General features: G+C 62.4%; 39 protein-coding genes and 1 riboswitch (1 of these 40 running past the window's edge). Of the genes, 20 read left to right on the top strand and 19 right to left on the bottom strand.

Going from position 1 to position 57,671, the window contains the following annotated elements:
* Positions 1-1,495 carry the final stretch of a DNA-directed RNA polymerase subunit beta gene (gene rpoB, locus CBW50_RS17475; protein WP_086146739.1) on the top strand. 2,612 nt of this gene lie to the left of the window's left edge, so 1,495 of the gene's 4,107 nt are visible here — the last part of the coding sequence; the start codon falls outside the window, past its left edge; the stop codon is at positions 1,493-1,495.
* 122 nt (positions 1,496-1,617) lie between these two features.
* Positions 1,618-5,859 (top strand): DNA-directed RNA polymerase subunit beta', encoded by a 4,242-nt coding sequence (gene rpoC / locus CBW50_RS17470; protein ID WP_086146738.1) that lies wholly within the window; start codon positions 1,618-1,620, stop codon positions 5,857-5,859.
* A 62-nt stretch (positions 5,860-5,921) separates the two neighbouring features.
* Here rpoC and CBW50_RS17465 read toward each other — a convergent pair whose 3' ends face one another.
* Positions 5,922-7,361 (bottom strand): FAD-dependent monooxygenase, encoded by a 1,440-nt coding sequence (locus CBW50_RS17465; RefSeq protein WP_086146737.1) that lies wholly within the window; start codon positions 7,359-7,361, stop codon positions 5,922-5,924.
* A gap of 80 nt (positions 7,362-7,441) precedes the next feature.
* On the opposite strand from CBW50_RS17465, the gene CBW50_RS17460 reads away from it, so the two are divergent.
* The 3 genes from CBW50_RS17460 to CBW50_RS17450 all read left to right on the top strand — a co-directional run bounded on the left by CBW50_RS17460 (position 7,442) and on the right by CBW50_RS17450 (position 9,917).
* Positions 7,442-8,077, top strand: a complete 636-nt coding sequence (locus CBW50_RS17460) for a TetR/AcrR family transcriptional regulator C-terminal domain-containing protein (protein WP_086146736.1) — start codon at positions 7,442-7,444, stop codon at positions 8,075-8,077.
* A 288-nt stretch (positions 8,078-8,365) separates the two neighbouring features.
* On the top strand, positions 8,366-8,998 hold the full coding sequence (locus CBW50_RS17455) for a transcriptional regulator (protein ID WP_086146735.1): 633 nt from the start codon (positions 8,366-8,368) through the stop codon (positions 8,996-8,998).
* 79 nt (positions 8,999-9,077) lie between these two features.
* Positions 9,078-9,917: an HDOD domain-containing protein gene (locus CBW50_RS17450; RefSeq protein WP_086146748.1), complete on the top strand. Its 840-nt coding sequence runs from the start codon at positions 9,078-9,080 to the stop codon at positions 9,915-9,917.
* 73 nt (positions 9,918-9,990) lie between these two features.
* Here the strand turns inward: CBW50_RS17450 and CBW50_RS17445 are convergent, their stop codons facing one another.
* From CBW50_RS17445 to CBW50_RS17430, 4 genes are all read right to left on the bottom strand, one after another.
* Entirely contained in the window at positions 9,991-11,811 is a 1,821-nt protein-coding gene (locus tag CBW50_RS17445; protein ID WP_086146734.1) for a DUF885 family protein, read from the bottom strand.
* 134 nt (positions 11,812-11,945) lie between these two features.
* Positions 11,946-13,043 carry a M48 family metallopeptidase gene (locus CBW50_RS17440; protein WP_086146733.1) on the bottom strand — a complete coding sequence of 366 codons (1,098 nt, stop codon included), beginning with the start codon at positions 13,041-13,043 and terminating at the stop codon, positions 11,946-11,948.
* A complete protein-coding gene (locus tag CBW50_RS17435) occupies positions 13,040-14,206 on the bottom strand; it encodes an HPP family protein (RefSeq protein ID WP_086146732.1) in 1,167 nt (388 codons plus the stop codon). Before CBW50_RS17435 ends, CBW50_RS17440 begins: the two co-directional genes overlap by 4 nt.
* A gap of 80 nt (positions 14,207-14,286) precedes the next feature.
* A complete protein-coding gene (locus CBW50_RS17430) occupies positions 14,287-14,580 on the bottom strand; it encodes a DUF3349 domain-containing protein (protein ID WP_086146731.1) in 294 nt (97 codons plus the stop codon).
* Positions 14,581-14,735: 155 nt separating this feature from the next.
* Here CBW50_RS17430 and CBW50_RS17425 point away from each other — a divergent pair, with 155 nt between their 5' ends.
* Positions 14,736-15,239 (top strand): co-chaperone YbbN, encoded by a 504-nt coding sequence (locus CBW50_RS17425; protein ID WP_086146730.1) that lies wholly within the window; start codon positions 14,736-14,738, stop codon positions 15,237-15,239.
* A 5-nt stretch (positions 15,240-15,244) separates the two neighbouring features.
* On the opposite strand, the gene CBW50_RS17420 is transcribed toward CBW50_RS17425, so the two are convergent.
* Entirely contained in the window at positions 15,245-17,269 is a 2,025-nt protein-coding gene (locus tag CBW50_RS17420; protein ID WP_172404798.1) for a methyl-accepting chemotaxis protein, read from the bottom strand.
* Positions 17,270-17,466: 197 nt separating this feature from the next.
* Complete coding sequence (locus CBW50_RS17415) at positions 17,467-17,964, bottom strand: Lrp/AsnC family transcriptional regulator (RefSeq protein ID WP_086146729.1); 498 nt, start codon at positions 17,962-17,964, stop codon at positions 17,467-17,469.
* Between the two features lie 157 nt (positions 17,965-18,121).
* Here CBW50_RS17415 and CBW50_RS17410 point away from each other — a divergent pair, with 157 nt between their 5' ends.
* On the top strand, positions 18,122-20,158 hold the full coding sequence (locus CBW50_RS17410; RefSeq protein ID WP_086146728.1) for an aminotransferase class V-fold PLP-dependent enzyme: 2,037 nt from the start codon (positions 18,122-18,124) through the stop codon (positions 20,156-20,158).
* 331 nt (positions 20,159-20,489) lie between these two features.
* Positions 20,490-29,180 carry a glucoamylase family protein gene (locus CBW50_RS17405; protein WP_367301827.1) on the top strand — a complete coding sequence of 2,897 codons (8,691 nt, stop codon included), beginning with the start codon at positions 20,490-20,492 and terminating at the stop codon, positions 29,178-29,180.
* 334 nt (positions 29,181-29,514) lie between these two features.
* On the opposite strand, the gene CBW50_RS17395 is transcribed toward CBW50_RS17405, so the two are convergent.
* Entirely contained in the window at positions 29,515-30,090 is a 576-nt protein-coding gene (locus CBW50_RS17395) for a TMEM165/GDT1 family protein (RefSeq protein ID WP_086146726.1), read from the bottom strand.
* Between the two features lie 9 nt (positions 30,091-30,099).
* Positions 30,100-30,281: riboswitch (yybP-ykoY riboswitch) on the bottom strand.
* Between the two features lie 146 nt (positions 30,282-30,427).
* On the opposite strand from CBW50_RS17395, the gene CBW50_RS17390 reads away from it, so the two are divergent.
* The 5 genes from CBW50_RS17390 (at position 30,428) to CBW50_RS17370 (ending at position 37,202) form a co-directional block, all read left to right on the top strand.
* A complete protein-coding gene (locus CBW50_RS17390; RefSeq protein WP_086146745.1) occupies positions 30,428-32,821 on the top strand; it encodes a M1 family aminopeptidase in 2,394 nt (797 codons plus the stop codon).
* A gap of 118 nt (positions 32,822-32,939) precedes the next feature.
* Positions 32,940-34,799 (top strand): M1 family metallopeptidase, encoded by a 1,860-nt coding sequence (locus CBW50_RS17385; protein WP_086146725.1) that lies wholly within the window; start codon positions 32,940-32,942, stop codon positions 34,797-34,799.
* A 22-nt stretch (positions 34,800-34,821) separates the two neighbouring features.
* Positions 34,822-36,459 carry a serine hydrolase gene (locus CBW50_RS17380; RefSeq protein WP_086146724.1) on the top strand — a complete coding sequence of 546 codons (1,638 nt, stop codon included), beginning with the start codon at positions 34,822-34,824 and terminating at the stop codon, positions 36,457-36,459.
* A gap of 268 nt (positions 36,460-36,727) precedes the next feature.
* Positions 36,728-36,922 carry a hypothetical protein gene (locus CBW50_RS29430; RefSeq protein WP_143450797.1) on the top strand — a complete coding sequence of 65 codons (195 nt, stop codon included), beginning with the start codon at positions 36,728-36,730 and terminating at the stop codon, positions 36,920-36,922.
* Between the two features lie 88 nt (positions 36,923-37,010).
* The gene (locus CBW50_RS17370) at positions 37,011-37,202 is read left to right on the top strand and encodes a hypothetical protein (protein ID WP_086146722.1); all 192 of its coding nucleotides are present in this window, start codon (positions 37,011-37,013) and stop codon (positions 37,200-37,202) included.
* A 68-nt stretch (positions 37,203-37,270) separates the two neighbouring features.
* Here CBW50_RS17370 and CBW50_RS17365 read toward each other — a convergent pair whose 3' ends face one another.
* Both CBW50_RS17365 and CBW50_RS17360 read right to left on the bottom strand, forming a co-directional pair.
* Complete coding sequence (locus CBW50_RS17365; RefSeq protein WP_216356368.1) at positions 37,271-38,098, bottom strand: class I SAM-dependent methyltransferase; 828 nt, start codon at positions 38,096-38,098, stop codon at positions 37,271-37,273.
* A gap of 88 nt (positions 38,099-38,186) precedes the next feature.
* Positions 38,187-38,846: a pyridoxamine 5'-phosphate oxidase family protein gene (locus CBW50_RS17360; protein WP_086146721.1), complete on the bottom strand. Its 660-nt coding sequence runs from the start codon at positions 38,844-38,846 to the stop codon at positions 38,187-38,189.
* 108 nt (positions 38,847-38,954) lie between these two features.
* Between CBW50_RS17360 and CBW50_RS17355 the strand changes: the two genes are divergently transcribed.
* Complete coding sequence (locus CBW50_RS17355; RefSeq protein ID WP_086146720.1) at positions 38,955-40,460, top strand: PLP-dependent aminotransferase family protein; 1,506 nt, start codon at positions 38,955-38,957, stop codon at positions 40,458-40,460.
* Between the two features lie 28 nt (positions 40,461-40,488).
* On the top strand, positions 40,489-41,094 hold the full coding sequence (locus tag CBW50_RS17350) for a DUF1629 domain-containing protein (RefSeq protein ID WP_086146719.1): 606 nt from the start codon (positions 40,489-40,491) through the stop codon (positions 41,092-41,094).
* 28 nt (positions 41,095-41,122) lie between these two features.
* Here CBW50_RS17350 and CBW50_RS17345 read toward each other — a convergent pair whose 3' ends face one another.
* The 8 genes from CBW50_RS17345 to CBW50_RS17310 form a co-directional block, all read right to left on the bottom strand.
* Positions 41,123-41,902: a spermidine synthase gene (locus CBW50_RS17345; protein WP_086146718.1), complete on the bottom strand. Its 780-nt coding sequence runs from the start codon at positions 41,900-41,902 to the stop codon at positions 41,123-41,125.
* Between the two features lie 59 nt (positions 41,903-41,961).
* On the bottom strand, positions 41,962-42,486 hold the full coding sequence (locus tag CBW50_RS17340; protein ID WP_086146717.1) for an FxDxF family PEP-CTERM protein: 525 nt from the start codon (positions 42,484-42,486) through the stop codon (positions 41,962-41,964).
* 238 nt (positions 42,487-42,724) lie between these two features.
* Positions 42,725-44,080 carry an ATP-binding protein gene (locus tag CBW50_RS17335; RefSeq protein WP_216356367.1) on the bottom strand — a complete coding sequence of 452 codons (1,356 nt, stop codon included), beginning with the start codon at positions 44,078-44,080 and terminating at the stop codon, positions 42,725-42,727.
* Positions 44,080-45,426: a sigma-54 dependent transcriptional regulator gene (locus tag CBW50_RS17330; protein ID WP_086146716.1), complete on the bottom strand. Its 1,347-nt coding sequence runs from the start codon at positions 45,424-45,426 to the stop codon at positions 44,080-44,082. Before CBW50_RS17330 ends, CBW50_RS17335 begins: the two co-directional genes overlap by 1 nt.
* A gap of 28 nt (positions 45,427-45,454) precedes the next feature.
* Positions 45,455-46,693 (bottom strand): ABC transporter permease, encoded by a 1,239-nt coding sequence (locus tag CBW50_RS17325; RefSeq protein WP_086146715.1) that lies wholly within the window; start codon positions 46,691-46,693, stop codon positions 45,455-45,457.
* 28 nt (positions 46,694-46,721) lie between these two features.
* Positions 46,722-48,044 (bottom strand): ABC transporter permease, encoded by a 1,323-nt coding sequence (locus CBW50_RS17320; protein ID WP_086146714.1) that lies wholly within the window; start codon positions 48,042-48,044, stop codon positions 46,722-46,724.
* A gap of 9 nt (positions 48,045-48,053) precedes the next feature.
* Positions 48,054-48,770 (bottom strand): ABC transporter ATP-binding protein, encoded by a 717-nt coding sequence (locus tag CBW50_RS17315; RefSeq protein WP_086146713.1) that lies wholly within the window; start codon positions 48,768-48,770, stop codon positions 48,054-48,056.
* Positions 48,771-48,794: 24 nt separating this feature from the next.
* Positions 48,795-50,060, bottom strand: a complete 1,266-nt coding sequence (locus CBW50_RS17310; RefSeq protein WP_086146712.1) for an efflux RND transporter periplasmic adaptor subunit — start codon at positions 50,058-50,060, stop codon at positions 48,795-48,797.
* Between the two features lie 222 nt (positions 50,061-50,282).
* Here CBW50_RS17310 and CBW50_RS17305 point away from each other — a divergent pair, with 222 nt between their 5' ends.
* Positions 50,283-51,875: a DNA mismatch repair protein MutS gene (locus CBW50_RS17305; protein ID WP_086146742.1), complete on the top strand. Its 1,593-nt coding sequence runs from the start codon at positions 50,283-50,285 to the stop codon at positions 51,873-51,875.
* A 9-nt stretch (positions 51,876-51,884) separates the two neighbouring features.
* Here CBW50_RS17305 and CBW50_RS17300 read toward each other — a convergent pair whose 3' ends face one another.
* On the bottom strand, positions 51,885-53,810 hold the full coding sequence (locus tag CBW50_RS17300) for a phosphoethanolamine transferase (RefSeq protein ID WP_139842558.1): 1,926 nt from the start codon (positions 53,808-53,810) through the stop codon (positions 51,885-51,887).
* Positions 53,811-54,234: 424 nt separating this feature from the next.
* Between CBW50_RS17300 and rpsL the strand changes: the two genes are divergently transcribed.
* From rpsL to CBW50_RS17280, 4 genes are all read left to right on the top strand, one after another.
* Positions 54,235-54,618, top strand: a complete 384-nt coding sequence (gene rpsL, locus CBW50_RS17295) for a 30S ribosomal protein S12 (RefSeq protein ID WP_076565188.1) — start codon at positions 54,235-54,237, stop codon at positions 54,616-54,618.
* A 151-nt stretch (positions 54,619-54,769) separates the two neighbouring features.
* Entirely contained in the window at positions 54,770-55,240 is a 471-nt protein-coding gene (rpsG, locus tag CBW50_RS17290; RefSeq protein ID WP_010394377.1) for a 30S ribosomal protein S7, read from the top strand.
* A 108-nt stretch (positions 55,241-55,348) separates the two neighbouring features.
* On the top strand, positions 55,349-57,454 hold the full coding sequence (gene fusA, locus CBW50_RS17285; protein ID WP_086146711.1) for an elongation factor G: 2,106 nt from the start codon (positions 55,349-55,351) through the stop codon (positions 57,452-57,454).
* Positions 57,455-57,526: 72 nt separating this feature from the next.
* The coding region (locus tag CBW50_RS17280) for a GTP-binding protein (RefSeq protein WP_230411639.1) at positions 57,527-57,671 on the top strand (145 nt) is incomplete at its 3' end.

Below are 57,671 nucleotides of genomic sequence, written 5' to 3'. Positions count from 1 at the left end.
GGATGAATCCGGTATCGTCTACATCGGCGCGGAAGTGCAAGCGGGCGACACCCTGGTCGGTAAAGTGACGCCGAAGGGCGAAACCCAGCTGACCCCGGAAGAGAAGCTGCTGCGCGCGATCTTCGGCGAAAAAGCCTCGGACGTGAAAGATACGTCGCTGCGCGTGCCTTCGGGCATGATCGGTACCGTGATCGACGTGCAAGTCTTCACCCGTGAAGGCATCGTGCGCGACAAGCGTGCCCAGCAAATTATCGATGACGAACTGAAACGTTTCCGTCTGGATCTGAATGACCAGATGCGTATCGTGGAAGGCGATGCCTTCCAGCGTCTGGAAAAAATGCTGATCGGCAAAGTCGTCAACGGCGGCCCGAAAAAGCTGGCCAAAGGCGCCAAGATCACCAAGGAATATCTGGCCGATCTGGACAAATACCACTGGTTCGACATCCGTCCTGCGGACGACGATGCCGCGGTAGCGCTGGAAGCGATCAAGGAATCGATCAACGAGAAGCGTCACCAGTTCGACCTGGCTTTCGAAGAGAAGCGCAAGAAACTGACGCAAGGCGATGAGCTGCAACCAGGCGTGCAAAAAATGGTCAAGGTGTACCTGGCCGTGAAACGCCGCCTGCAGTCGGGCGACAAGATGGCAGGTCGCCACGGTAACAAGGGTGTGGTTTCCCGTATTGTTCCTGTGGAAGACATGCCATACATGGCCGACGGCACGCCAGCCGACGTTGTGCTGAACCCGCTGGGCGTTCCTTCGCGGATGAACGTTGGTCAGATTCTCGAGACGCACTTGGGCTGGGCTGCCAAGGGTCTGGGTATCCGCATCGGCGAAATGCTGAAGGCGCAAACCAAGGTCGAGCAAGTGCGCAAGTACCTGACGACGATCTACAACGACAACGGCCGTGCGGAAGAGCTGGACAACTTCGACGACGAAGAGATCATGAAGCTGGCGGAAAACCTGAAAAAAGGTGTTCCGTTCGCCACGCCAGTGTTCGACGGCGCGAATGAAGAAGAGATCCGCCGCATGCTGGACCTGGCGTATCCGGACGACATCGCCAAGAACCTGGGCATGACCGCATCGAAAAACCAGGTGACCATGTATGACGGTCGCACCGGTGAGGCATTCGAGCGCAAGGTCACTGTCGGCGTCATGCACATGCTGAAACTGCATCACTTGGTTGATGACAAGATGCATGCGCGTTCGACCGGTCCTTACTCGCTGGTGACGCAGCAACCGCTGGGTGGTAAAGCCCAGTTCGGTGGTCAGCGTTTCGGTGAGATGGAAGTCTGGGCACTGGAAGCGTATGGCGCGTCGTATGTCTTGCAAGAGATGTTGACCGTCAAGTCCGATGACGTGAATGGCCGTACCAAAGTGTACGAAAACCTCGTCAAGGGCGACCACGTGATCGACGCCGGCATGCCGGAATCGTTCAACGTGCTGGTCAAGGAAATCCGTTCGCTCGGTATCGATATCGACCTCGAACGCAACTAAACGACAGGCTTATTGACCCAATAAGCGTCATTTGGTTTGGGAAACACAAAGCCCGGCTGGGAAACCATGCCGGGCAATGTAGTCTCAGGAATATAGAAATTTAATCACCTCTGGAGTGATACATGAAAGCACTGCTCGATCTATTCAAGCAAGTACAGACCAACGAGACCTTCGATGCAATCAAGATCGGTCTCGCTTCGCCTGAGAAAATTCGTTCGTGGTCCTACGGCGAAGTCAAAAAGCCGGAAACCATCAACTACCGTACCTTCAAGCCTGAGCGCGATGGCCTGTTCTGCGCCAAGATCTTTGGCCCGATCAAGGACTACGAGTGCCTGTGCGGCAAGTACAAGCGCCTGAAACACCGTGGCGTGATCTGTGAAAAGTGCGGCGTCGAAGTCACGCTGGCCAAGGTGCGCCGCGAGCGCATGGGCCACATTGAGCTGGCCTCGCCAACCGCGCACATCTGGTTCCTGAAGTCGCTGCCGTCGCGTCTGGGCATGGTCCTGGACATGACCCTGCGGGACATCGAGCGCGTGCTGTACTTTGAAGCATACGTCGTGACCGACCCAGGCATGACCCCGCTGAAGAAGTGCCAGATCATGTCGGAAGACGACTACGCCGCCAAGTACGAAGAGTACGGCGACGACTTCACAGCCTTCATGGGTGCCGAAGGTATCCGTGAACTGCTGCGCTCGATCGACATCCACCGCGATGCCGAAACCCTGCGCGTGGAACTGAAGGAATCGAAATCCGAAGCCAAGATCAAGAAATACGCGAAGCGCCTGAAAGTGCTGGAAGCGTTCCAACGTTCGGGCATCAAGCCTGACTGGATGATCATGGAAGTGCTGCCAGTGCTGCCGCCGGAACTGCGTCCGCTGGTACCGCTGGACGGCGGCCGTTTCGCGACTTCGGATCTGAACGATCTGTATCGCCGCGTCATCAACCGTAACAACCGTCTGAAACGCCTGATGGAGCTGCGCGCTCCAGAGATCATCACGCGCAACGAAAAGCGCATGCTGCAAGAAGCGGTCGATTCGCTGCTGGACAACGGCCGTCGCGGCAAAGCGATGACCGGCGCCAACAAGCGTCCGCTGAAATCGCTGGCAGAGATGATCAAGGGCAAGGGCGGCCGTTTCCGTCAAAACTTGCTGGGCAAACGCGTCGATTACTCCGGTCGTTCGGTCATCGTCGTGGGCCCGCAATTGAAACTGCATCAGTGCGGCTTGCCGAAACTGATGGCGCTGGAACTGTTCAAGCCATTCATTTTCAATAAACTGGAACTGATGGGGCTGGCTACCACGATCAAGGCCGCGAAAAAGCTGGTCGAGATCCAGGAACCGGTCGTGTGGGACATCCTGGAAGACGTGATTCGCGAACATCCGATCATGTTGAACCGTGCACCAACCTTGCACCGCCTGGGTATCCAGGCTTTCGAGCCAGTCCTGATTGAAGGCAAGGCCATCCAGCTGCATCCGCTCGTCTGCGCCGCATTCAACGCCGACTTTGACGGTGACCAAATGGCGGTCCACGTTCCTCTGTCGATCGAAGCGCAGATGGAAGCACGTACCTTGATGCTGGCATCGAACAACATCCTGTTCCCATCGAACGGCGAACCGTCGATCGTGCCGTCGCAGGATATCGTGCTGGGTCTGTACTACGCGACCCGCGAAGCGATCAATGCGAAGAACGAGGGGATGATGTTCCCTGACGTGTCGGAAGTGATCCGCGCCTACGACAACAAGGAAGTCGAACTGACGACTCGCGTCACCGTGCGTATTACCGAATACCCGAAAAACGCCGAAACGGGCGAATTCGAGAAAACGGTTACCCGCTACGAAACGACGATCGGCCGTGCGATCCTGTCGGAAATTCTGCCGAAAGGCCTGCCGTTCTCCGTATTGAATCGCGCGCTGAAAAAGAAAGAAATTTCCAAGCTGATCAACACGTCGTTCCGCAAGTGCGGCCTGCGCGCCACCGTGGTGTTCGCAGACAAACTGATGCAATCGGGTTTCCGCCTGGCGACACGCGCCGGTATCTCGATCTGCGTCGACGACATGCTGGTACCGCCTCAAAAAGTTACCCTGATCGCGACGGCCGAGTCGGAAGTCAAGCAGATCGAACAGCAATACGCCTCGGGTCTCGTGACCGCCGGCGAGCGTTACAACAAGGTAGTCGATATCTGGGGCAAGACCTCCGATGAAGTCGGCAAGGCCATGATGGACCAGCTCAAAGTTGAAGACGTGATCCGCCGCGACGGCACCAAGTCGACGCAAGAATCGTTCAACGCCATTTACATGATGGCCGACTCCGGCGCGCGCGGTTCCGCAGCCCAGATTCGCCAGTTGGCCGGTATGCGTGGTCTGATGGCGAAACCGGATGGTTCGATTATCGAAACGCCGATTACCGCGAACTTCCGCGAAGGCCTGAACGTGTTGCAGTACTTCATTTCGACCCACGGTGCGCGTAAAGGTCTGGCCGATACGGCGCTGAAAACGGCGAACTCCGGTTACCTGACGCGTCGTCTGGTCGACGTGACGCAAGATCTGGTGGTGATCGAGGACGATTGCGGCACCATGAACGGTACCGTTATGAAGGCCCTGGTTGAAGGTGGTGAAGTCATCGAACCGTTGCGCGACCGTATCCTCGGCCGCGTGGTGGTGCATGACGTCGTCAATCCTGAAACCCAGGAAACCCTGTATGACGCCGGTACCCTGATGGACGAAGACATGGTCGAAGAGATCGAGCGTCTGTCCATCGATGAAGTCAAGGTCCGTACGCCGCTGACTTGCGACACGCGCTTCGGCCTGTGCGCCAAGTGCTACGGCCGCGACCTGGGCCGCGGCATGCTGGTCAACGCCGGCGAAGCTGTCGGTGTGGTGGCAGCGCAGTCGATTGGTGAGCCTGGTACCCAGCTGACCATGCGTACCTTCCACATCGGTGGTGCGGCATCGCGTGCGGCAGTGGCATCGTCGGTGGAAGCCAAGTCGAACGGTACCATCCGCTTCACGGCAACCATGCGTTACGTGACGAACGGCAAGGGCGCGCAAATCGTCATTTCCCGTTCCGGCGAAGTGCTGATCACCGACGACCATGGCCGTGAGCGTGAACGTCATAAAGTGCCGTACGGCGCGACCCTGATCGTCAAGGACGGCATGGTCATCAAGGCCGGTACGGCCCTGGCGACGTGGGATCCGCTGACCCGTCCGATCATTACCGAATACGCCGGTCAAGTGCGTTTCGAGAACGTCGAAGAAGGCGTCACCGTGGCCCGTCAGGTCGACGAAGTGACCGGTCTGTCCACCCTGGTGGCGATCGATGCGAAACGTCGCGGTTCGCTGACCAAGACCCTGCGTCCGCAAGTCAAGCTGATCAACGACGCGAACGAAGAAGTCAAGATCGCCGGCACCGAACACTCGGTGGCGATCGGCTTCCAGGTCGGCGCGCTGATCATGGTCAAGGACGGTCAACAGGTATCGGTGGGTGAAGTGCTGGCACGTATCCCGACCGAATCGCAAAAAACGCGCGATATTACCGGTGGTCTGCCGCGCGTTGCGGAACTGTTCGAGGCGCGCTCGCCGAAAGATGCCGGTATGCTGGCGGAAGTCACGGGTACGGTTGCGTTCGGTAAGGAAACCAAGGGCAAGCAACGTCTGGAAATCACGGACATGGACGGCAACAAACATGAGTTCCTGATCACCAAGGACAAACAAGTGCTGGTGCATGACGGCCAAGTCGTGAACAAGGGCGAGATGATCGTGGACGGCCCGGCCGATCCGCAAGACATCCTGCGCCTGCTGGGTATCGAAGCGCTGGCCCGCTACATCGTTGATGAAGTGCAGGACGTGTATCGTCTGCAAGGCGTGAAGATCAATGACAAGCACATCGAAGTGATCGTGCGTCAGATGCTGCGCCGCGTGCAGATCGTCAATGCCGGCGACACCAACTACATCGTTGGCGAGCAGGTAGAGCGTTCGGAACTGCTGGACGAGAACGATCGCGTAACGTCGGAGAACAAGATTCCTGCGACTTACGAGAACGTCTTGCTGGGTATTACCAAGGCATCGCTGTCGACCGATTCGTTCATCTCGGCCGCATCGTTCCAGGAAACCACCCGCGTGCTGACCGAAGCGGCGATCATGGGCAAGCGCGATGGTCTGCGCGGCCTGAAAGAGAACGTCATCGTCGGCCGCCTGATTCCTGGCGGTACGGGCCTGGCCTTCCACCGCGCACGCAAAGAGAAAGAAGCGTGGGAAGTGGAAGAGCGTCAAGCCCTGCTGCTGGCCGAGAAAGCCTCGATGGCTGGCGAAGCTGCCGAAGCGCTGCAGGATATCGAGACCCAGCAACACCACGGCGACGAAGCGTAAGCTTCCCGCTGACAGAAACGGCACCTTCGGGTGCCGTTTTTTTTCGTCTTGAGATCAGTCAATCAGACCGCGTGATCCGCGTAACCGTCGGGTCGGATCAGCAAGCTTTTGATGCCGGCCAGTTGCGGGCAGCCGGGTTTGATGGTCAGCGAGGTCAACCAGGCGGCATCAAAACGATACGGCTGTGCCGAGGGGGCGGCGCCGCCGACGGCCAGGTGTAGCCATTTTCCCGCGTGCAGCAGTTCATGGATGCCCACGGCCGTGCCGTCGGCCAGGCGCAGCAGCCAGTCGGGCACGCGCCGGCCCGTCCAGTCTGTGCTGCCGGTACCGGCGCTTAGCGGGGCGCGATAGCGCACGCCGAAGCCGGACAGTTCGCTGGCCAGCGCGCGGTTCACTTCCGGTTGCGTCAGCATGTCACTGATGGTGGCGCGCAGGGCCAGGGTGCGCGCGTCAAAACGCGTCAGCATGGCCGTTTGCGCGAGGGTATTGTGCTGCAAGGACACGCCAACGGGATGGCGCTCCGCATGGTAGCTGTCGAGCAGGCTGTCCGGCGCGTAACCGTTGAGCACGCCGGCCAGCTTCCAGCCCAGGTTCATTGCGTCCTGCATGCCGACGTTCATGCCCTGGCCGCCGGCCGGCATGTGGATGTGGGCGGCATCGCCGGCCAGGAAGACACGGCCCTGGCGGTAGCGCCGGGCCAGCCGTGTTTCATCGCTGAAGCGCGACAGCCAGCTGGCGTCATGCAGGCCGAAATCGTGTTCCGCGATGAGCGTGCAGGCCTGCGCCAATTCCTCCAGGGTGGCCACTTCCGCTGCCGCAGCGTGGGGGCGGCGCGCATTCATGGCGATGACGCGGTGACGGCCTTGCCCCAGCGGCACGATCATCAGGCTGCCAGCCGCATTCGTCAGCGACAGCATGGGTGACGCGGGCGGATGGCGCAGCCGTACATCTCCCATGAGCATGCTGCAAGTGGCCGCCACGCCGTCGAAGGCGATGCCCGCCTGCTGGCGCACCAGGCTGCGGCCGCCATCGGCGCCGACCAGGTAACGGGCGCGCAGGCAGAACGGCGCGCCGTCGCGCGTGCCGGCTACCGTGACGCCATCGTCATCCTGCTGCGTCTGTTCCACGAGTGCGCCGCGCGCAATCGCCACGCCGTCGTCCAGCAATTGCTCTTCCAGCAAGCATTCCGTCGTGTTTTGCGGCAGGAACAAGGTGTAGGGATGGGGCGTGTCGAAGCCGGAAAAGTCGAGCCGGGTATCGAGGCCTGCATAGTGGCCGCTGGAGACGGCCGTGCCCAGCGCGACAAAGCGCTGGTCCAGGCCCCGCAAACCCAGCATTTCCAGGGTGCGGCCATGGATGGTCAGCGCGCGCGAATGCACGCTGCGTTCCTGCCGTCGCTCGAGGATGGCCACGCGGATGCCCGCCAGGCGCAGTTCACAGGCCAGGGTCAGGCCGACGGGGCCCGCTCCCACGATGATGACTTCGGTATCACTGTTGTTCATGCTGTTCTCAATCTAACGTTGTTAGTCTGCGCAAAATGGTAAACTAACGACGTTAGACTTTCAAGAGAAATGACAGGACAATGAAAATTCAACGCGAAGCCGTGGTGGCCAGGGCACTCGAGTTGCTGGACGACGTGGGCATCGAAGGCTTGACCATGCGTCGTCTGGCCGATGCCTTGGGCATCAAGGCCGCTTCGCTGTACTGGCATTTTGCGAACAAGCAGGCTTTGCTCGATGGCATGGCTGACGTGCTGATCGACGACGTTGCCAGGAACATCGATGAGAATGCGGGCTGGGAAGCGCGGCTGCGCCAGGTGGCGGCGCAAATGCGCGCGGCGCTGTCGGCGCGCCGCGATGGCGTGCGCGTCTTTGGTGGCACCTATGTCATTTCGGAAAACGTGTTTCGTGTAGCGGAAGCGTTAATTGGCCCCATGCGCGCTGCCGGGGCATCGGAGAAACTGGCCAGCTGGAGCGCATTTACGCTGTTATATTATGTGCTCGGCTTTGTCATGGAAGCGCAAGGCGCGGGACCGGGAAGTGCTGCCATGAATGCCTTATCGAACCGGCGTGCCGATTTCGCTACCATGGCGGCCGATCGTTATCCGCATGTGCTCGCTTCTATGGATGCCATTTTTGATGCGGAAATTGATGACCGTTTTAATGCCGGACTCGATTTGCTGATTATCGGCTTACAGGTGAAAATAAATATGGGCTAAAGGTCTATATAATATATTTCCCCGGCACCGCTACTATTGGATTGTCGAGCATGTTCAATTATTCTCATTCTTTTTGCGCGAATTTCCCTGCTTCCTTGCTCACATTTTAGTGAGTACTCACTCCGACCTTCCTCACTGGCGCCATTGCGGGGCATGCCGAGGCTTGTCCGCTGATGCCGCGTGCAGCCGCAACGGCTGACTCTGCTGGCGACCGGCACGTGTTGCACAAATGCCTGGCTACGACCGCGCTACGCCAATTGTCAGTTTATTCATGCTAAGATTTGGCGCATGATTGCCCAAGCCCTGTTTACTCCCGCCCAGCAAAAATTGCTGGGATTGCTGTTTGTTCGCGTGAATGAAGGCTTTCATTTGAACGAGATCATGCGCCTGACGGGACTTGGCAGCGCGTCGGCACAACGGGAGCTGCGCCGTCTGCATGATTCCGGCTTGATCACGTCCGAGCGCATCGGCAACGTGCGCCGCTTCTGGCCGAACAAGGAAAGCCTCGTGTATCCGGAGTTGAGCGGACTGGTGCAGAAGACCTTCGGTATCGTTGGCGTACTCAGCATGACTCTGGCACCCCTGCGGGCGCAATTGCAACTGGCCTTCGTTTCTGGCGCCACGGCGAAGGGACAGGACTTGCCAGGCAGTGCCATCGACCTGCTGCTGGTGGGCGAGGACGCCAATTATGGCGATCTGTTGACGCGATTGGCCCCGGCCGAGCGAACCTTACGGCGTAAAATCAATCCCAATCTCTATACGCTGTCGGATTATCGGCGCCGCTTGCGTGAGGGACAACCATTCCTGCTGCAGGTATTACAGCAGCCAAAGCTGTTTGTAATTGGCGATGAATCGGCTTTGCAGGCGCTGGAATTTGCGGATCAGCCATGGCAGGCAAATGGATTGCCATCCGTTTTCTAAAGGCCGGGGCTGATAATCATTTTCTGATATAAGGTGAAGTTGTTTGCTGGAATAATATCTGAGGCGGGTTGATCGTATGATGAATAAATTGCAGGCATTTGGCTTGATCGTTTCCCAGGCAGTGCGGGGAGAATTAACTTTTCCCACCAGTGTGAATTCCGCGTTGCAATTGCAATTGGCCTTGGCGGAACCGGACTGCCATATCGATCACGCCATCAAGCTGGTATTGGCCGAGCCCTTGCTGGCAGCGCGCACGGTGGCGCTGGCCAACTCGGCCGTCTATAGCCGCGGCGAAGCGGCGCCCGTCACCAGCGTGCGCGCCGCCGTCATGCGCATGGGTTACCGCAACCTGTATGCGCTGGTGGCGGCCATGGTGGTGCGCCAGTTTGGCAGCAAGATCATCGACCCCGTCCTGCGCCAGAAGGCGACACAGTTGTGGGAACACACGGCGCATGTGGCGGCGTTGGCGCATGTGCTTGCCCGCAGGGTCACCCACGTCGATCCCGATACGGCCCTGTTCGCCGGCATCGTGCATGAGGTGGGCGGTTTTTACTTGCTGTCGCGCGCGGACGAGTTCCCCGGCCTGCTCGACGACGATGCCGATCACTGGATGGAATCTGCCGAAGAAATCATTTCCCGCGAAGTCATGAAGAAGCTGCTGATCCCGCTGGCCGTCAGCGAAGCGATCGAGGGCTTGCGCGACGGCCTGCTGTCCATTCCGCCCGATTCCCTGCTCGACACCTTGTTGCTGGCAAAACAACTCTCTCCTGTGCCTTCGCCGCTGCAGGCGACGTTCGTGGAAATGCTCACGCCCTCCGATTCCGTGATCGACTTTATTATCGACAACGAAACCTTGCAAAGCATCCTGGCCGAATCGGCCGAGGAAGTGCGTTCGATGAGTGCGGCGCTGCTGGTGTAAGTGCACATCGGGCAGGCGAAAAAAAACGGCAGCCCCGTCAAGGTGCTGCCGTTTTATCGTCAAGCGTCGCCGCTTACTTCTGCTGGGCGATCCACCGGTCGACCTTGGCTTCCAGCAGTTTCAGGGGCAGGGTGCCGTCGCCGAGCACCACTTCGTGGAATTTCGGCAGGCTGAACTTGTCGCCCAAGGCTTTTTGCGCGCGCTGGCGCAGTTCGACGATCTTCAGCGAGCCGATCTTGTAGCCCAGCGCCTGGCCTGGCCAGGCCATGTAGCGCTCCGTTTCGCTTTTCGCCACGGCGTCATAGCCGAGGGTGTCGCGCATGTACTTGATGGTCTGCTCGCGCGTCCAGCCTTTGGTGTGCAAGCCCGTGTCGACCACCAGGCGCACGGCGCGCAGCATTTCGTCGTTCAAGTGACCGAAATACTGGGCCGGATCGTCGAACAGGCCCATTTCCTTGCCCAGGGTCTCCGCATACAGGGCCCAGCCTTCCGCAAAGGCATTGTTGCCGCCGAAACGGCGGAAGTTTGGCAAGTCCATCTCTTGCACCAGCGCCAGGTGGAAATGGTGACCCGGCTTGCCTTCATGCAGGAACAAGGTAGTCATGCCCGTGTCGCCATACAGTTTCGGATCGGTGACGACGGACCAGAACACGCCGGGGCGCGAACCGTCGGCGGCTGGTGCCGTGTAGTGGTCGGCGGCCGTGTCACGGCTCAGCTCAGGCTCCAGACGCAAGTCCAGCGGCGCCTTCGGCACCAGCGTGAACAGGGCCGGCAATTTGCTGTCCAGCAGCACGTTCAGCTTGCGGTAGACGTCGAGCACTTCCTGCTCCGTCTTGAACGGGCGGAATTTCTCCTGCTGCGAGACCCACACGGGCAAGCCGGCGGCGGGGCCGTTGTAGCCCATCTTCGGCCCCACGATCGCGTACTGCTCCTGGATGCGCGCCACTTCGCGCAAGCCGATGGCGTGGATCTGTTCCGGCTTCAGGTCCGTGGTGGTGCTGCTGGCCACGCGCGCCTGGTACCAGGCAGCGCCATCGGGCAGGGCGCTCCAGCCGCTGCTGCTGCGGCTGGCCGGCAGGTAGTCGCGTTCCATGAACGTGGCCAGGCGCTGCAGGGCCGGCATCAGCCTGGCTTCGATGACAACGGTATATGTTTGCGTCAGGCGAGCCTTGTCCGCATCGGAAAAGCTGGCAGGCAGCTTTTTGATGGGCGTGTAATAGACGCTGTCCTGCGGCGTGGCGCTGACGAGTTTCTTGAATTGCGGCAGCGCCGATTCCGTCAGTGCCTTCGGCAGTACGATGCCCTTCTGCATGCCGACCTTCATGTTGGCGATAGCCTGGTCTATCCAGCCCGGCAATTGGCCGATACGGCTCAGGTAAGCGTCATACTCTTTGACACTTGTCAAAGGCTGCGATGCCTCACCGCCCGCATAATTGGCCAGGGTGACGGGCATGCTGTCCATCTGGTTCAGCGGCAGCAGATATTCGGGGAAGCGCTCGAAGCTCAGCGCCGTCGCCAGTTCATAGTCGAGAATGTCGTAGTTGATCTGGTCCTGGTGCGACAGTTGCTGGCGCGCGATGGCGCGCAGGGTTTTCTGGTACTGGCGGTACAGGGCGAACTGTTTCGCGCGCGCGGCGGGTACGATGGCTGAACCGAGCTGGTCGTCAAAACGGTTGTCGCCGCTCTCGGTGGCATTGATCGGCTCGAAACGGGCCTGCGCATCGTAGTATTGGTCGGCCAGCACTTGCAGTTGCTGTTTGGCTTGCGGCGCGCCCGCGGCTGGTGCGACGGCTGCCTTGGCAGCGGGCTGGGCCGCTTGCGCCATCGATGCATGGGCGAGTAACAGGGAGAGGGCCAGGGTGCCGAGGGTACCGGCGGCAAAACGATGCTTCATGCGCGATGTCCTTTGTAAGGAGGGAATGAACGGAGGCGTTGCGGATCGGGGTGGCCGGTCGTGTAGGAGCAGCCGGGGCGTAAGCATACGCCATTGCCCAGCGTGCTTGGATAAATTGTACGAGGGGAATGTTGCTATTTTGTTGAGGCAGGCAAGGCGGCTTTCATCTGCTGCCAGCCGCTGCTATGTATTGGTTGGCAGGCAGGGCAGGGCGTGGCGGCGATCAGGCTGCGGATCTGTTGCGCGCGGGCCGTCGTTTGCGGGTGCGAGGACAGCCAGTCCGGCGGCGTTGCTCCATCTGTCTTGCCCAGTTTCTGGAAAAAGCTCAGCATACCGTCGGGATGGATGCGCGCACGCTGCAAGGCGAGCAAACCCAGGCGGTCTGCTTCATCCTCCATGTCGCGGCTGAAATACAGGGTGCCGGCCTGGTGCGCCAGCATGGCGGCCACGGCGCTGATGTCGCCGATGGTCACGCCGACCAGGGCGCCCCAGCCCAGGCTGCTGATCATCTGCCGCAGCGAATGGCGCTGCTCCACATGCTGCACCTCATGCGCGAGCACGCCGGCCAGTTCGCCCGGATCCCCCGCCTGGCGCAGCAAACCCGTGTGCACGACGATGATGCCGCCGGGCATGGCAAACGCATTGACCGTGTCGTCATTCTTGACCAGCCAGCGGTATTGGTAGCGCGAACCGGCCGTCAGGCGCTGGCCGATGTCCCGCACGGTTTGCTGCGTCGCACCATTTTCGGCGATGCCGCCTTGCGCGCGCACTTGCGACAGCGCCAGTTCACCCAGCTGCTTCTCCGTCGACAACGGTATCAGCCCCGCCAGCGCGCTGATGGCGTTGCCACCTTGCCACCACAGCAGCGCGGTGGCGACGACGGCCGCACCCGTCAAACCGGCCAGCCAGCCCGATACTTGCCGGCGGTTGCGCTGGCGCTCGCGCCACAGGCGCTGCAGTTGCGGTTGCAGCGCGGCCGGCGCTTCGTTTAACACGATGGCGATGTCGTCCGCTGTCAGCGGTTTGAGCGACGCTTGCCTGCCTTGCGCATCAAGCCAGTTCAGGAACAGTTCCGGCCCATCGACACCGCCTACGCTGACGACCAGTTGCGCAATATCAACGGTGGTGCGGGGCGCATCGACGAGCAACTGTCCGTCAAAAAAACGCGCGCTGACGGCAGTCCCGGCGGAGTCGCCGTCGGGGCCGGTCAGCAGGGCCTGGAATGGCGTCACGTGGCGGCCTCGGCAAAGCGGCTTTCGTACAGGGCCGCCATCAGGTCGGACTGGCTGATGATGCCGGCCAGGCGTTCTTCATCGTCGAGGATGGGGATATGGTGATAGCCGGCATCGGCCATCAGCGGCACCAGGTCGATGATGGGCGTGCCCAGGCGCGCCGTGTGCGGCGATGGCGTCATCAGCTGGCCCACCACTTCCGGCTTGTCGTCATGGGAGAGGCCGCTGCGCTGCAGCAGGCTGCGCAGGCGCTGGCGCACGCCCTGGTAATCGTCGAGCCCGCCGTGGCGCAGGAAATCCGTCTGCGTGATGATGCCGATGATGCGGCGCGCCCGGTTCACAACGGGCAGGGCGCCCACATCGTGCTCGCGCATGGTGCGCCAGGCAACATCGAGCGGCGTGCCGAATTCCACGCTGATCACGTCTTTCGACATGATGTCGGCGCAGGTGACGACGCCGAAGCGGCGCTGGTAGGCGCGCATTTCCGTCTGCACGAAGATCGCTTGCAAATCGTCGCGGCTGATGTCGAGCACTTCGCCATGCTGGCGCAAGACGGCATCGAGGTCGTCCGGTGAAAAGCCCAGGCGGTTGCTGGGCACCTCATCCTTTGTGTCGTGCGGATGCGGCGCGGCCAGTTGCTGGACGTGGGGGTAGCGGCGCCCCGTCAGATTGTTGTACAGCACGGCGCAGGCGACCAGCACGGCGGAATTGAACAGTACGGTGATGAAGACGAATTCAAAGCCGGCCGCGTGCACGCTGGCGCCGCCGACGACGGTGGTCAAGGCCACGGCGCCGCCTGGCGGATGCAGACAGCGCAGGGCGAACATGGCGCCGATGGCCAGGCAGGCGGCCAGCGCCGCCACGCCCACGCTGGGTCCCAGCCACTTGACGCAGGCCATGCCCACGAGGCCGGAGACGACGTTGCCGCCCACTACCGACCACGGCTGTGCCAGCGGGCTGGCCGGCAGGCAGAACAGCAGCACGGCGGAGGCGCCCATGGGCGCGATCAGGTACACGCTGGCGCTGTCGGGGGCCAGCAGGAAATGGCAGATGAGTCCCGTCAGCAGCAAGCCGCAGATGGCGCCCGCGCAGGCGCGCAATTGTTCGCGGCGGCTGCCGTTGTTCGGTTGCGGCAGCCAGCGTGCCAGGAAAGAAGTCGTCATGGAGGAGGGCGCGTTCGGGCCGCGTTGCTCAGTGTGAGCCTGGCATTATCCCATGCGTTCCAATTCGCTGCCGGCGGGCACTACGCGTCCTCCGCGCAGACGGCCTGCAAGCCGTATCGCTCCAGCCGCTGTCTGGCCGCATCGATTGCGGATGGCTCCGGCTTGCTGCCGGCGCAGGCATAGATGTCGTTGAGGATCTGCGCCGCATCCTTGCCCGTGACGGCCGCCATCAGTTCTGTCAGATTGCGGTCGGAAAAGTATTCATACAGCAAGACCAGTACGGCGACATACGCCGTCTCGGGAATGCCGCCGGGATAGGCGCTGTGCAGCATGCGCGCGGCGCGCCACAGCACAGGGGGTAGGCCAGCTTGCATGCTCAAATCGTTTCTCCTCTTCTTGCTTATACGTTTTCCGCATAAGCACAGTGCAATTAAATTGTAGATATTTCCTGGAAGCAGGCATATTCTAGACAGTCACGCCCGCTGGCGCCTGTCCAGCTGGCCTCACGATTTTCTTTCAGGAGCCCCGCATGCGCCCACCCATCCTGCTCGCCAGCCTGTTGTTCGCCGCCGCCGCCGTTGCCGCCGCCCCGACACCGCCTGCCGCCACGGCCGCCACGCCGCATCTGCCGTACAACGCGGCGGCCGATGCCAAGGCCGACGTGGCCCGCGCGCTGGCCGAAGCCAAGGCGGCGCGCGTGCCCGTATTGCTGATCTTTGGCGCCAACTGGTGCGAGGATTGCCGCGCGCTCGACAAAGCCTTGAAGGAAGGCAAGAACGCGCAGCTGATGCAAACGGAGTTCAAGGTCGTCAAGGTCGACGTGGGCAACTTCGACCATAACCTTGACGTGGCGCAAACCTATGGCAATCCGCTCAAGAAAGGCATCCCCGCCGCCGTGCTCGTGTCCAGCGACAACAACCAGGTGCTGTACGCCACCAAGGGCGGCGAACTGGCGAATGCACGCCGCATGAGCGAGAGCGGCATTTATGACTTCTTCAAGCAGGCGGCCAGCGTCAAGTCGCCTGCCATTTAATGGCCTTAAAACGCTTCCCACTCATCGCCGCCCGCTGCCTTGCGGCTGGCGGTCGGGGCGGGCCTGGCCGGCACCGCAGGTTTGGCAGCGAGCCTGGACACGGGCCGTGACGGTTTGCCTGCGGCCGCAGGCGCCGGGCGCGGTGCGGCCGCCTGGCCCGATTCGTCGAGTGTGAACACGCTGACCACCTGCGCCAGTTTGCCGGCCTGATCCTGCAAGGATTGGGCTGCGGCCGCCGCTTCTTCCACCAGCGCCGCATTTTGCTGGGTTGCATCATCCATCTGCGTGACCGTCGCATTGACTTGTGCGATGCCCTGGCTTTGTTCCTGGCTGGCCGAGGCGATTTCTCCCATCAGGTCGGCAACTCTCTGCACGGAAACGACGATGTCCTGCATGGTGGCACCGGCTGAATCGACCAGCTTGCTGCCCGCCTCCACCCTGCTGCCCGAGTCGACGATCAAATCCTTGATTTCCCTGGCTGCCTGGCTCGACCGTTGCGCCAGGTTGCGCACCTCGGTCGCCACCACGGCAAAGCCGCGGCCCTGCTCGCCGGCACGCGCCGCCTCGACTGCCGCATTCAAGGCCAGGATGTTGGTTTGAAACGCAATACCGTCGATTACCCCGATAATGTCCGCGATCTTGCGTGAACTTTCTGTAATCTCGCTCATCGTCTGTACCACCTGGCCGACCACGTCGCCGCCCTTGACGGCGTGGCCCGATGCCGACACCACCAACTGGTTCGCCTGGCGCGCGTTGTCCGCGTTCTGTTTTACGGTCGATGTCAGTTCTTCCATGGCCGCCGCCGTCTCTTCCAGGCTGGACGCCTGGGCTTCCGTGCGCGCCGACAGGTCCAGGTTGCCCGACGCGATCTGGCTCGATGCGCCGGCAATGGCCTCGGTACTGTCGCGAACTTCGCGTATCGTCACGTTCAGCGACGCGATGAATCGATTGAAGGCCGAGGCCAGCGCTCCCACTTCATCGTCCGATTCGACGGCCATGCGGCGGCTCAAGTCGCCATTGCCGCTGGCGATGTCGCCCAGCATGTCGGCCGCCCGCGCCACCGGGGCGGCAATGGCGCGGCTGATGACATAGATGATGAGCAGGGCGATGCCGCCGCCCACCAGGCCGGCGATCAATGCGGCGATCAGCGCCGAGCGCATGACATTGCCCAGCACCTCCGCTTCCGGCACTTCGGCCACCACGTACAGGTTCAATTCCGGTACGAAAGAGGCCGCCACGAGTTGCTTGCCACTGGGCGCCGCATAGCTGGCATACGTGTATTTGTTGCCGGTCAGTAGAGTCTTGCTCAATGCTTCGTCAAAACCAGGCAAGTCCTTCAGTTGATGCTTGCCGTCGGCCAGGGCCGGGTCACGGTGGATCAGCAGGCTGCCGTTGGCACGCACCAGGTAGACATAGCCCGTCTGGCCGACCTTGTAGCTGCGGATGGTTTCGGCCATGGCGTCGACGCTCAGGCCCATTCCGGCGATGACGGCCTTGCCGCCGGCCGTCTGGCCCCGCGCGTTCAGGAACAGCATGAAGCTGCCCGAGGCCGGATCGCGGTCCAGATTCACCGTATGCAGTTTGTTTTCGTCGAGCATGCTGAAGAACCAGTGATCGGCTGCTTGTTGCTTGTCCAGCGTGCGGATCAGTCCTGCGTCGGTCATGTAGCGGGACGCCGCTTGCGAACTCCAGCTGACGACGGCAGCCTTGTTCTTTTCCTTGAGCAGCCTGGCGTAGCGCTGGAAGGTGGGCAGGCCGCCATCGGCCAGGCCCGCGTCTTCCCAGTCCTGCAGAAAGATGTCGTTGGCCATGGTTTGCACCACCGACAGCGGCTGATTGATCTGGCGCAACACATCGTTGCGGATCTCGCCCACCTGGGCCGGCAGTTCCTGGCCGACGACGCGTTCGCGCACATAGGCGCTGCTCATGCGCACACTGAGGAAGGACGAGATCGCCATGAACAGCAGCAGGCACAAGCCCATGCTGAACATCAATTTTTTCTGGATGGAGAGGCGGCGGAGCAGATGCATGGAAGACCCTGGGCGTGGGCCCGTGCGACTGGCAGAGGTTGCCGGACATGCACAGGCAAGTGGGCAGTATAGCGACGGATAGGGAGGCTATTGGGGGAGAATGCCGTATTTTATGCATGGGTGTTGCCATATGGCAACGATTTCATGGTGCTAATATGCGTATTTTTCATGCGCCCTCGCACAGGGTGAAAAAACGTTCAAGCAGGCAAGCCGTGAGCGATCAATTCCAGCGGCAATTCCGTACTGCACTTAATTTGTTCCATGGAAAAGGCGGACGACACGCCCGTCAGTTGCACGGCCTTGATGAGCTTTTTATAGAAGGTATCGTAGCCCTTGATGTCGGTGGTGACGACTTTCAGCAGGTAGTCGATGTCGCCGCTCATGCGGTGAAATTCCTGTACCTCGGGCAGGACGATCACGGCGGCGGCAAAGCGGCGCAGCCATTTTTCATCGTGCTGGCCCGTGCGCACGCTGACGAACACCGTCACGGGCAAGCCCACTTTTTGCCGGTTGACGATGGCCACGCGGCTTTCGATATAGCCCTCTTCTTCCAGCCGCCTGACCCTCTTCCAGCACGGCGTGCTGGACAGGCCGATCTTTTCGCTGAGGGCGGCGATCGACAAGGTGCCGTCCTGCTGCAGGGCGGCCAGGATGGCGCAGTCGAATTTGTCGAGCGGGGTGCCAGGTGAATTCATTTTGTTATCTCCAATTTTGTAGCATATTCATGCTGCATATTACCGTGTTTGCAGTGTCTTTTGGCATATCTTCACGGTGGCGTGCCGCTAGACTAATGGGCATGCCCGAGCCGCAGCCGCGACGCCCCTTCTACCCTTGCCCTGACAGACTGCCATCATGAAAGAAATCTACCTCGACAGTAACGCCACCACCTGCGTGCTGCCCGCCGCCGTTGCCGCCGCCCGGCAAGCCATGGAGCACGGTTACGGCAACCCCAGCAGCACCCACGCGACAGGCTTGCAGGCCAAGGCCATGATGGATGGCGTGCGCCAGCGCGCCAGCCGCCTGCTGGGCGTGGGCGACGGGCGCCTGATGTTCAATAGCGGCGCCACCGAGGGCATCCAGACGGCTGTGCTGTCGGCCCTGTACGCGTTGCGCGAACGGCGCGATGCGGGCAAACGCATCGGCAGCCTGCTGCTGTACGGTGCGACCGAGCACAAGGCCGTTCCGGAAAGCCTGGCGCACTGGAACCGCTTGCTGGGCCTGAACCTGGACGTGCGCAAGCTGCCCGTCGATGCGCAGGGGCGCCACGACTTGCAGGCGCTCGATGCGCTGATCGGCGACACGGCCATGCTGTGCACGATGGCGGCCAACAATGAAACGGGCGTCATCAGCGACCTGTCGGCCATCGCCCAGCTGCTGCAGGAGCGCGGTGCGGACGCCTACTGGATGGTCGATTGCGTACAGGCGCTGGGCAAGCTGAAATTGAACCTGGCCGCCACGCGCATCGATTACGCGCCGTTTTCCGGTCATAAACTGTATGCGCCCAAGGGCATCGGCATGCTGTACGTGCGCGCCGGCGCGCCATTTACGCCGTTGATGATGGGTGGCGGCCAGGAGGCGGGCCTGCGTTCGGGGACGGAAAACATGGCCGGCATCGCCGCGCTGGGCGCCGTCCTGGCCGCGCTGGAAGACGGCAAGACCTTCCGCAGTCACGCCGACCTGGCCGCGTTCCGCGAGCAGCTGGTGGCCAGCCTGGAGTGCGCTTTCCCCGGCATCGTGTTCAATATGCCGTTTGACTTGTCGCTGCCGACCACGCTCAATTTTTCCGTGCCGGGGCTATCTTCGAAGGAATTGCTGGATTTGTTCGACGCGGCGCGCGTGCGCGTCAGCTCGGGCAGCGCCTGCTCCGCCGCCAAGGCCCTGCCGAGCTATGTACTGGAAGCGATGCACGTGCCGCAATGGCGCGCCAGTTCGGCCATCCGCCTGTCGTTCGGCCCCCTGATCGACGCGGCGACCGTCGCTGCCGCCTGCGCGCGCATCGAGCGCTGCGGCGAAGCGCTGCGCAGCAGCTGTTTGCTGCCGTCGGCGCTGGCGCCCTCGCCGCATGACGGCGTGATCCAGCTGAGCGTCGACGGCCAGAACACCTGGCTGCTCAGCGATGCGGCCAGCGCCAGTTGCGTTGTCATCGACCCCGCCGCCGCGCTTGTGCCGCGGCTGGCCGCCTTCATCCGCTGCCAGCATCTGGCCTTGCGCGCCATCGTGCACACGACGGCCCCTGGCGACCATGGCGCCGCGCGCCTGGCGCTGCTGCAGGAACTTGATATCGAGCAAGTGGGCCGCGTCGATATCGACGGCGAACTGCCGCTGGGCCAGCAGCGTCTGCGCCGCATCGAGTGTGGCGAAAACCACGAAACGCATGTGTACTTGCTGGGGCAGCGTTTCGCTTTTGTCGGCGCCCTGGCGTCGCACGCCATCGCCCCTTTGCTGGAGGCCGGCCTGGTGACGCCGGAGACCGTGCTGTGCGCATCAAGCGACGATAACAGCGTCTGCAGCACCGTGCGCGCCGTGTGCGATGGCGTGCCCTCCGCCAGCGAGCTGCAAATTGATGCGGCCGGCTTGCCGGCCTTGCTGCGCCAGCATCCTGACGCCATTCTCGTCGACGTGCGCGAAGCGTATGAACATGCGGCCTGCGCCGGCACGGTATTTGAAGGGTGCGAGGTGCACAGCGTACCCCTGAGCCGCCTGGCGGGACAGGTCGGCGCCTGGTTGCAGGAGCCACAGCGTCCGCTGGTGTTTTTCTGCCGCAGCGGCAACCGCAGCGCGCGCGCCGCCGCCTGCCTGCGCCGCCTGGGCCATGGTGCGGCGTGGCAGCTCAGCGGCGGCATGGCGATGGCGGAAGCGACGCGCCACCCGCTGGCCATTGCGGCCTGAGCCGAGGTAAAGTTTCATCTTTGAAATCTTGCCCTGCATCATCATTGGTGTGGGGCAATTGATTTATTTCCTTGTGGCATTTTTATGCTGTTCAGTCCGCTAATTTCTTGGCCGACACGCCGCCAAAGCGCCAGCTATGTACGCTAGCGCACGGTCTTGCCAGCGCAGCGCCCCTACGATGAAGTTCAGAAAATCTCCCTATACCCTGAGATTCGTCGCAACGCTCCGGCGCTTCGCTTTCCGTCTTCGCCAGTGTCCGATCTTGTTCCTCCTGACTGGGCCGGCGTGACGGCGGTCGCTGGCTGCATGCGTGCACCTAGCGAGGCCCAAGTTGAAAGAGTACACAGCAGTAGTCGCGGAACAGATCAAGGAACAGATTTCCAAATTCAAAGAAATCTTCCGGGACCATTCCCTTGCACAGGACACGTTTGACGCCGCGCGCGACGATGCCTTGCCCTTGCGTTCGGAATTGTTCAGCGCCATGCAGATGGCTGCCCACGGCAAGAACGTGGCCGCCGGCCATGCGGTGGGGCGGCATCACGGCCGCGACCGCCTGCTGGCGCGCCTGGCCGACAATGCGGCCCTGATCACGGCCACCGTCAACGAGCTGACGGCTACCGTGAAGAGCGGGCGCCAGGTCACGCCCGCTTCGGAATGGCTGCTCGACAATTTCTATCTCATCGAAGAACAGATCCGCACCACGCGGCGCCACCTGCCAAAGAACTACAGCAAGGAGTTGCCGCGCCTGACCTCGGGTACGGATGCGGGATGCCCGCGCGTGTATAAAATCGCGCTGGAAATCATCTCGCATGGCGACGGCCGCGTCGACCTGGAAAACCTGTGCCACTTCGTCGAGGCTTACCAGGATGTCGCCACCCTGACCCTGGGCGAACTGTGGGCCGTGCCCATCATGCTGCGCCTGGCCCTGATCGAAAATCTGCGCCGCGTGGCCGCGCGCGTGGCCGACGACCGCATGCAGCGCGACCTGGCCAATACCTGGGCCGACCAGATGACGGACATCGCCGAGCGCAACCCCAGCGGCCTGATCCTGCTGGTGGCTGACATGGCGCGCTCGAATCCGCCGATTACCAGCGCCTTCGTGGCGGAATTGTCGCGCCGCCTGCAGGGGCAAAGTCCGTCGCTCACGCTGGCGTTGTCGTGGCTGACGCACAAGCTGGCCGAATCGGGCCTCACCATCGAGCAGCAGATTCAAGCGGAGATCGGGCAGCAGGCGGCTGACCAGGTATCGATCGCCAACAGCATTGGCAGCCTGCGTTTTCTCGGCACCATGGACTGGCAGGAATTCGTCGAGACCATGAGCGTGGTCGAGCAGACCTTGCGCCTCGACCCGGCCGGCACCTATGGCCTGATGGATTTCGCCACGCGCGACAGTTATCGCCACGCCATCGAACGCATCGCCAAGCGCAGCGCGCGCAGCGAAGTGGACGTGGCCGAGATGGTGGTGCAACTGGCGCACACACACGGCAACGGCAATGACGCGCGCCGTGGCCACATCGGCTTTTACCTGGTCGGGCGCGGCGTGCTGGTGCTGGAAAAGCAGGCCGGCGCGAAACTGCCATTTATCGAGGCGCTGCAGCATACGGCGCGCGCCGCGCCGCTGGCCGTCTACCTGGGCGCCATCTCGTTCCTGACCCTGGCGACGAGCGCACTGCTGCTCGAGCGCGCCGTACGCCATGGCGTGCAGGGCTGGCCACTGGCGGCGCTGGGCGCGCTGGCGCTGCTGGGCAGCAGCCAGCTGGCGGTGGCCGTGGTGAACTGGCTGGCGACGCTGATGACGTCGCCGCATCCGCTGCCGCGCATGGATTACCAGGCCGGCATTCCGTCGGACGGGCGCGGCATCGTGGTGGTGCCGACCCTGATCTATAACCCGGAAAACGTGGCCGCCCTGTGCGAGGCGCTGGAAGTGCGCTACCTGGCCAACCGCGACCCGAACCTGCGTTTCTGCCTGCTGACGGACTTCGTCGACGCGGACGCGCAAACGATGCCGGGCGACGACGCCCTGCTGCGCCAGGCGCAGGACACCATCCGCGGCTTGAACGATAAATACCGCGTGGAGGGTGCCGAGTTCAAGGATAATGGCGACCCGGTCGAGCGTGAAGAGCTGGGCCATGTGGGGCCGTTCCTGCTCTTGCACCGTCCGCGCCTGTGGAATTCGCAGCAGAATACGTGGATGGGGCAGGAGCGCAAACGCGGCAAATTGTCCGACCTGCACGCCTTTCTGCGCGGCGGCGCGCGCGACAGATTCTCGCTGGTGGAAGGCGAGTTGCGCGGTTTGCGCACGATCAAATACGTGATTACGCTCGACACCGATACGCAGCTGCCGCGCGACGCGGCGCGCGAATTCATCGCCACCATGATGCATCCGCTGAACCGTCCCGTGCTCGACGCGGCCGGCACGCGCGTGGTCGCCGGCTACGGCATCCTGCAGCCACGCGTGGCCGTGGCGCTGCCCAGCGCGAACGCCTCGCGCTATGAACTGCTGTGCGGCGGCGAACCGGGCATCGACCCGTACACGCGCACTGTGTCGGACCTGTACCAGGACGTGTTTTATGAAGGCTCGTTCATCGGCAAGGGCATCTATGACCTCGACATGTTCGAGCGCGTGCTGGGCCAGCGCCTGCCCGACAATAAAATCCTCAGCCACGACCTGCTCGAAGGCTGCTACCTGCGCGCGGGCCTGCTCAGCGACTCGCAATTGTATGAAGAATATCCGGCCCGCTATGACGCCGACGTGAGCCGTCGCCAGCGCTGGATACGCGGCGACTGGCAGCTGATCGGCTGGCTGCTGGGGCGGGTGCCGGGCCGCGCCGGCAAGCGCGAACGCAATCCGCTGTCCATGCTGTCGCGCTGGAAGCTGTTCGACAACCTGCGCCGCAGCGTCGTGGCGCCGGCCACCACCCTGTCCCTGCTGCTGGCGTGGGGCTTCCTGCCGCACGTGGCGTTCTGGAGTGCGGCAGTGCTGGCCATCATCTTCCTGCCGCCCGTGTTTTCGGCGCTGTACGACTTGTTGCGCAAGCCGCGCGACACGCTGTGGCGCCAGCACCTGGCGGCGTTCGAGCGGCGCTGCGGCGTGCAGTTCTCGCATGCCATGCTGACTCTCGTCTTCCTGCCCTATGAGGCCTGGATCAGCCTGGACGCCATCGCGCGCACCCTGTGGCGCCTGGGCGTATCGCATAAACACCTGCTCGACTGGCGTGCCTCGAACCTGCATGTGTCTACAGGCTCGCAAGCGGACAGCTGGCGCGCCATGTGGTGCTCGCCCGCGCTGGCGCTGGCCACTTTTGCCGCCTTGCTGACCTGGCGCCCGGCAGCGTTGCCGGCCGCCGCCGTGGTGCTGCTGCTATGGCTGATGGCTCCCGCCATCGCCTGGTGGATCAGCCGCCCCATCGAGCGGGCGGTGGCGCGCCTGTCAGCCGAGCAAGGGAGGTTTTTGCACGGCGTGGCACGCAAGACCTGGGCCTATTTCGATACCTTCGTCGGACCGGACGACCACTGGCTGCCGCCCGATAACATGCAGGAGCATCCGAACCTGGTGGTGGCGCACCGCACCTCGCCGACGAACATCGGACTGGCGCTGCTGGCCAACCTGACGGCCTACGATTTCGGTTATGTCACCATGGGGCAGTTGATCGAGCGCAGCCGCGCCACCCTGCACAGCATGAGCGAGCTGGAGCGCTTCCAGGGCCATTTCTATAACTGGTACGACACGCAGACCCTGAAGGCGCTGCAGCCGATGTACATCTCGACGGTCGACAGCGGCAACCTGGCCGGCCACTTGCTGACCTTGCAGCCTGGTCTGGTGGAACTGTACGACGCGCCCATTTTGGGCGCGCAGATCGTGCAAGGCATTCGCACGACGGCGCAGGTGCTGCAGGAGTTCATTGCCGCCGAAGGCGAAGGCAAGGAGGTGCGCGCATCGCTGGCGCTGCTGCAGATGCCGGCCGCGCCAGCGAGCCTGCCCGAATGGCATGCCTACCTGAGCGCCGCGAATGGCGCGGCCGACGCGCTGCTGTCGCTGACCCTGCAAAGCGAGGATGGCGAGCTGCCCATGTGGAGCGGCGCGCTGGCCCGCCAGTGCCGCGCAGCGCTGACCGAGTTGCTGCAGCTGGCGCCGTGGGTCGCGCAGGCGGGCGTCGATGTGACGCTGGCGCGCGTGCCGACCCTGCGCCAACTGGCGAACCTCGAGGCGCCCGAAGGCATGCCCACCGAGCTGGCTGCATTGCTGGCGCAGGGCCGCGAGCAGGCGGGCCGCCACATGCGCGACATCGCCCGTGCGGCGGGCCAGGCACGCGACTTCGCGCAGATTGAATACGCGTTCCTGTACAACCCGTCGACAAAACTGCTGGCCATCGGCTACAACGTCAGTGAACGGCGCCTTGACCCCAGCTACTACGATTTATTGGCTTCCGAAGTGCGCCTGGCCAGCTTCATTGCCATCGCCCAGGGCCAGCTGCCGCAGGAACACTGGTTCGCCCTGGGGCGCCAGCTATGCATGGTAGCGGGGCAGCCCGTGCTGCTGTCGTGGAGCGGCTCGATGTTCGAGTACCTGATGCCGCTGCTGGTGATGCCGAACTATCCGAATACCCTGCTCGACCAGACTTACCACTCGGTCATCGAGGCGCAGATCGACTATGGCCGCCAGCGCGACGTACCATGGGGGATTTCCGAGTCCGGCTACAACACCGTCGACGCCAGCCTGAATTACCAGTACCGCGCCTTCGGCGTGCCGGGACTGGGCCTGAAGCGGGGCTTGGCCGACGACCTGGTGGTGGCACCGTACGCCAGCATGATGGGGCTGATGGTACAGCCGGAAGCGTCGTGCCAGAACATGCAGCGCATGCAGGCGGCAGGCTACATGGGGCGTTACGGCTTTTTTGAGGCGGTCGACTTCACCACGGCGCGCCTGCCGCGCGGGCAGGGCAGCGCCGTCATCCGTTCCTTCATGGTGCATCACCAGGGCATGGGATTCCTGGCCCTCAGCTATTTGCTGCACGACCGCCCGATGCAGCGCCGTTTCGAGTCTGATCCGCTGCTGCAATCGGCCTTGCTGGTGCTGCAGGAGCGCACGCCGCAAGCGGGGGCGTTTTACTCGAATACGGCTGAACTGGCGGTGCTGCGCAGCGGCGCGCCCGAGCAGGCCATGCCGATGCGTATCCTCACGCAGGCCAACAGCGCCGTGCCGGAAACGCAATTGCTGTCGAATGGACGCTACCACGTCATGGTGAGCAATGCGGGCGGCAGCTACAGCCGCTGGAAAGACCTGTCCGTAACGCGCTGGCGCGAGGACAGCACGCGCGATAACTGGGGCAATTTCTGCTATCTGCGCGACCTTGATGACGGCGCTGTCTGGTCCACCATGTACCAGCCCACATTGGCGGAACCGAAGAAATACGAGGTGATTTTCTCGGAAGGGCGGGCCGAGTTCCGCCGCGCCGATCATGGCCTCGATTTGTACACGGAAATCGTCGTTTCGCCCGAGGACGACATCGAAATCCGCCGCACGCGCATCAGCAATAATTCGAACCGCCAGCGGCGCATCGAGATCACCAGTTTTGCCGAAGTGGTGATGGCGCCGGCGGCAGCCGATGCGGCCCATCCCGCGTTCAGCAAATTGTTTGTGCAGACGGAAATCCTGCCGCACGAAAACGCGATTTTGTGCACGCGCCGGCCCCGCTCGAAGGATGAGCAAATGCCGTGGCTGTTGCATGTGATGACGGTGCACGACGTGGACCGCTACGAAGTCTCGTTCGAGACGGACCGCGCGCGCTTCATCGGCCGCGGCAACACGGCGCAACTGCCGCAGGCGCTGCAGGACAGCGGGCCGCTCAGTGGCGGCCACGGCTCCGTGCTCGACCCCATCGTGGCCGTCCGCTATGTGATCACGCTCGAACCCGACCAGGCTGTGACGGTCGACAGCGTGACCGGCATGGTGGAACAGCGGGAGGCGGCGCTGCACCTGATCGACAAGTACCAGGATCGCCACCTTGCCGACCGGGTGTTCGAACTGGCCTGGACGCACAGCCAGGTGGTACTGCGCCAGCTCAATGCCAGCGAAGCGGATGCACAGCTGTATGCGCGCCTGGCCAATGCTGTCATCTATCCGAACGCGTCGTTGCGCGCCGAGGCCGGCATCCTGATCAAGAACCAGCGCGGCCAGTCCGGCCTGTGGGCGTATGCCATCTCGGGCGATTTGCCGATCGTGCTGCTGCAGATACGCGACGTGGCCAATATCGAACTGGCGCGCCAGATGGTGCAGGCACATGCCTACTGGCGCCTGAAAGGACTGATAGTTGACCTGGTGATCTGGTATGAGGAGCAGTCGGGCTACCGCCAGCTGCTGCACGACCAGATCATGGGTCTGATTGCCTCGGGCATCGACGCGCAGGCGATCGACCGCCCGGGCGGCATCTTCGTGCGCCTGGCCGAGCAGATCGCCAATGAAGACCGCATCCTGCTGCAGTCGGTGGCGCGCGCCATCATCAGTGACTTGCGCGGCACCCTGGCCGAGCAGGTCAAGCGGCCACCCAGCCCCGTGCTGCGCATGCCGCCACTGCTGCAGGACCCTGCTCGCGAGCATGGCGGCGTGCCGCACCGCGCCGCGCCGCGTGAACTGATACTGGAAAATGGCCTGGGCGGTTTCACGCCCGATGGACGCGAATATGTCATCACCACGTGCGAGGGCAAACAGACGCCGGCGCCATGGTCGAACGTGCTGGCCAATGCACAGTTTGGCACGGTAGTGTCGGAAGCCGGCCAGGCGTATACGTGGAGCGAGAATGCGCATGAATTCCGCCTCACGCCATGGCAGAACGATCCCGTGTCCGACCTGTCCGGCGAAGCGTTTTATGTGCGTGACGAGCACAGCGGGCAGTTCTGGTCGCCGTCAGCCCTGCCGGCGCGCGGCAGCGGCGACTACGTCACGCGCCACGGCTTCGGCTACAGCATTTTCGAGCACAGCGAGGGCGGCATCGTCACCGAATTGTGTACCTATGTGGCGATGGACGCAGCCGTCAAATACTCGCTGATCAAGGTGCGCAACGACAGCGGCGTGCCGCGCCGCCTGTCCGTCACCGGTTACGTGGAATGGGTGATGGCAGACCTGCGCGCCAAGTCCGGCATGCATGTGGCGACCGAGGTCGATACGATCAGCGGCGCGCTGTTTGCGCGCAATAACTACAATACGGAGTTTTCGGGCCGCGTCGGATTTTTCAATACCGATGCCAGCATCCGCTCGATCACCTGCGACCGCAATGAGTTCATCGGCCGCAACGGCAGCCTGGCGCAGCCGGCCGCCCTGCGCCGCGTGCGCCTGTCCGGCAAGGCCGGTACGGGACTGGACCCGTGCGCAGCAATCCAGGTGCCGTTCGAGCTGCAACCGGGACAGGAGCGTGAAATCGTCTTCCTCCTTGGCGTGGGCGGGCGCCGCAATGCCGATGCCAGCACCATGGTGCAGCGTCATGCTGGCAAAGAGGCGGCCCGCAGCGCGCTGGAAGCGGTGCGCGCGCATTGGGAGACGACACTGGGCGCCGTGCGTATCGAGACGCCTGATCCTTCGCTCGATGTCATCGCCAACGGCTGGCTGATGTACCAGACCATCGCCTGTCGTCTGTGGGCGCGCAGCGGCTATTACCAGTCTGGCGGCGCCTACGGTTTTCGCGACCAGCTGCAGGATGCGATGGCCATGATCCACACGGCGCCGCAACTGCTGCGCAGCCACTTGCTGCTGTGTTCGGCGCACCAGTTTGTCGAAGGCGACGTGCAGCACTGGTGGCATCCGCCCTCGGACCGCGGCGTGCGCACGCACTGCTCCGACGATTACCTGTGGCTGCCGCTTGCCGCCTGCCGTTATGTGATTGCCACCGGTGACGTCAACGTGCTGTCGGAAGTGGCGCCCTTCATCGAGGGGCGCGCCGTCAAGCCGGAAGAGGATTCGTACTACGACTTGCCTATGCGTTCGGGCGAATCGGCCGACTTGTACGAGCACTGCGTGCGGGCCATCCGCCATGGCCTGAGACTGGGGGTGCATGGCTTGCCGCTGATGGGCTCCTGTGACTGGAATGACGGCATGGACAAGGTGGGCGAACACGGCAAGGGAGAGAGCGTGTGGCTGGCCTTCTTCCTGTATGAGGTGCTGCTGCGCTTCGCCGAGGTAGCCGTGCTGCGCGGCGATGCGGCCTTCGCGCAGTTCTGTCGTGACGAAGCCGTGAAACTGGCGGCCAGTATCGAGGAGCATGCGTGGGATGGCGAGTGGTACCGACGCGCATATTTCGACGATGGCACGCCGCTCGGTTCGCATACCAACGAGGAATGCCAGATTGATTCGATTTCGCAAAGCTGGGGCGTGCTGTCGGGCGCCGCCAACAAGGAACGTGTCGCCGGTGCCATGCGCCAGGTCGATGCGCGCCTGGTACGGCGCGATTCCGGCGTGATCCAGTTGCTCGATCCGCCGTTCGATAAATCCAGCCTCAATCCTGGCTATATCCGCGGCTATGTGCCTGGCGTGCGCGAGAATGGCGGCCAGTACACGCATGCGGCCATCTGGACGGCGATGGCATTTGCCCGCATGGGCGATGGCGAAAAGGCGTGGGAACTGCTGCGTATGATCAATCCCGTGCGCCATGGCGCCGACGCGCAGGCGGTGGCGCGCTACAAGGTGGAACCGTACGTGGTGACGGCCGATGTGTATGCTGTCGCGCCGCACGTCGGGCGCGGCGGCTGGAGCTGGTATACCGGGTCGTCGGGCTGGTTGTACCGGTTGATTGTCGAATCCCTGCTGGGCTTGACACGCGAGGCGAACGTGCTGCGCCTCACTCCCCGCATGCCGGCCGAATGGGACAGCTTCAAGCTGCACTACCGTTTCGGCGCCAGCAGCTACGCGATCACGGTGGAAAAGGCGCAGGGACGACCTGTCGGATTGTCGCTCGATGGCGTGGCAGTAGCGGACGGCAGCATTGTCCTGCGCGACGAAAGCCGCGAGTACGCGGTGTTATTGTTGCTGTAATCCTGTAGCGGATCTTGCCACTTTTCGTAGCCGGGGCGGCGGCGGCCGGCCAGCAGGATCAAGCCTGCGCCCAACAGCAGCAGGTCGCGGGTACGCACTTCGTGGCTGACTTGGCCCGCAGCGAGAGGCGCCTGGCGATGAGTGGGTGCGGCCGTGGCGGCGGGAGCATGGCTGGCACAGGCGGCCAGGCACAGCGCCGCCACTTTTCCATTTAACTGCATAGATTCCTCAAAAAAGCGCGCTGACCTTGCGGGACCGGCGCGCCTGTGTTTATGTCGGCGATATTGTAATTATGAGCATGAACATTGTAAATGAGGAATTATTCAGCCCTGTGTCAGAAACCCAGGCGCGCACCGGCGCCAAGCAGGGTGGCCACGCCCAGCCCGGCAAATACGAGTGCCGCGATACCGTGCACCAGACGCAGCGACACGCGGTTGGCAATCTTGTCGCCCAAGTACACGGCAGGGACGTTGGCAAGCATCATGCCGAGAGTGGTGCCCAGCACGACGGAGACAATGTCGTGGTAGCGCGCCGCCAGCGCCACCGTGGCCACCTGTGTCTTGTCGCCCATTTCCGCCATGAAGAAGGCGATCAGGGTGGTCAGGAAGACGCCATATTTGGCCAGCCTGGTCTCTTCTTCATCGAGCTTGTCGGGGATCAGGGTCCAGGCGGCCATGGCCAGAAAGGACACGCCCAGCACCCAGCGCAGCACGTCCGGCCCCAGCATGCTGGTGATCCAGGCGCCGACGGCGGCGGCGAACGCGTGGTTGGCAACGGTGGCGACGAAAATCGCCAGCACGATGGGCAGGGGCCTGCGGAATTTGGCGGCCAGCAGAAAGGCCAGGAGTTGGGTTTTGTCGCCGATTTCAGCGAGGCCGACGATGCCGGTGGAGATGAGAAATGCTTCCATGAGATTGCAAGAGGTACGTGGGCCGGACGAATTAACCAATGATCCACGGGCGACTCCGGCCCATGCGGCCGCCCTGGATCAATGGTCTCGTCAAGTTTTTCAACCACCTGCACCATGGCCTGCGGGCCAATTATGTTGATACAGGTTCCTGCGGCAGGACCGCGGGACGACTACTCCCCAATGTTCGAGGCGCATCATACGCCAATGCCTGTTTCTGCGCCAGTGCCACTGGCCGCCGGCGCTGTGCTGCGTGTGGGACTTCCACAACAATGATCGATTTGCAAACAGACTCGACTTAGAATGCAGTTCTGTCCACGACTCCCAGATGGAATGCGCCATGCCGGTTCTTGTCCGCTTGCTTGCCCTGTGCCTGACCTTGATTTCCCCCTTGACCGCCATGTGCGCCGCCGCGCCTTTCGACGACAAGTTCCGCCAGCTCGAAGAACTGCTGCCCACGCCGAACGCCTACCGCACCGCATCGGGCGCGCCCGGCCACGCTTACTGGCAGCAGCGCGCCGATTACGTGATCCGCGCCACGCTGGACGAAGCGCGCCGCGAGATCACTGCCAGCGAACAGATTACTTACCATAATCGCTCGCCCGACAGCCTCGCGTACTTGTGGCTGCAACTGGACCAGAATGGCTTGCGCAAGGACGCTGACCAGCGCCGCGTCCTGAGCGCGCCCTCGCGCCAGGCCTGGTTGGGTAGCAGCGAAGAAGAAGCGCTGAAGTTCGAGGACTTGCGGGCCATCCATGCGGGCCGCGAATTTGACGGCGGCTTCAAGCTTACCGCCGTGAAAGCGGCCAGCGGCAAGCCGCTGCCGTATGTTGTCAACCAGACCATGCTGCGCATCGATTTGCCGGTGGCGCTGGCGCCCGGCCAGAGCATCACGTTCAATATCGACTGGTCGTATCAGATCAATGACCAGAAGGTGCTGGTCGAGCGCTCCGGCTATGAGTATTTTGAAGACGACAAGAACGCGATTTTCCAGATCGCGCAGTGGTTCCCGCGCATGGCCGCCTACTATGACGCCGTCGGTTGGCAGCATAAGCAGTTTCTTGGCTCGGGTGAATTCACGCTGGAGTTTGGCGATTACGAGCTGTATCTGACGGTGCCGGCCGATCATGTGGTGGCGGCCACGGGAGAATTGCAAAATCCTGCCACCGTGTTGAGCACGGCGCAGCGCGAACGCCTGGCGAGGGCGAAAAACAGCGCTACGCCGCTGCTGGTGATCACGCCCGCCGAGGCGCTGGCGGCGGAAAAGGGCCGGGCGGCGGGCATGAAAACCTGGCACTTCAAGGCGGCCAATGTGCGCGACGTGGCGTGGGCATCGAGCCGCAAGTTTATCTGGGATGCGCAGGGTTTGAATAGCGGCGGCAAGCGCGTAATGGCCATGTCCTACTATCCGAACGAGGGTAATCCGCTGTGGCAGCAGTACAGCACGCGCGCCGTCGCGCATGCGATCGAGCAGTACAACAAATACAGTTTCGACTATCCGTATCCGAACGCGATTTCCGTCAATGGCGCCGTGGGCGGCATGGAGTATCCGATGATTGCGTTTAATGGCGGGCGCCCCGTGAAGGACAAGAAGACGGGGGAAATTACGTATTCGAAGACGACCAAATATGACCTGATCGGCGTGATCATCCATGAAGTGGGGCACAATTATTTCCCCATGATCGTCAACTCGGACGAGCGCCAGTGGACGTGGATGGACGAGGGCCTCAATTCCTTCCTGCAGTACCTGGCCGAGCAGGCGTGGGAAGAGCATTTCCCGTCCTGGAATGGCGAGCCGCGCAAGATCGTCGACTACATGCGCAGTCAGAACCAGGTGCCCATCATGACCAATTCAGAATCCTTGCTGCAGTTTACGGCGAATGCCTACGACAAGCCTGCCACCGCCCTCAATATCCTGCGCGAAACCATCCTCGGGCGCGAACTGTTCGACTTCGCCTTCAAGCAGTACGCCTTGCGCTGGAAATTCAAGCGCCCGACGCCGGCCGATTTTTTCCGCACCATGGAAGACGCTTCCGGCACGGACCTGGACTGGTTCTGGCGCGGCTGGTTCTACACCACCGACGCGGTCGACATCAGCATCGACGGCATCAGCGAATATGGCGTGAGTACAAAGAATCCGGAAACGGAAAAGGCGTGGAAGAAGGCGCAGAAGGCGGCGCAGCCTATCTCGATCTCGGACCAGCGCAACAAGGCGCTGCCGAAGAAGGTGGATACCGATCCTGCGCTGAAGGATTTCTATAACCAGCACGATGAGTTCACGGTCACCAACAAGGACCGCAACAGCTATGCGGAAGAGCAGGAAACGCTGGAACCATGGGAGCGTAAACTGCTGGAACAGCACAACATGGGCAAGCATTTGTACCTGGTCGATTTTTCGAATCTCGGCGGTCTGGTGATGCCGCTGATCCTGGAAATCGAACTGCAAAGCGGCAGGAAAATCACCGAGCGCGTGCCGGCCGAAGTGTGGCGCTACGCGCCGCACAAGATCAGCAAGGTGATCATCGCGGACGAACCGATGGTGGGGCTGGTGCAGGACCCGTACTGGGAGACGGCTGATATCGACACCAGCAATAATTCCTGGCCGAGGAAAATCACGCCATCGCGCCTGGAACTGTTCAAGCTGGACCGCGACAAGAACAACCTGATGAAGGATGTCAAAACACCGCTGAAGGCGTCCGAGCCAAAGCCGGAGGCCAGGCCGGAGACGAAATAGGGAAGCAGCGCCGGCCAGCCCGGCGCTTTTTTCTGCCGGCCAGCGCCGGAAGTGCTATTCTGCGCGACGCCCCGGCGCACACGGACCGGGGCTTTCGCAAATCATTCAAAAGACGACCATGCAAACTATGACCTTCCTGCGCGCGCTGGGCTGTGCGCTACTTTGCCAGGCGACCCTGGCCGCGCACGCCGATCCCCTCAGCTACGCGCGCTACGACCAGGTGCGCACGCGCGACCTGCAGCTGGACCTGAAAGCCGATTTCAAGCAAAAGACCCTGTCCGGCTATGCCGAGCTGTCCTTGAACTGGATCGATCCGGCGGCGCGCACCCTGGTGCTCGATACGCGCGACCTGTCGATCGCGAAGGTGCAGGTGCAGGACAAGCGCGGCGCATGGCAGATGGCGCCGTACCAGCTGGACAAGGCCGATCCGGAAAAGGGCCAGGCACTGCGCATCACCACCACGGGCCAGCCGGGCAAGGTGCGCGTCTACTATCACACGGCCCCGAACGCCATCGCGCTGCAGTGGCTCACGCCGCAGCAAACCATGTCGGGCAAGCTGCCTTTCATGTTCAGCCAGTCGCAAAGCATCAACGCCCGCTCGTGGGTGCCATCGCAGGATACGCCGGCCGTGCGTTTTACATATAGCGCGCGCATCGATGCGCCAGCGGGTATGCGCGTCGTGATGAGCGCCGAGAACGACGAGAAGGCGACCGGCAAGGGCGGCTGGAAATTCAGGATGCCCCAGCCGATTCCCTCGTACCTGCTGGCCATTGCCATCGGCGAACTGGAAGTGCGCAAACTCGGCCCTCGTTCCGCTGTGTATGCGGAACCGCCGCGTATCAAAGCGGCTGAATACGAGCTGGCCGATACGGAAAAGATGATCCAGGCAGCCGAAGCGCTGTACGGTCCGTATGGCTGGGGGCGCTACGACATGATCGTGCTGCCGCCATCGTTCCCCTACGGCGGCATGGAAAATCCGCGCCTGACCTTCCTTACGCCGACCATGATCGCGGGCGACCGCAGCCTGGTTGACCTGATTGCGCATGAACTGGCCCACTCGTGGTCTGGCAACCTGGTCACCAACGCGTCGTGGAAGCATATGTGGCTCAACGAAGGCTTCACCACGTACGTCACGACGCGCATCGTCGAGCAGCTGTATGGCAGCGAAGTGGCGCAGATGGGCGTGCAGGTCGACCAGGAAGAACTGGCCGCCTCGATCCGCGAATTGCCGGCCGCGAAAACGGCGCTGGTCACGCGCGATGCGGATGCCAATCCCGCGGAAACGTACACGGACGACGGCATCATCTACCCGAAAGGCGCATGGTTCCTGGCCACCATGGAGCGCCGCGCGGGCCGCGCCGTGTTCGATCCTTTCCTGCGCGGCTGGTTCGACCAGCATGCGTTCCAGAGCGTCACGACGGAACAGTTCATCGCCTATCTGCGCAAGAACCTGCTGACCCAGCATCCGGACGTGATGCCGCAAGCGGAACTCGATGAATGGCTGTATGGCACGGGCGTGCCGGCCAGCGCACAGCGCGTCGTCTCGCCACGCCTGGCGCTGCTCGACCAGCACCGCGACGCCTGGCTGAAAGGTGAACTGGCGACGAAAGACCTGGGCATGGACAAGTGGATCGCCATCGAATCGATGCATTTCCTGAACGATGTCAACAACAAGGCCAGCGCGGCGCAATTGCGCGAACTGGACCAGGTCTACGGCGTGGGCAAGAGCGGCAACAATGAAGTGGCGTACCGCTTCTATCTGGCCTCCGTGAACGCCGGCTACGACGTGCGGCAGCCTTTGCAGGCATTCCTGCTGAGCGTGGGCCGCCAGAAGTTCGTCGTGCCCCTGTACAGCGCCTTGATGAAGACGCCGCAAGGCCATGTCTGGGCCAAGGAGGTGTACGCGCAGGCGCGCGAACGCTACCACCCGGTGACGCAGGAAAGCGTTGATAAATTGATGGCCGCGCAAGCGCATTGAACTTTCTCTGGATATCCTGACCATGCATACCATGAACCGTCTCGCCGCCGCCATCGTGCTGGCGTTTTCCAGCATCGCCGTGCCGGCGCTGGCAGCCGATGCAGTACCCGTCGTTGCCGCAGCGCCGGTGCCTGCGCCTGCCTTCGATCTTGAGCGCGACGTCGCCACCGCCCTGACAGTGTTCGACGTGCCCGGCATGGCGATCGCCATCGTCAAGGACGGCAAGGTCGTCACCGCCAAGGGCTTTGGTGTGCGCAAGCTGGGCGAACCGGCCGCCGTCGATGCGCAGACCTTGTTTGAAGTGGCATCGAATTCGAAGGGTTTTACGGCCGCTGCGCTGGCCATGCTGGTCGACGACGGCAAGCTGGCCTGGGACGATCCCGTCACCAAGCACCTGCCCGGTTTCCAGATGCACGATTCCTACGTGACGGGCGCCATGACCATCCGTGATTTGCTGACGCACCGCAGCGGCCTGGGCCTGGGTGCGGGCGACTTGCTGTGGTGGCCGACTACCACCTTCAGCACCGACGAGATCATCGAGAAACTGCGCTACATCCGTCCGGCCACGAGTTTTCGCAACAGCTATGCCTACGATAACCTGCTGTACATCGTGGCCGGCAAGATCATCGCCGACAAGGCGGGGAAAAGCTGGGGCGAGGCCATGCATGAGCGCATCCTGGCACCGCTGGGCATGACGGGCACCACCACCAGCCTGGCCGAGAATGCGGGTAATCCCGACGTCGCCCATGCGCACAGCAAGATCGACGGCAAGATTGCCGCCGTCAAGTCGATGCCCGTGCCGAACGCGGTGGGCGCCGTCGGCATCAACACGAATGCGGAAGATATCGCCAAGTGGATGATGGTGCTGCTCGACGGCGGCAAGATCGCCGGCGTGCAGGGCAAGGACGGCAAGGAAGCGCGCCTGTTCAGCGAAAAGCAGGGCCGTGAAATGTGGACCGCGCAAACGCCGATCAAGATTCCCGAGCCGAAGCCGGCGCTGGCCGCGACGAAACCGAACTTCAGCGCGTATGGCCTGGGCTTCCAGCTGCGCGACTACAAGGGCATGAAGGTCGCCATGCACGGCGGCGCGCTGCAGGGATTCTATTCGCGCGTGCTGATGGTGCCGGAAGCGAAACTGGGCGTGGCCATCCTCACCAATGCGGAAAATGGCGGTTCGATGACGGCGCTGCAATGGCGCATCCTCGACCATTACCTGCAGGCGGCGCCGTCGGACTGGCTGGCGCTGGTGGCCAAGGTGGAGCAGGACCAGCATGCGGAAGAAGTGAAAAAGCAGGGCAAGGCGTCGAGCGCGCGCGCGGCGAAATCGCAGCCGTCGCTGCCGCTGGCCGCGTACGATGGCGAGTATGAGGACGCATGGTACGGCAAGGTCGTGATCAAGCCGGAAGGGAAAAAACATATCCTCAGCTTTACGCGCACGCCGGACCTGACGGGCGAGCTGGAACACTGGCAGCACGACACCTTCATCGTGCGCTGGAAAGAGCGCAACTTCAATGCCGACGCCTACGTGACGTTTTCGTTGAACCCGGATGCCAGTATCGACCGGGTGAAGATGGCGCCCGTGTCGGCCGAGACGGACTTCAGCTACGACTTTCAGGACTTGAGCCTGGTGCCGGTGAAGCCCAAGGAAGCGAAGAAATAAACTGTCGATACAAAAACCGCAGCCTGGCCTGCGGTTTTTTTTCGCGCCTTTCCATGCAAGTGGGAGTCGGAATGGCCGCAGGCCGGTTTTTATTCCATGAAAGGGCGTGAAATGAAAATGTTATCTTGTTTTCTTGTTTGCGTATTTGGTAACTTTCTTTGGTGCTACTATTTTTATGCGCTATACGTCTATCGATAGGTGGAAGTTGGCGGCTGGCGGTCTGCCCTGGTTTTTTATAACGATGAACTTTTTTGCTAACGGGATAAAAATGATCAATTTCAAGAAAGCCGTAGTTGTCTTCTGTGCCGCTGTCGGTTTCGCCGGTGCCGTCAGTTCGAGTGCATATGCCTTGCCGTCGCGTGAAACGTGTGAGGAAGCCCGCGATTCCTGTCTCGCCGATGGCAATGAAAACGACTGCGCGCTGGTGCGTCGCCTGTGCGGCGTGTACGGCATTCACGTCTGAGCGTGTTGCTGCCTGCGTGCACGCGCTGTTGTGATCTTCCAGTTCACTAGTTTCTAGATCGGCTCAACTCTTTGGGAGTGGAATAAAAATGATCCATGTGAAAAAGGCGGTATTTGTCTTCTGCGCCGCCGTTGGTTTGGCTGGTGCCGTGAGCACCGCGTATGCGCAGCCGACACGCCGGGAGTGCATGCAGGCCCTGATTGACTGCACCGAAAATGGCACGGCGAGCCAGTGCATGCTTGTCTCGCGCTCTTGCGGCGTGTACGGCATTTACCTTTAAGGCGCGCTGCGCGCACAAGGCATTGGGGCGCGCCGTATCGGCCCGCCGCCATTGGCTTTTCTAGTGACTCAGGGTTTGACGAACTTCAGGGTCATGCGGTCGCTCTCGCCGATGGCCGTGTACTTGTCGCGCTCCACGTCCTTGTTGGCGTAGGTGGGTGGCAGGGCCCAGACGCCGCCCTGGTGGTCGGCATGGTCTCGCGGATTGGCGTTGATCTCCGATTTGGCCGCCAGCTTGAAGCCTGCGCCTTCAGCCAGCTTGATCACGTACGCTTCGTGCATGTAGCCGCTGCTGGCCGTGGCATCCTGCACCTTGCTGGCGGGCAGGCGGTGCTCGACGACGCCGAAGACGCCGCCCGGTTTCAGGCTGTCATAGACTTGCTTGAACAGGGCCTGCATGCCCGCTTCGCCGATCGGTATCCAGTTGTGGATATTGCGGAAGGTAAGTACCATGTCGGCCGTGCCCCTGGGCGCGATACGGTAGGTGGCGGGGGGCGCGAAGGCGCCGATTTCCACTTTGCCGAAAGCGGCCGGATTGGCGTCGAGTTTTTGCTGGAAGCGCGCGGCGCCCTTGCGCGCGCCTTCGCTGCTTGACTGCGGGTCATTGCCGGCGGCGATCAGCTTGCCATGCTCGCGCAGATAAGGCGCCAGGATCTCCGTGTACCAGCCGCCACCGGGCGCCAGTTCCACCACTGTCATGCTCGGCTTGATGCCGAAGAACGTCAGCGTTTCATACGGGTGGCGGGCGCTGTCGCGCGTCACGTTGGCTGGCGTGCGCGCACTGCCGCCAATGGCCGCCTTCAGGGCCGCGTCACCTGCATCGGCGGCCAGGGCCGCGCCGCTGCCGCCACAGGCCAGCATGACTGTCAGGGCCGCAGCCAGGGATACTCGCTTCATCATCATATGCTCCATGCGTGATTGGATCGGTTGGTGAATTGGTGGCGATCGCCATCAATGCCGATCATCGGCCAAGCACGCTGGCCGGTCAAGCGGATTCCGTTTGCCATGCGGCGGCATACGCGGGCAATGCGCTGGTGTTTTGCGCGTCGGCGATGGCTGCGCCACGGCCGTGCGTGAAGGGCAGTTCGCCCGTCCAGACAACATGCGCCATGTCGCCCGCGTCGTCGAGCGGGCCGCCCGTGCGCTGCTTGACGGCGCATTCGTCGAGCGCGATGCGCAGCACTGTGGTGGCCGCATATTCCTTGGCGCTGCCGCCACGCACCTGCGCCAAGCGTCCCGGCGCCAGCTTTTCCATCAGCGCATCCATGGCCGCATGCTGCTGGCCGATGTCGGCCACCTTTTCAAATTGCCCATACACCATCGCCGAGCGGTAGTTCATCGTGTGATTGAAGGCGGAGCGCGCCAGCACCAGGCCGTCGAGATGGCTGACCGTCACGCATACGTCGGCATCGTTGACGAGTTGCTTGAGCATGCGGCTGCCGTTCGAGCCATGGATGTACAGGTAGCCGCCGATGCGCCAGCAGGCGGTCGGAATGCAATGGCTGCCCTTGTCGTCGCGGAAGGCGATATGGCACAGGTAGGCGGCATCGAGGATGGCGTACAGGGTGGCTTGCTCGTAGCTGGCCAGTTCGGCGACGCGGCGCACGCGGGTACGGGGGCTGGGAGGGAGGGCGGTGGCGGTCATGGCGGAAGTCCGGTTGGTTGAAGAGGCTGGCCGCACTATAATCGGCATCTGGTTCTGAAAAAAGATCCAGAGTCGACAAATAATTTAGAGCCACATGGAAGGGCACGCATGGATTTTGCTTTGCTGCTGAATGCGTTCGAAGGCAGGCACCGCGAACGGGGCTGGTCGCGCCAGCGTTTGCTGCATGAATGCCTGCGTACGGCGATCCGTGATGGCCAGCTGGCACCCGGCACGCGCCTGGCCGCTACGCGGGTGCTGGCGGCGGAACTGGGCTTGGCGCGCAATACGGTGCTGTATGCCTATGAGCAGCTGGCCAGCGAAGGGTTTGTCTTGCCGGATCGGCGCGGCACGGTGGTCGCCGGCAGCGTTGGTGCGGCAATGGCACCGTTGGCCGAGGGCGACGAGGATGGCTTGTCATTCCGTGCCCGGCATTTGCGCGGCGTGGCGGGACAGGACGTGAATGCGGCGGTGGTGTTTCCCGCCGATGCGATGGCGGCGTTCGCGCCTGGCGTGCCCGCGCTGGACGAATTCCCGCTGGCGCAATGGCGCCGCGTGCTGGATCGCGCCTGGCGCGCGTTGACGCCGCGTCAGCTCAACTACGGCGATCCTGCCGGCGAGCCGCAGCTGCGCATGGCCATCGCGGACCATTTGCGCTCCTCGCGCGGCGTCGTGTGCAATGCGGGCCAGGTGTTCATCACGGATGGTACGCAAAGCAGCCTGGATGTGTGTTTGCGCGCCTTTGCGGATCCGGGGGAAACCCTGTGGATGGAGCATCCCGGTTATGGCGGGGCGCTGGCGGCGGGGCGCGCTGCCGGCTTGCACGTGGTGGGTATTCCGGTCGACATGGATGGCATCGCGCCGACGGACAGGGACTGGCAGGATACCCCGCCGCGCCTGATCTACACCACGCCGTCGCACCAGTATCCGACCGGCAGCGTGCTCAGTCCCGCGCGCCGCATGGCGCTGCTGGAACGCGCCCGGGCGGCGGGCGCCCTGATCATCGAAGACGATTACGACAGCGAGTTTCGTCATGGCGGGCCACCCCTGGCCGCCATGCAGGGACTGGTAGCCGACGCACCGGTCGTGTACCTGGGCACGTTCAGCAAGACCATGTTTCCCGCCTTGCGCATCGCCTTTATCGTCGTGCCGGCCGCGCTGGCCGCTGCATTTGCGCAAATGCAGGCGCAAGGCGCCGCGCGGGGGCGCGTAGCCGAACAACTGGCGCTGGCCGAGTTCCTGCGCAGCGGCCTGTTTGCGCGCCATGTGCGGCGCATGCGCCGTCTGTATCGCCAGCGCCGTGACGCCTTGAGCGCGGCATTGCAGCGCCATGCATGTGCGGGCGCATCCATCCATGGCGGCTCTGCCGGCATGCATTTGGCGCTGCGTTTTCACGATGCAGGCTGGGATGATCTGGCATTGAGCCGTCGCGCCGCGCACGACGGCATCGTGGCGCTGGCGCTGTCCGCGCATGGTACCGGCGAGCGGGCCGGCTGGAGCGGTTTTTTGCTCGGCTATGCCCAGGTTCCGGCCGAGCACATGGATGGCCTGGCGCGTCGCGTTGGGACGCTGCTTGCGCAAGCTGGCGCGGCTGGACAGACAAAGCGGGCAAAATAGACCTTTGCCAGGCCGAAGAAGACTGCCCATGATACTGAGCTGGAAAGCCCCTGTTTATTACAATGACAAACTGATCGGCTCCTACGACACGACGCGTGGCTCGTATGAGACCGCGGGCTCGAACTTCGACTACCTGGCGCTGCTGCAGGGCGCGCCGTATCCGTTCGACATGGACAGGCCATCCGTGCATGTCGTCTGCGACCAGGCAAAACTCCTGAAATATGACTGCCTCTGGCTGCTCGGGAACGTGCCGCTGATTTCGGCCCGTCTGGCGGACTTTCTTGCCGGCGCGGGCGATCAGGACGTTGAATTGATACGCCCGGCATGCATCATGGCCGATGGGGAGCTGGTGGGCGAGCCGTTCTACATCTTGAACGCGATGCACCAGGCGCAGGTCGTCGATCTTGCGCGGTCAATAGCGCAAACGGATGACGTTGGCAACGTCATCTACTTCACGCGGACATTTTTCCGCGACGAGGGGCTGGCGCCCAGGCATATTGCCAGGGAAGCGCAATCGGGCGACCTGCTGATCTCCAGCGAACTGGCAGGCCGCATCAGGGCCGGGCGCTTCAAGGGCGACAGGAACCTGGGGTTTTATCGCGCCGAAGGAAATTGGCAGCCCGTTCTGGAATGAGATGCAGACGCGCTGCGCCCGCTGTCTCCTACTGCTGGTCCAGCATCCACTGCTTCAAGCCGTTGACCCAGTTCTTGGCCGGCAGGTTGAACTGTTTCTTGATGCTGGCGGCGCGTTCGTACAACTCGCTGAAGTCGAGCGACGGCGACTTTTTGAAGGCCAGCACGACGATGTTTTCATCTTCCATTTCCGGCACCCACACGACGGCGTCGAACACCAGTTCCATCGCCTGCAGATTCTTGTCGTAGTTGGGGAAGTCGCCAAACACGTTCGTGCACATGATGCCGTCGTCCGTCAGGCAATCGAAGCAGGCCTGGTAAAACTCGGGCGTGTCGAGCACGGGGCCGCGCGCCTCCTCGTCGTACAGGTCGACCTGCAGTACGTCGACCGTGCCGTGGTTGGCCATGTCGAGCACGAAGTCGAGCGCGTTCATTTCGCGCACGTCGAGACGCGTGTCGTTTGGCGGCAGCGCGAACTGGGCGCCGCAGATGGCGATCACGTTCGGATTGAGCTCGATGGCCGTGACGGAGGCATCAGGAAAGCGGCGGTAGCTGAATTTGGTCAGTGCGGCGCTGCCCAGGCCCAACTGCACGATGCGTTTCGGCTGCGTCTTGAAGAGCATCCACATCATCATCATTTGCACGTATTCGAGCTCGATGGCGTCGGGTTTGTCGAGGCGCATGGCGCCCTGCACCCACTTGGTGCCCAGATGCAGGTAGCGGATGCCGCGGTGTTCGGTGGTGGTGGCGGGCGGGTGGCCCGGGTGGCTGAAAGCGGTGTGGCTGGTGGAGATAAAATCGGTTGTCATGGCGCCAGTTTAGCAGCCGTCAAAGAAAAAGACGCCGCAGCGTCTTTTGGGTGGTGCGCTCAAGATTGCTTGCGGCGTCGCGCCAGGAAGCCGAGTATGCCCAGGCCTGCCAGCAGCATGCCATAGGTTTCCGGTTCAGGAACGGGAGCCAGGTTCAGGTTGAAGACGCCGCCATAGCTGCCGCCCTTGGTGTTGCCCATGACGGTGAGGACCAGCGGGCCATTGAACAGGATGCTCGTCGGCGCCAGGACTTCGCCTTGGGCATAGCCAAAGACGGTAGGTCCGCCAAAGCCGGTCAGTCCTATGCCGTTCAGGTCGGCAGCGGTGAAGTGGATGGAAGAGCTGTCCGTGCCCGTGACGGACAGGTTGGCCAGGAAGGCTTGCGCGGTGGAGCCGAAGATCGCGTTCGGTGTGAACGTGAAGGTATCCGTGAAGTCGCCAAGCGGGCTGGGCACGGCGTTGAAACCGCTGGTCCACAGATTGCCCGTGGTATTGACGAGGTTGACCACGTAGGCGGTGGCGCTGGCGCTGCCGATGGAAGCAGCGCTCAGTACTGCCGCTGCGATGAGTGATTTTAGTTTCATGTTGATCCCCGCGAAAAAACGATTAATGTTTCAAAAAAACCGTACCGCAGTGATAAATTATCGCCAAGATAATTCGTTGTCAACGAGCTATTTTTATATCATTATGCAAACTTAAATAGCTTATTTCTAACACACGGGCATGGGCCGCGAAAAGTTGCGATATTTAAAATTATTATTATCAATATCGCACTCAAAAATAGTCTGGGATTTTGTGATGTAAAAATCGTTACTTTAGGAACTAATTTCTGTCCAGTAAGGGAAAAATCAAGGTCACCGCCAGGCCGCCACCTTCGCGGTTGGCCAGGGTGATGCGCCCGCCATGCGCTTCGGCGATTTCGCGTGCCAGAGCCAGGCCCAGCCCCGTGCCGCTGCGCTTGGTGGAGTAAAACGGTACCAGCGCGTTTTCCAGCACGGCGCCGCTCATGCCTGGCCCGCGGTCGTGTACCTCGATGCGCAGCTGCCCATGCGCCTGACTGACGTGCAGGCCGATCTGCTCTGCCCGCGAGCCTGATTCCAGCGCATTCTTGAGCAGGTTCAGCAGCGCCTGCTGCATTTGCGCCGCATCGAACACGGCTGCCTGCGCCGGCGGCGGACAGTCGAGCGTGAAGACCGCCTGCGAAGCCAGGCTGTCGAGGAACGGTTGCCACTCGCACGGGGCCAGACGGGGAGCGGGCAGTTTGGCGAAGCGGGCGTAGCCGAGAATGAATGTCTCCAGGTGGCGCGTGCGTTCCTCGATGGTGGCGAGGATTTGCGGCAGGCGCTCCGTCTGGCCGCGGCGCACCAATTCGGCGCCGGAATGGGCCAGCGAGGCCAGTGGCGCGAGGGAGTTGTTCAGCTCATGGCTGATGACACGGATGACTTTCTTCCAGGTCTGCACTTCCTGGCGGCGCAGTTCCAGGGTCAGCTGGCGCAACAGCAGCAGTTCGTGCTTGCGGCCGTTCAGGCTGAAACTGCGACGCGCCAGGTGATATACCTCTTCCTGTTCTCCATCGCCGCTGGTGAACAGGCCGTCGCTGGCGCGCGCCAGTGCCTCTGCCAGCGCGGGGGCTGCCTGCTGCACGATGTCGGTCAGGTGCTGGCCCTCCAGCCGGCGGCCCTCGTTGAGCAAATGGCGCGCGGCCAGATTGGCATAGACGACGGCATTGCCCTCGGCCACCAGCAGCATGGCCACCGGCGTGTTTTGCACCATGGTGTCGAGCAGCAGTTCGCGCTGCACCAGATCCAGGCGCTGCTTGCGCAGCACGTCGCCCAGAGCATTGTGCGCTGTCACCAGGTCCGCCAGCTCGTCATTTTGCGGCCAGCGCAGGCTGAAGGCGAAGTCGCCGTCCTGGTAGCTGGCGACCGTGCCGGAGAGGGCGCGAAACAGCGACAGCATCGCCTGTAGCTGCGCGCGGATGGTGATGATGGCGATCGGCACGATGCACAGCAGGGACAGGCCCAGTACCAGCCATGGCTGGCCTGGCAGAAAATGCGCGAGCAGCAGGGCGATGCCCATGCCCAGTATCAGCAGGGTGACGATCAGCGCCGTCCAGCGCGTGAGTAATGAAAGGCGCTGGCCTTGCGGATGCCGCGGTGTGTGCTGGACGGGTGGCATCAGGCGCGTGCAATGCCCAGGCGCTCCATGCGCCGGTACAGCGCCTGGCGCGACAGGCCCAGTTCTTGCGCCGCCTGCGCCACCACCCCGTGCGCGCGGTCCAGCGCGGCCACGACGCTGTCGCGATCCGGTTCCGTGCCGGCGCCATCCTGCGTTGCGCGCGGCACCGTTGCCAGCGGCAGCCCCAGTTCGGCCGCGCGTATCACGGGACCAGCTGCCAGCAGGCTGGCGCGCTGCATGACGTTTTTCAGTTCGCGCACATTGCCCGGCCAGCCATGGGCCAGCAGGGCTGCCTGCGCCTGTGTTTCGAGTGTCTTGTCCGGTCCGAGGAAATGCCGCGCCAGCACGAGGATGTCGGCCGGGCGCTGGGCCAGCGGCGGCAGGCGCAGCTCGATCACGTTGAGGCGGTAAAACAGGTCTTCGCGGAAGGTGCCGGCGCGTATCATGGCCGGCAGGTCGGCATTGCTGGCGCTGATGACGCGTACCTTCACCTGGCGCTCACGGTTCGAGCCGAGGCGCTCGAAGCGGCCCGTTTCCAGCACGCGCAGCAGCTTCATCTGGCCGGCCAGCGGCAGATTGCCGATCTCGTCGAGAAACAGGGTGCCGCCGTCCGCCGCATCGAACTTGCCGTCGCGCGCCCGGGTAATGCCCGTATAAGCGCCTGCTTCTGCGCCGAACAGTTCCGCCTCGATCAGTTCCACGGGAACGGCGCCGCAATTGAGCACCACGAAGGGGCCGGCGGCCACCTGCGAATTGGCTTGCACGATGGCGGCGATACGTTCCTTGCCGCTGCCGTTCGGCCCCGAAATGAGTACGGACACGTCGGCACGCGCCACCTGGCACGCCAGATGCACGACTCGTTCCGTGGCTGGGTCTTGCCACACCATGCCGCGCAAGTCGAAGTCGCGCTCCAGGGTGTGGCGCTGGCGCTGTTCGGCCACCACACGCTGGCGCAGCGCGCGGTTGGCCTGTCCCAGCTCCAGCAGGTTCTGCACGCTGGCGATCAGGCGCCGGTCGTCCCATGGCTTGGCCAGATAGTCGGCCGCACCGGACTTGATCAGGTCGACGGCCGCGTCGAGCTGGGTCCAGGCCGTCAGCAGGATCACGGGCAGGTCCGGGTGGCGCGCGCGGATGGCGTGGAACAGCGCGCTGCCTTCCTCGCCCGAGGTGGTGTCGGCCGTGAAGTTCATGTCCTGCACCACCAGATCGATGGCGTGGCGCTCGAGCAGGTGCAGGCCTTCCTCGGGCGAGGCAGCGCGCACGGCGTCGATCTCGTGCAGGGAGAACAGCACGTCGAGCGCGATGGCCACGGCGGCATTGTCGTCAATAATCAGTACGGTAGGCATGCGCGCAGCATATCACTCAGGTGCCGGCTCAGGTACTGCGGGTGGCAGTGGCCGGCGAAATGCTGGCCGCGCGCCATGCCGGGCCATACACGGCGCCCACTCCCAGCAGCCAGAACACGAGCGCGCCGGCCAGCAGGTAGCCGGGCGGCAGGCGCGCCATTTCCAGCTGGCTTACCAGCAGCTGGTTCAAGCCCAGTGCCAGCAGCACGCCGCACGCCACGCCGACGCTGGTGATCATGAAATTCTCCGTCAAAAAATAGCGCAGGATGTCGACGCGGCGGGCGCCCAATGCGCGCCGCACGCCGATCTGCTTCCTGCGCTGCGTCACCCACAGGCTGGCAATGCCGACGATGCCGCTGGCCGTCACCAGCAGCAGCAGGGCCGAGACGGCGATCAGCGTCCAGGACAGCCCGCGGTCGGCCCGGTAGCGTGACTGGCGATGGTGTTCCAGGGTGTCGATACGCACCAGCAGGCGGTCGCTGCTGGCACTGCGGATGGCTTGCTCGGCCTCCTTCATCAGGCGGTCGCGCTGGCCCGGTTCGGCGCGCACGGCATATAGCAGCGAATCGCGCCCGCCCGTCAGGCGCGCCGGCAGCAGGATCGAGTATTCGCCTTCGGCCCTGACCTGGCCGACCTGCGTCTGCAGCCGCTCGACGACGCCGACCACGCTCAGCTCGGGATCATCGGCGCCGGTACCCTTGTACAGCGTCTTGCCGACAAAGCTGGTGTCGCCTGGCCAGATCTTCTGCGCCGCCGCGCGCGTCACGATGGCCACCTTCGGGTAGCTGTCGTCGACATCCTCGTCGATCTCGGGCACTTCCTCGGGCCGGAAGTCGCGCCCCTCCACCAGTTGCAAGCCGTAGGTCTTGACCAGTGAATCGGGGGTGACGTAGGTCGAGATGTTGGCGCTGGGCGTGACCTGGCTGCGCTTGGCCGACACGCTGGTGGAGTTGCCGGAGCGCGACAGCACCGCCTGCGACGTCTGCGCTACCGACAGCACGCCCGGCAAGGCGCGCAGCAGGGACGCCTGGCGCTTCTGCTCGGACAGCTGGCGCTGGTGGCTGCCGCGGTCCATGTTCTGGATATTGACATAAAAAATGTCGTTTTCAGCGGCCACGCCGGTGGGTCGCGCGGCTACGGCCTGGCGCAGGTTGACGATGTGCAGGGCATTGGCCAGGATGGCCAGGCTGATCGCGATCTGCACCGCCACCAGGATGGCGCCGGTTTTGCTGCGCATCAGCGCCGACAGGATGGGACGGATTTCCATGCTGGACCTCATGTTGGGGAAAGGGGTGTCATTGGGACTTGAGCTGGATCGCCGGCGTCACCTGGCAGGCGCGCCAGGTGGGCAACAGGCCGGCCAGCAGGGCCGCCAATACCGACATGGCAAACGTCAGCAGCAGCATCGGCACATCCATGTGCGCGACAGTGCCCAGTTCCTCCGACTGCTGGCTGACCACGGCCAGCGCGCCAAACGCCAGCAGCAGGCCCAGTACGCCGCCGGCCAGGCCGATCACGCCGCTTTCGATCAGGAACTGGCGGAAGATGTCGCGCCGCGTGGCGCCCAGCGCGCGGCGGATACCCACCTCGCTGGCGCGCACGGAAAACTTCGCCAGCAACAGGCCGATGGTGTTGACCAGGCACAGCAGCAGAAAGCCGAAGGCCAGCCAGGCCGCCAGTTTGTTGTCGTTGTCGACCACCTGCAGGTAGTTCATCCATTCGTTCAGGTCGTACAGCCGGTTCGGCGCATTGCGCATCATGCGCCCCAGCTTGCGCTGCTCGCCTGCATAGGCGTCCAGGTACTGCTGCAGCTGGCCACGTTCGCCGCTGCTGGCCATTTCGAACCAGAACTGCAGCCAGGTGCAGCCGGAGGCGAGCCGGCCCTGGAAGCCGGGGGCATTCTGGTCGCCATTGCAGCTCATGCCGCCGTCGTGCTCCGTTTCGTGGCGGATGGCGCTGGCAAACGGGATGAAGAATTCATCCTCCGGGCCGAACGCGCCTTTGCTGCCGATGATGCGGTGGGAGCGTGGCACCACGTCCCAGGCCGCCAGCACGCCCGTCACCATGTAGGGCCGGCCAAGCACCGTGACGCGCAGGCCGACGGGGTTGCTGCTGCCGACCAGTTTTTCGGCCAGCGCGCGGTTCAGCACGATCACGTCGGCGCCGCTGGCGTCGTCGGCTTCGCTCCACGGCTGGCCGTACAGGAAGGGGGCGTCGAACATGCTGAAGAAATCGCGCGTGGGCGCAATCCCCTGGGCCTGGAAGGAGCCGATATCCTTGCGCGCCGGTTCGACCGGACCGGCCACGCCATACATGACGGTGCGGCGCACGCCCATCTTGCTGGCCATGAAGTTGCGCGCATCGATATAGCTCATCTGGGATTGCGCGAAGCCGGGCTTTTGGCCGGGCACGTAGCCCTTGACGGGCAGGATGTCGATCATCGGCACGAACAGGCGGTCGCTCTTGTGCGGCAGCGGATCGCCCGACATGGCGTGCAGGATGGTGACGGTGGACACGCTGGCGGCCACGCCGACGGCCAGGGTCAGCACCATCAGCGCGGTCAGGGCGCGGTTGCGGCGCAGGCTGCGCAGGCCCAGCGTGAAATAGTAGCGGAACATGGTTTCTCCTTACGCAGTCGCGGCGTGCTGCGGCCTGGCCGACAGCGTGGCGCCGTGCTGCACCAGGTCCGACACCTGGCCGTCGATGATGTGCACATTGCGCTGGCTGCGCAGCGCCAGTTCCGGATCGTGCGTGACCATCAGGATGGTGGTGCCTTGCGCATTGATCTCTTCCAGCAGCTCCATCACGCCGCGCGCCATCTGCGTGTCCAGGTTGCCCGTCGGCTCATCGGCCAGCAGCAGTTTGGGCGAGCCGGCCAGCGCGCGCGCGATCGCCACGCGCTGCTGCTGGCCGCCCGACAGTTCGGCCGGATAATGCCTCATGCGCGACGCCAGGCCGACCTTGGTCAGCGCCTCCTCGATGCGCTCCTTGCGTTCGGCGCGGTTGAAGCCCCGGTAGCGCAGTGGTACGTCGACGTTGTCGAACAGCGACAGGTCGGGAATCAGATTAAAACCTTGGAAGATGAAGCCCAGCTTTTCGTTACGCAGGCGCGAACGGGCATTGTCGTTCATGCCTTTCACGTTGACGCCGTCGAGAATGTACTCGCCATCGGTAAATTCCTCCAGCAGCCCGGCGATGTTCAGGAAGCTCGTCTTGCCGGAGCCGGACGGACCCGTGACGGTAACGAATTCACCTTGCCTGACGTGGATTTCGAAGCCGCGCAGCGCGTGCGTTTCGATCATGTGGGTGCGGTAGATTTTGCTCAGGTTTTGCATGCGCAGCATGGGAATGCTCCTCGTTGTCTGAAATTAGTTGAGTGCGACGCGGGCCGCGTTCGTAAAGTTTTCCGTGCCGGCGACCACCACCTTGTCGCCCAGCTTCAGGCCGTCGAGAATTTCGACGGCCGCCACGCTGGTGGCGCCCAGCTTGATGGGAGTGCGGATGGCGACGCCATCGAGCACCACGTAGGCGAAACGTCCCCCTTCGGCCTCGACGAAGGAGCCGCGCGCCAGCATCAGCACATTGGGCCGCTCGTCGATCAGCAGGCGCGCCGCCACGCGCTGGTTCTGGCGCAGGCCGGCCGGCTGTTCGCCGTTGAAGCGCACGCGCGCCAGGACCTGGTTTTTCACCACTTCGGGCGACAGCGCCGAGAGTTTTCCCGTTGCCTTGATGGCGCCAGTTTCGATTTCCGCACGCATGCCCAGGCCGATATCGGCCACATAGGTTTCCGGCACTTCCAGTTCGACTTCCAGCTGCGACAGGTCGACCAGGGTCATCAGCGCCGTATTGGCTTGCACCACGCTGCGGTTGGCCACCGACAGGGTGCCGATAAAACCGTTGACGGGCGCGCGCACGGTCAGTTCGTCGACGCGGCGCTGGGCATTGTCGCGGACGAGGCGCTGGCGCTCCAGTTCATTGAGCCTGGTCTTCAGGGCCAGAGTCACGTCCTCGCCTTCCAGACCGGCCGCCTGGGAGGCGTGCTTGCTGCGGATCTCGGCCGAGTTGAGCGCGTCCTTGGCCTTCTGGTAATCGATCTTGGCGATGATGCCCACCTGCGCCACGCTTTCGTAGCGTTCCAGCGTGCGCTGCGCGGACAGGCGCTCGATTTCCGCCGTGTCGGCTTCGCGCCGCGCCAGCAGTTTCTGCTTCTTGGCCAGAATCTGCTGGCGCGCCACTTCCGCTTCCAGCTGCTGCACGCTCGACTGTTCGCGTTTCAGCGTGTCGGACAGGTCGGGTGACTCCAGCACGGCCAGGATGTCGCCCTTCCTGACCGTGTCGCCCGCCTTCGCCTTCAGGGTCACCGTGGCCACTGTGGTGGAATACAGGGTGGGGCTGATGGCGGCCACCACGCGCCCGGTGACGGCGGCGTCGCGGACCAGGGTGCCGCGCGTGACCTCGGCGATGCGCAGGCGGCTGGCGTTGACGGAGTGGTCGCTGTTGCGCCAGCCGGAGAACACGGCGATGGCGCCGCCGATGACGATGGCGGCGCCGGCCAGTACGAGGGCGCGTTTTTTGTGGCGCTGGCCCGGCGGGGCGGACAGTACGGCGTCTTGGGAGGAGGTATCGCGGATCATGGCGGACGTTTCGTGGACAATACCCTTTTGCTAGCAGATTCTGTGCCAGATTCAAGATGTTGATTTGCAAGGGGAAAATATAAAGTGTCCGGCTGTCCGCCGTGTCCGCACCGTCCAGCGGGCGTCCGCGCATGCATGGATCTTGATAAGCTGATAATCGCCCCGATCTGTGCCTGGCAGTGATGGCGCGCGGCGCCAAGCTGGCCACCTTTCTGGAGCATGATGCCTGCCTCGCCCCCCAAGCCGTCCCTGTATGCCAAGCTGCGCCACTGGTTGCGCCAGTTCGCCAGCCTGCCAGAGCCGGCCGAATTCGATTATCCGTTTGCCCGCAGCGACATCGCCATGCTGCACCAGGTCGAGGGCGACCCGGCCCAGCTCGATGGCCAGACCTGGGAGGAAATGCTGCTCGATGACTACCATGCACAGCTTGCCGCGCAGACCAGCATCGTTGGCCAACAGCGCCTGCATCAGCGTCTGGCGGGTGGCACGGCAGACGCCGCCTCGCGCGCGCGCATCGCTGCCCTGCTGGCGGCGCCGGCACAGCAAGCCGTGCTCGAGCGAGCCATGCAGCCCTTGCGCACGGCGGACATGGAAGTGGCGGCGCTGCTGTGCGGCGCACCGCCGCCGGCGGTGCCGTGGTGGAGCCGCTGGCTGCTGCTGCCCACCGTGGCACTGCTGCTGTCGCTGCTGGCCGCATGGCTGGTCGCGCCGCTGGCATGGGCCGTCGCGGTGCCCGTCTGGCTCTTGCTGATGGCGTTGCAGATGCGCTTTTACGACCTTTGCAAACCGTGGGAGCGCAGCGTATTTACCTTGCAGCAGATACTGCTGGTGCATGGCCGCCTGGGCGCGCTCGATACTGCGTTCACGGCGCAGCTGCGAGAAGGCGGGCGGGCTGCCGGCGTGATCAACCGCCAGATCACGCCGCTGCGCTGGATCAAGATGATTCCCTTGTTGAGTGAATATGACGACTGGCTCATGCTGGGCAATATCCGCCGTTATTTTCACAGCTTGCGCGTGGTGCGGCGCGAGCGCGCCTTTCTGCGCCAGAGTTTCCTGCTGCTGGCAGACCTGGAGGCGGACCTGGCCCTGGCGCGCCACCTGCGCGGCCGTGCGCAGTTCTGCTGGGCGCAGGACGCGGGCGCGCGGCAATTGTCGTTCGAGGCCATGGTGCATCCGCTGCTGGACGGCGCCGTGCCACTGTCGCTGTATCTCGATGGCCGCGGCGCCTTTATTTCGGGGCAGAATGCCATCGGCAAGAGCACCTTGCTGCGCGGCGTGGGCCTCAACCTGATCAGTGCGCGCGCCTTCGGCTTTTGCTATGCGCAGGCGGCCAGCGTACCCTTGCTGCCCCTGTATTCGAGCATGCAGAACGAGGATACGTTCGATGGCGGCGAAAGCTTATATATCGCCGAACTGCGGCGCGCGCGCGAACTGCTGGCGCTGGCCGAGGGCGCCGCGCCGGCCCTGTTCCTGATCGACGAGATCTTCCGCGGCACCAACCACCTCGAATCGGTGGCGGCGGCCGCCGCCGTGCTGCATACGCTGGCGGCACGCAACCTGGTAATCGTCTCGTCGCACAACCTGGTGCTGGGGCCGTTGCTGGAAGACTGTCTGGCGCCCTGGTGCGTGCGCCGCGATGACGCCGGTGTGCTGCTGCTGGCCCCTGGCGTGCTGCAGGCCACCAACGGCATCGCCCTGCTGGCGCAGCGCGGCTTCGGCAGCGCCATCGAGGCGAAGGCGGGACAGGTCTTCGACTGGCTCAGCACGCACATGGCGCAACCGGCCGATTGCGGCGGCGTCCTCGAAGGGGCTTGATGGCTGTCCTTACTTGTCCTGCTTCTCCGGCGTGCTCTTGTCGATCACTTCGCGGCAATCGCCACGGATGATGGCGTTGTCGTAGTTGGTCCAGCCGTAGCTGTCGACATAGCGCTTGTGCTGCTTGAAGCGGGGGCTGGCGATGCTCCACTCGGGCTGTTCGCCGGCGAAGCGGATGTCGCCCAGGTCGAGCAGGGTGTGGAACATGTTTTCCGTCGACAGACGCGCTTTCTGATGGCGCTGCAGCTGCGTTACCTTGTCGGGATAGCGCTGCTGGAATTGCTGCGAATACCAGACGAAGGCGGGCACGTGGAATTCGAACTGCGTGTTGTGGCCATGGAAGGCCAGGCGGCAGCTGCCGTCGTACAGTGTCTGGCCATGGTCGGCCACGTAGACGAGCGAGCTGCGCAGGGCGCTGCGCTGGCCATCGTCCTTCAGGATGTCGATCACGCCGGAGAGGAACCAGTCCGTGTACAGGATGGAGCTGTCGTAGCTGTTGTTCAACTGCGGCTTGATGGCCGTGTCCGTGTAGACGGGTTTGTCGACGCCGAACAGCGACGGTTGCCACTTGTCGAATGCCTTCGGATAGCGCTGGCTGTAGTTCCAGTGGCTGCCCAGCGTGTGCAGCACGATGAGTTTTTTCGGCGCCGGGTCGGCCAGCGCGTTCTTGAACGGGTCGAAGAGGATCTGGTCGAAGTTCGAGTTGTTGGTAAAGCCGCCCAGATTCAGGAACTGCACCACGTCCGCTTCCTTGGCGAATACGGAGACGGGCGTGTCGAACTGGCCGAACGAAATCTGGTTCGACAGCCAGTAGGTTTTGAAACCCGCTTCCTTGTAGGCAGTGAGGAAGGATTTTTCCGAAAAACCATCCTTGAGGCTTTGCGTGGCCGGCTTGCGCGAGATGATGACGGGTACCGACAGGCGCGTGGCGGAAACGGCCGTGATGACGTCGGCCAGCGGCACCAGGTTGGCTTCCTGTTTCAGCAGGGGATTGGTGTCGCGCTCATAGCCGTTCAGGCTCCAGCGGTCGTAGCGCGACGATTCGCCGATCACCATCACCACCACTTCCGGGTGGGGATCGGGCTGTTGCTGGTGCGCGCCGAAGCGGAAGCTGCTGCTTTTCTGCCCCAGTTCGGCCAGGTATTTGCGCTCCTTGTAAAAATCGAGGCCGCGCGCCATCAGGCCAAAGGGCCAGGAATTGCTGACGGTATCGAAGGCGTAGGGCAGGCGCGCCCAGTGGGGCAGGCTGGGCCAGCCCAGGCCCGTCTCGTCGGCGCCGGCGATGCTGGCATTTTCGGGCTTGCTGCTCTCGTCGTCCTCTTCCGCTTCGTCGTCCGCCGAGCTGGCGTCGCCAAAGCCGGACGCGCCCGGCTTGCTGCTGCCGGCCGATGGCTTGGCGGCCTTGGCCGAGGCGACGGCGCTATGCGGGGGGCTGGCGTCGAAACCGAATTCGTAGCCATACCACCAGAAGCCGCCCAGCAGGATCAGCAGCACGAAGGCGGCCGGACGCGTCTTGCCGCGCCAGTCGAGGTCGCGCGTGCGCGTGGCCGCAAACCAGCCGAGCAGGCACCAGGCGATCACGCCCAGCATGACGGCGCCCATCAGCCATACTTTTTGCCCGAGGAATTCCATTGCTTCCTTGGGGCTGGTTTCGAAGATGATGCCCAGGTGATGCGTGGAAATGCCCTGGCCATAGAAGATGAACAGATAGATTTCCGTCGGCAGGGCCAGGAAGGCGGGCACCAGCAGCCAGTGGAAGTAAGCGGGGCGTTTGAACACGCTCCAGACGGCCAGCCACGCCAGCAGTTCGAAGGTGAGCATCTGCCAGGGATGTTCGAGTGGACGCCCCAGCAGCGCAGGGACAAAGGGCACGGCCGTCAGCAGGGCATAGGTCAGCAGCAGGAACACGGTGGCGGGGCGAAGCAAGGGGCGCATAAGGGAGGGCAGCGAAAAATGTCCGCTATTATCAATCCTTTTGTCACCTTGCGGTCATACAAGAACGGCCTCGCGCGATGCTTGCACGCAGGAAAAAATATCAAACAATCATTTGTATTGGCCGGCTCTGGTCCGGTTGCCCGCAGCGAAAATTAGCCAAAAGGCTACAAAACGGCCCGTTTTTTGCCTTTTTTTATAGCAAAAAGCCGTAAACTGATTGACCCCCTGTAACACAAGGTCTAAACTAGCGAGTTCTCGATTTTATTCTGCACATCGTTTACGTGTTACTTGGCATTTCATGGCCGCTCCTTATCGAGTGGCTGCGGGCGCCTCCGGTGCGCAGCAGATAGAAACGGGACGAGGTTTTAGTCGCCGGGCATCTTGTCCGGGTTATTAATCGTATTTTTTTGTTGGATTTATAACGATGCCAACCATCAATCAGTTGATTCGCCAGCCGCGTGTTTCGGTACGCGTCAAGAGCAAATCGCCGGCGCTGGAAAACAGCCCGCAAAAACGTGGCGTCTGCACACGTGTTTACACCACGACTCCAAAGAAGCCTAACTCGGCTCTGCGTAAAGTCGCTAAAGTTCGCCTGACCAATGGTTTCGAAGTCATTTCGTACATTGGCGGTGAAGGCCATAACCTGCAAGAGCATAGTGTTGTGCTGTTGCGCGGCGGTCGCGTTAAGGATTTGCCGGGTGTGCGTTACCACATGGTTCGCGGTGCCCTGGATACCCAAGGCGTTAAAGACCGTAAGCAATCGCGTTCGAAGTACGGTACCAAGCGCGCTAAAGCTGGCAAGAAGTAATAAGTTGTACGCAGCAAACCAAGTTTCGCTCAGTGGCAACTAGCTAAGTGAATGTAGTCGACCGCATCTGGTCGAGTAAGTGGAAGACTATGATGGTCGTCCGCGAGTGTGCGAAGAACGCGCGCTCAACTGAAGATTGAAAGGAATTGATATGCCACGTCGTCGTGAAGTACCCAAGCGCGAAATTTTGCCAGATCCAAAATTCGGCAACACTGATGTCGCTAAATTTGTAAACGTGCTGATGCTGTCCGGTAAGAAATCGGTTGCAGAAAACATCATCTACGGTGCTTTCGAGCACATCGCAGCAAAATCGGGCAAAGATCCGCTCGAAGTTTTTGCTACCGCAATCAACAACGCCAAGCCGTTGGTTGAGGTGAAATCCCGTCGTGTTGGTGGTGCAAACTACCAGGTGCCGGTCGAAGTTCGCCCAGTCCGTCGTATGGCGCTGTCCATGCGTTGGTTGCGTGAAGCTGCTAACAAGCGCAGCGAAAAATCGATGCCACAACGCCTCGGCGGTGAGCTGATGGAAGCGGCTGAAAGCCGCGGCGGCGCGATGAAAAAGCGCGACGAAGTCCATCGTATGGCTGAAGCGAACAAAGCGTTCTCGCATTTCCGCTTCTAATATAAAGCCAGCTTCCGCAAGGCGGCTGTCAAGCATCTGTTGTTCGAGGCCGGGCTCATTTTTGCAAAAAAATGCTGCTCGGTTTTGTCCATTCATTTAGGATTAATTATGGCCCGCAAGACCCCCATTGAGCGCTATCGCAATATCGGTATCTCCGCTCACATCGATGCAGGTAAGACGACCACGACCGAGCGCGTCCTGTTCTACACCGGCGTGAACCACAAGCTGGGCGAAGTACATGATGGCGCTGCCACCACCGACTGGATGGCGCAGGAGCAAGAGCGCGGCATCACGATTACCTCGGCTGCTGTTACGTGCTTCTGGAAAGGCATGGCAAACAACTTCCCAGCGCATCACATCAACATCATCGACACCCCAGGCCACGTTGACTTCACCATTGAAGTGGAACGTTCGATGCGCGTGTTGGATGGCGCCTGCATGGTTTACTGTGCAGTCGGCGGCGTGCAGCCACAATCGGAAACGGTATGGCGTCAGGCTAACAAATACAAAGTGCCACGTCTGGCTTTCGTGAACAAGATGGACCGTACCGGCGCCAACTTCTTCAAGGTCTACGATCAGATGCGTTCGCGTCTGAAAGCCAACCCAGTGCCTATTCAGATGCCTATCGGTGCTGAAGACGTCTTCACCGGCGTTATCGATCTGGTCAAGATGAAGGCCGTCATTTGGGACGACGCTTCGCAAGGCATGAAGTTTGAATACGAAGACATTCCTGCACACCTGGCTGCTGATGCTGCCAAGTGGCGCGAGAACATGGTTGAAGCCGCTGCTGAAGCGTCGGAAGACCTGATGAACAAGTACCTGGAAGAAGGCGACCTGTCGGAAGCCGAGATCAAGGCTGCTCTGCGCCAGCGTACCATCGCCAGCGAAATCGTTCCAATGCTGTGCGGTACCGCCTTTAAAAACAAGGGCGTACAAGCAATGTTGGACGCGGTGATCGAGTACCTGCCATCGCCAATCGACATCCCGCCAGTACCAGGTCTGGATGAGGACGAGCAGCCTGTCGAGCGTAAAGCTGACGACAACGAGAAATTCTCGGCGCTGGCTTTCAAAATCGCAACCGATCCGTTCGTGGGTCAGCTGTGCTTCATCCGTTGCTACTCGGGTACCTTGAATTCGGGTGACTCGGTGTTGAACTCCGTGAAGCAGAAGAAAGAGCGTATTGGCCGTATCGTGCAGATGCAAGCCAATGAACGCGAAGAAATCAAGGAAATGCGCGCTGGCGACATCGCCGCGGTTGTGGGTCTGAAAGACACCACCACTGGCGATACGCTGTGCGACGACAAGGCGAGCGTGGTTCTGGAGCGCATGGTCTTCCCTGAGCCAGTGATTTCGCAAGCGGTTGAGCCAAAAACCAAGGCTGACCAGGAAAAAATGGGCCTGGCGCTGAACCGTCTGGCAGCAGAAGATCCATCGTTCCGCGTGCGTACCGATGAAGAATCGGGTCAGACCATCATCGCCGGTATGGGCGAGTTGCATCTGGACATCATTGTTGACCGCATGAAGCGCGAATTCAACGTTGAAGCCACCGTCGGCAAGCCACAAGTGGCTTACCGCGAAACGATCCGTAAAGTGTGCGAAGAGTCGGAAGGCAAATTCGTCAAGCAATCGGGTGGTCGTGGTCAATACGGTCACGTGGTTCTGAAGATCGAGCCGCAAGAGCCGGGCAAGGGCTTCGAATTCGTTGACGCGATCAAGGGCGGTACCGTTCCTCGCGAATACATCCCTGCAGTTGAAAAAGGTGTGCGCGACACGCTGCCTTCGGGCGTGATGGCTGGCTACCCAGTTGTTGACGTCAAAGTCACGCTGTTCTTCGGTTCGTACCACGATGTTGACTCGAACGAAAATGCATTCCGCATGGCCGCTTCGATGGCATTCAAAGATGGCTGCCGCAAAGCATCGCCAGTCATCCTGGAGCCGATGATGGCCGTGGAAGTGGAAACGCCGGAAGACTACGCCGGTACCGTGATGGGCGACCTGTCGTCGCGTCGCGGCATGGTACAAGGCATGGATGAAATTGCTGGCGGTGGCGGCAAGATCATCAAGGCCGAAGTTCCTCTGTCGGAAATGTTCGGTTACGCTACATCGTTGCGTTCCTCGACGCAAGGCCGTGCGACTTACACGATGGAATTCAAGCACTATTCGGAAGCTCCGAAACATGTGACTGAAGCCATCGTAAGCTCGAAAGCTAAGTAATAGAAGTTCCGGGCCGGCTTTCACGAGAATGCCGGTCCCTACATTTAAATCATTGTTCTAAGGAAGAATAAAATGGCAAAAGGTAAATTCGAACGGACCAAGCCGCACGTTAACGTCGGCACCATCGGCCACGTCGACCACGGTAAAACCACGCTGACCGCTGCAATCGCAACGGTTCTGTCGAAGAAATTCGGCGGCGAAGCCAAAGCATACGACC

Source organism: Janthinobacterium sp. GW458P, assembly GCF_002127585.1.
In the GTDB taxonomy this organism is placed as follows: Bacteria; Pseudomonadota; Gammaproteobacteria; order Burkholderiales; family Burkholderiaceae_D; genus Janthinobacterium.
Note: the sequence above shows the minus strand (reverse complement) of the source record. Positions and strands in the feature narration are given on the sequence as shown.

What these genes read in the sequence shown, in the direction of transcription:
- rpoC (WP_086146738.1), top strand. Translation starts at nt 1,618, where the DNA reads ATGAAAGCACTGCTCGATCTATTCAAGCAAGTACAGACCAACGAGACC.
- CBW50_RS17465 (WP_086146737.1), bottom strand. Translation starts at nt 7,361, where the DNA reads ATGAACAACAGTGATACCGAAGTCATCATCGTGGGAGCGGGCCCCGTC.
- CBW50_RS17460 (WP_086146736.1), top strand. Translation starts at nt 7,442, where the DNA reads ATGAAAATTCAACGCGAAGCCGTGGTGGCCAGGGCACTCGAGTTGCTG.
- CBW50_RS17455 (WP_086146735.1), top strand. Translation starts at nt 8,366, where the DNA reads ATGATTGCCCAAGCCCTGTTTACTCCCGCCCAGCAAAAATTGCTGGGA.
- CBW50_RS17450 (WP_086146748.1), top strand. Translation starts at nt 9,078, where the DNA reads ATGAATAAATTGCAGGCATTTGGCTTGATCGTTTCCCAGGCAGTGCGG.
- CBW50_RS17445 (WP_086146734.1), bottom strand. Translation starts at nt 11,811, where the DNA reads ATGAAGCATCGTTTTGCCGCCGGTACCCTCGGCACCCTGGCCCTCTCC.
- CBW50_RS17435 (WP_086146732.1), bottom strand. Translation starts at nt 14,206, where the DNA reads ATGACGACTTCTTTCCTGGCACGCTGGCTGCCGCAACCGAACAACGGC.
- CBW50_RS17430 (WP_086146731.1), bottom strand. Translation starts at nt 14,580, where the DNA reads ATGCAAGCTGGCCTACCCCCTGTGCTGTGGCGCGCCGCGCGCATGCTG.
- CBW50_RS17425 (WP_086146730.1), top strand. Translation starts at nt 14,736, where the DNA reads ATGCGCCCACCCATCCTGCTCGCCAGCCTGTTGTTCGCCGCCGCCGCC.
- CBW50_RS17420 (WP_172404798.1), bottom strand. Translation starts at nt 17,269, where the DNA reads ATGCATCTGCTCCGCCGCCTCTCCATCCAGAAAAAATTGATGTTCAGC.
- CBW50_RS17415 (WP_086146729.1), bottom strand. Translation starts at nt 17,964, where the DNA reads ATGAATTCACCTGGCACCCCGCTCGACAAATTCGACTGCGCCATCCTG.
- CBW50_RS17410 (WP_086146728.1), top strand. Translation starts at nt 18,122, where the DNA reads ATGAAAGAAATCTACCTCGACAGTAACGCCACCACCTGCGTGCTGCCC.
- CBW50_RS17395 (WP_086146726.1), bottom strand. Translation starts at nt 30,090, where the DNA reads ATGGAAGCATTTCTCATCTCCACCGGCATCGTCGGCCTCGCTGAAATC.
- CBW50_RS17390 (WP_086146745.1), top strand. Translation starts at nt 30,428, where the DNA reads ATGCCGGTTCTTGTCCGCTTGCTTGCCCTGTGCCTGACCTTGATTTCC.
- CBW50_RS17385 (WP_086146725.1), top strand. Translation starts at nt 32,940, where the DNA reads ATGCAAACTATGACCTTCCTGCGCGCGCTGGGCTGTGCGCTACTTTGC.
- CBW50_RS17380 (WP_086146724.1), top strand. Translation starts at nt 34,822, where the DNA reads ATGCATACCATGAACCGTCTCGCCGCCGCCATCGTGCTGGCGTTTTCC.
- CBW50_RS29430 (WP_143450797.1), top strand. Translation starts at nt 36,728, where the DNA reads ATGATCAATTTCAAGAAAGCCGTAGTTGTCTTCTGTGCCGCTGTCGGT.
- CBW50_RS17370 (WP_086146722.1), top strand. Translation starts at nt 37,011, where the DNA reads ATGATCCATGTGAAAAAGGCGGTATTTGTCTTCTGCGCCGCCGTTGGT.
- CBW50_RS17365 (WP_216356368.1), bottom strand. Translation starts at nt 38,098, where the DNA reads ATGAAGCGAGTATCCCTGGCTGCGGCCCTGACAGTCATGCTGGCCTGT.
- CBW50_RS17360 (WP_086146721.1), bottom strand. Translation starts at nt 38,846, where the DNA reads ATGACCGCCACCGCCCTCCCTCCCAGCCCCCGTACCCGCGTGCGCCGC.
- CBW50_RS17355 (WP_086146720.1), top strand. Translation starts at nt 38,955, where the DNA reads ATGGATTTTGCTTTGCTGCTGAATGCGTTCGAAGGCAGGCACCGCGAA.
- CBW50_RS17350 (WP_086146719.1), top strand. Translation starts at nt 40,489, where the DNA reads ATGATACTGAGCTGGAAAGCCCCTGTTTATTACAATGACAAACTGATC.
- CBW50_RS17345 (WP_086146718.1), bottom strand. Translation starts at nt 41,902, where the DNA reads ATGACAACCGATTTTATCTCCACCAGCCACACCGCTTTCAGCCACCCG.
- CBW50_RS17340 (WP_086146717.1), bottom strand. Translation starts at nt 42,486, where the DNA reads ATGAAACTAAAATCACTCATCGCAGCGGCAGTACTGAGCGCTGCTTCC.
- CBW50_RS17335 (WP_216356367.1), bottom strand. Translation starts at nt 44,080, where the DNA reads ATGCCACCCGTCCAGCACACACCGCGGCATCCGCAAGGCCAGCGCCTT.
- CBW50_RS17330 (WP_086146716.1), bottom strand. Translation starts at nt 45,426, where the DNA reads ATGCCTACCGTACTGATTATTGACGACAATGCCGCCGTGGCCATCGCG.
- CBW50_RS17325 (WP_086146715.1), bottom strand. Translation starts at nt 46,693, where the DNA reads ATGGAAATCCGTCCCATCCTGTCGGCGCTGATGCGCAGCAAAACCGGC.
- CBW50_RS17320 (WP_086146714.1), bottom strand. Translation starts at nt 48,044, where the DNA reads ATGTTCCGCTACTATTTCACGCTGGGCCTGCGCAGCCTGCGCCGCAAC.
- CBW50_RS17315 (WP_086146713.1), bottom strand. Translation starts at nt 48,770, where the DNA reads ATGCTGCGCATGCAAAACCTGAGCAAAATCTACCGCACCCACATGATC.
- CBW50_RS17310 (WP_086146712.1), bottom strand. Translation starts at nt 50,060, where the DNA reads ATGATCCGCGATACCTCCTCCCAAGACGCCGTACTGTCCGCCCCGCCG.
- CBW50_RS17305 (WP_086146742.1), top strand. Translation starts at nt 50,283, where the DNA reads ATGCCTGCCTCGCCCCCCAAGCCGTCCCTGTATGCCAAGCTGCGCCAC.
- CBW50_RS17300 (WP_139842558.1), bottom strand. Translation starts at nt 53,810, where the DNA reads ATGCGCCCCTTGCTTCGCCCCGCCACCGTGTTCCTGCTGCTGACCTAT.
- rpsL (WP_076565188.1), top strand. Translation starts at nt 54,235, where the DNA reads ATGCCAACCATCAATCAGTTGATTCGCCAGCCGCGTGTTTCGGTACGC.
- rpsG (WP_010394377.1), top strand. Translation starts at nt 54,770, where the DNA reads ATGCCACGTCGTCGTGAAGTACCCAAGCGCGAAATTTTGCCAGATCCA.
- fusA (WP_086146711.1), top strand. Translation starts at nt 55,349, where the DNA reads ATGGCCCGCAAGACCCCCATTGAGCGCTATCGCAATATCGGTATCTCC.